Annotated in this window: 52 protein-coding genes and 5 pseudogenes; 29 read left to right on the top strand and 28 right to left on the bottom strand. The window is 69.9% G+C overall.

Annotated elements, in window-relative coordinates:
* Positions 1-84: 84 nt before the first annotated feature.
* Positions 85-756: a phosphate signaling complex protein PhoU gene (gene phoU / locus JHN63_RS22165; protein WP_200682855.1), complete on the top strand. Its 672-nt coding sequence runs from the start codon at positions 85-87 to the stop codon at positions 754-756.
* Between the two features lie 36 nt (positions 757-792).
* Here the strand turns inward: phoU and JHN63_RS22160 are convergent.
* Both JHN63_RS22160 and JHN63_RS54745 read right to left on the bottom strand, forming a co-directional pair.
* Positions 793-939: pseudogene (locus JHN63_RS22160) on the bottom strand (IS5/IS1182 family transposase); the annotation flags it as partial.
* Entirely contained in the window at positions 870-1,325 is a 456-nt protein-coding gene (locus JHN63_RS54745) for a transposase (protein WP_374222939.1), read from the bottom strand. The pseudogene JHN63_RS22160 and the gene JHN63_RS54745, both read right to left, overlap by 70 nt.
* 1,485 nt (positions 1,326-2,810) lie before the next feature.
* Here JHN63_RS54745 and JHN63_RS52880 point away from each other — a divergent pair.
* Complete coding sequence (locus JHN63_RS52880) at positions 2,811-2,969, top strand: hypothetical protein (protein ID WP_234477517.1); 159 nt, start codon at positions 2,811-2,813, stop codon at positions 2,967-2,969.
* Positions 2,970-3,229: 260 nt separating this feature from the next.
* The gene (locus tag JHN63_RS22145) at positions 3,230-3,919 is read left to right on the top strand and encodes a DUF4142 domain-containing protein (protein WP_200682874.1); all 690 of its coding nucleotides are present in this window, start codon (positions 3,230-3,232) and stop codon (positions 3,917-3,919) included.
* 184 nt (positions 3,920-4,103) lie between these two features.
* On the opposite strand, the gene JHN63_RS22140 is transcribed toward JHN63_RS22145, so the two are convergent.
* The 7 genes and pseudogenes from JHN63_RS22140 to JHN63_RS22110 all read right to left on the bottom strand — a co-directional run bounded on the left by JHN63_RS22140 (position 4,104) and on the right by JHN63_RS22110 (position 9,210).
* Positions 4,104-4,526, bottom strand: coding sequence for a hypothetical protein (locus JHN63_RS22140; RefSeq protein ID WP_200682853.1), 423 nt, complete (start codon positions 4,524-4,526; stop codon positions 4,104-4,106).
* Positions 4,527-4,547: 21 nt separating this feature from the next.
* A complete protein-coding gene (locus tag JHN63_RS22135; RefSeq protein WP_200682852.1) occupies positions 4,548-4,943 on the bottom strand; it encodes an Asp23/Gls24 family envelope stress response protein in 396 nt (131 codons plus the stop codon).
* On the bottom strand, positions 4,940-5,125 hold the full coding sequence (locus tag JHN63_RS22130; protein ID WP_200682876.1) for a hypothetical protein: 186 nt from the start codon (positions 5,123-5,125) through the stop codon (positions 4,940-4,942). Before JHN63_RS22130 ends, JHN63_RS22135 begins: the two co-directional genes overlap by 4 nt.
* 49 nt (positions 5,126-5,174) lie before the next feature.
* Positions 5,175-5,670: pseudogene (locus JHN63_RS22125) on the bottom strand (Asp23/Gls24 family envelope stress response protein).
* 344 nt (positions 5,671-6,014) lie between these two features.
* Entirely contained in the window at positions 6,015-7,952 is a 1,938-nt protein-coding gene (locus tag JHN63_RS22120; protein ID WP_200682851.1) for a PAS domain S-box protein, read from the bottom strand.
* A 335-nt stretch (positions 7,953-8,287) separates the two neighbouring features.
* Positions 8,288-8,674 (bottom strand): pyridoxamine 5'-phosphate oxidase family protein, encoded by a 387-nt coding sequence (locus tag JHN63_RS22115; protein WP_234477516.1) that lies wholly within the window; start codon positions 8,672-8,674, stop codon positions 8,288-8,290.
* Between the two features lie 32 nt (positions 8,675-8,706).
* Positions 8,707-9,210, bottom strand: coding sequence for a hypothetical protein (locus tag JHN63_RS22110; protein ID WP_200682849.1), 504 nt, complete (start codon positions 9,208-9,210; stop codon positions 8,707-8,709).
* 170 nt (positions 9,211-9,380) lie between these two features.
* Between JHN63_RS22110 and JHN63_RS22105 the strand changes: the two genes are divergently transcribed.
* Positions 9,381-9,680 (top strand): hypothetical protein, encoded by a 300-nt coding sequence (locus JHN63_RS22105; RefSeq protein ID WP_200682848.1) that lies wholly within the window; start codon positions 9,381-9,383, stop codon positions 9,678-9,680.
* Between the two features lie 121 nt (positions 9,681-9,801).
* Here the strand turns inward: JHN63_RS22105 and JHN63_RS22100 are convergent, their stop codons facing one another.
* The 7 genes and pseudogenes from JHN63_RS22100 to JHN63_RS22070 form a co-directional block, all read right to left on the bottom strand.
* The gene (locus tag JHN63_RS22100; protein ID WP_200682847.1) at positions 9,802-10,122 is read right to left on the bottom strand and encodes a ferredoxin; all 321 of its coding nucleotides are present in this window, start codon (positions 10,120-10,122) and stop codon (positions 9,802-9,804) included.
* Positions 10,119-11,441: an NADH-ubiquinone oxidoreductase-F iron-sulfur binding region domain-containing protein gene (locus JHN63_RS22095; RefSeq protein ID WP_200682846.1), complete on the bottom strand. Its 1,323-nt coding sequence runs from the start codon at positions 11,439-11,441 to the stop codon at positions 10,119-10,121. The genes JHN63_RS22100 and JHN63_RS22095 overlap by 4 nt, the downstream gene beginning before the upstream one ends.
* On the bottom strand, positions 11,438-12,229 hold the full coding sequence (locus JHN63_RS22090; RefSeq protein ID WP_200682845.1) for a ferric reductase-like transmembrane domain-containing protein: 792 nt from the start codon (positions 12,227-12,229) through the stop codon (positions 11,438-11,440). Before JHN63_RS22090 ends, JHN63_RS22095 begins: the two co-directional genes overlap by 4 nt.
* On the bottom strand, positions 12,226-13,404 hold the full coding sequence (locus tag JHN63_RS22085; protein WP_307781952.1) for an FAD:protein FMN transferase: 1,179 nt from the start codon (positions 13,402-13,404) through the stop codon (positions 12,226-12,228). Before JHN63_RS22085 ends, JHN63_RS22090 begins: the two co-directional genes overlap by 4 nt.
* Positions 13,401-13,700 (bottom strand): hypothetical protein, encoded by a 300-nt coding sequence (locus JHN63_RS22080; RefSeq protein ID WP_200682844.1) that lies wholly within the window; start codon positions 13,698-13,700, stop codon positions 13,401-13,403. Before JHN63_RS22080 ends, JHN63_RS22085 begins: the two co-directional genes overlap by 4 nt.
* 114 nt (positions 13,701-13,814) lie before the next feature.
* Positions 13,815-15,218 carry a HAMP domain-containing sensor histidine kinase gene (locus JHN63_RS22075; protein ID WP_200682843.1) on the bottom strand — a complete coding sequence of 468 codons (1,404 nt, stop codon included), beginning with the start codon at positions 15,216-15,218 and terminating at the stop codon, positions 13,815-13,817.
* Positions 15,215-15,902: pseudogene (locus JHN63_RS22070) on the bottom strand (response regulator transcription factor). The gene JHN63_RS22075 and the pseudogene JHN63_RS22070 overlap by 4 nt, the downstream one beginning before the upstream one ends.
* Before the next feature lie 177 nt (positions 15,903-16,079).
* Between JHN63_RS22070 and JHN63_RS22065 the strand changes: the two are divergent.
* Positions 16,080-18,407 (top strand): heavy metal translocating P-type ATPase, encoded by a 2,328-nt coding sequence (locus tag JHN63_RS22065; protein ID WP_234477521.1) that lies wholly within the window; start codon positions 16,080-16,082, stop codon positions 18,405-18,407.
* Positions 18,408-18,656: 249 nt separating this feature from the next.
* A complete protein-coding gene (locus tag JHN63_RS22060; RefSeq protein ID WP_307781951.1) occupies positions 18,657-19,016 on the top strand; it encodes a DUF2231 domain-containing protein in 360 nt (119 codons plus the stop codon).
* A 152-nt stretch (positions 19,017-19,168) separates the two neighbouring features.
* Here JHN63_RS22060 and JHN63_RS22055 read toward each other — a convergent pair whose 3' ends face one another.
* Positions 19,169-19,603, bottom strand: a complete 435-nt coding sequence (locus JHN63_RS22055) for a hypothetical protein (protein WP_234477515.1) — start codon at positions 19,601-19,603, stop codon at positions 19,169-19,171.
* A gap of 363 nt (positions 19,604-19,966) precedes the next feature.
* On the opposite strand from JHN63_RS22055, the gene JHN63_RS22050 reads away from it, so the two are divergent.
* The 8 genes from JHN63_RS22050 to JHN63_RS22015 all read left to right on the top strand — a co-directional run bounded on the left by JHN63_RS22050 (position 19,967) and on the right by JHN63_RS22015 (position 29,118).
* The gene (locus JHN63_RS22050; protein ID WP_200682841.1) at positions 19,967-21,694 is read left to right on the top strand and encodes a GAF domain-containing protein; all 1,728 of its coding nucleotides are present in this window, start codon (positions 19,967-19,969) and stop codon (positions 21,692-21,694) included.
* Between the two features lie 220 nt (positions 21,695-21,914).
* Positions 21,915-23,216, top strand: coding sequence for a GAF domain-containing protein (locus JHN63_RS22045; RefSeq protein ID WP_200682840.1), 1,302 nt, complete (start codon positions 21,915-21,917; stop codon positions 23,214-23,216).
* Between the two features lie 66 nt (positions 23,217-23,282).
* Positions 23,283-24,803: an aldehyde dehydrogenase family protein gene (locus tag JHN63_RS22040; RefSeq protein WP_200682839.1), complete on the top strand. Its 1,521-nt coding sequence runs from the start codon at positions 23,283-23,285 to the stop codon at positions 24,801-24,803.
* A 14-nt stretch (positions 24,804-24,817) separates the two neighbouring features.
* On the top strand, positions 24,818-25,186 hold the full coding sequence (locus JHN63_RS22035; RefSeq protein ID WP_200682838.1) for a DUF779 domain-containing protein: 369 nt from the start codon (positions 24,818-24,820) through the stop codon (positions 25,184-25,186).
* 10 nt (positions 25,187-25,196) lie between these two features.
* Positions 25,197-26,210 carry a zinc-dependent alcohol dehydrogenase gene (locus tag JHN63_RS22030; RefSeq protein ID WP_200682837.1) on the top strand — a complete coding sequence of 338 codons (1,014 nt, stop codon included), beginning with the start codon at positions 25,197-25,199 and terminating at the stop codon, positions 26,208-26,210.
* A 42-nt stretch (positions 26,211-26,252) separates the two neighbouring features.
* Complete coding sequence (locus tag JHN63_RS22025; RefSeq protein WP_200682836.1) at positions 26,253-27,386, top strand: NAD(P) transhydrogenase subunit alpha; 1,134 nt, start codon at positions 26,253-26,255, stop codon at positions 27,384-27,386.
* On the top strand, positions 27,383-27,697 hold the full coding sequence (locus JHN63_RS22020) for an NAD(P) transhydrogenase subunit alpha (RefSeq protein ID WP_200682835.1): 315 nt from the start codon (positions 27,383-27,385) through the stop codon (positions 27,695-27,697). Before JHN63_RS22025 ends, JHN63_RS22020 begins: the two co-directional genes overlap by 4 nt.
* 5 nt (positions 27,698-27,702) lie before the next feature.
* A complete protein-coding gene (locus JHN63_RS22015; RefSeq protein ID WP_200682834.1) occupies positions 27,703-29,118 on the top strand; it encodes an NAD(P)(+) transhydrogenase (Re/Si-specific) subunit beta in 1,416 nt (471 codons plus the stop codon).
* Between the two features lie 63 nt (positions 29,119-29,181).
* Here the strand turns inward: JHN63_RS22015 and JHN63_RS22010 are convergent, their stop codons facing one another.
* Both JHN63_RS22010 and JHN63_RS54740 read right to left on the bottom strand, forming a co-directional pair.
* On the bottom strand, positions 29,182-29,970 hold the full coding sequence (locus JHN63_RS22010; protein ID WP_374222938.1) for a universal stress protein: 789 nt from the start codon (positions 29,968-29,970) through the stop codon (positions 29,182-29,184).
* A 53-nt stretch (positions 29,971-30,023) separates the two neighbouring features.
* Positions 30,024-30,068 (bottom strand): annotated as a pseudogene (locus JHN63_RS54740) (hypothetical protein); the annotation flags it as partial.
* A 182-nt stretch (positions 30,069-30,250) separates the two neighbouring features.
* Between JHN63_RS54740 and JHN63_RS22005 the strand changes: the two are divergent.
* From JHN63_RS22005 to JHN63_RS21990, 4 genes are all read left to right on the top strand, one after another.
* Positions 30,251-30,922 carry a CBS domain-containing protein gene (locus tag JHN63_RS22005; RefSeq protein WP_200682872.1) on the top strand — a complete coding sequence of 224 codons (672 nt, stop codon included), beginning with the start codon at positions 30,251-30,253 and terminating at the stop codon, positions 30,920-30,922.
* A gap of 114 nt (positions 30,923-31,036) precedes the next feature.
* Complete coding sequence (locus JHN63_RS22000; RefSeq protein WP_200682833.1) at positions 31,037-31,459, top strand: Hsp20/alpha crystallin family protein; 423 nt, start codon at positions 31,037-31,039, stop codon at positions 31,457-31,459.
* Positions 31,460-31,558: 99 nt separating this feature from the next.
* Positions 31,559-33,001: an MBL fold metallo-hydrolase RNA specificity domain-containing protein gene (locus tag JHN63_RS21995; RefSeq protein WP_200682832.1), complete on the top strand. Its 1,443-nt coding sequence runs from the start codon at positions 31,559-31,561 to the stop codon at positions 32,999-33,001.
* 590 nt (positions 33,002-33,591) lie between these two features.
* Positions 33,592-35,877, top strand: a complete 2,286-nt coding sequence (locus JHN63_RS21990) for an NACHT domain-containing NTPase (protein WP_200682831.1) — start codon at positions 33,592-33,594, stop codon at positions 35,875-35,877.
* Between the two features lie 142 nt (positions 35,878-36,019).
* Here JHN63_RS21990 and JHN63_RS21985 read toward each other — a convergent pair.
* Positions 36,020-36,658, bottom strand: a pseudogene (locus tag JHN63_RS21985) (transposase family protein); the annotation flags it as partial.
* 357 nt (positions 36,659-37,015) lie between these two features.
* On the opposite strand from JHN63_RS21985, the gene JHN63_RS21980 reads away from it, so the two are divergent.
* Positions 37,016-39,712: a tetratricopeptide repeat protein gene (locus tag JHN63_RS21980; RefSeq protein WP_200682830.1), complete on the top strand. Its 2,697-nt coding sequence runs from the start codon at positions 37,016-37,018 to the stop codon at positions 39,710-39,712.
* 384 nt (positions 39,713-40,096) lie between these two features.
* On the opposite strand, the gene JHN63_RS21975 is transcribed toward JHN63_RS21980, so the two are convergent.
* Positions 40,097-40,609, bottom strand: coding sequence for a universal stress protein (locus JHN63_RS21975; RefSeq protein ID WP_200682829.1), 513 nt, complete (start codon positions 40,607-40,609; stop codon positions 40,097-40,099).
* Between the two features lie 132 nt (positions 40,610-40,741).
* A complete protein-coding gene (locus JHN63_RS21970; protein ID WP_200682828.1) occupies positions 40,742-41,395 on the bottom strand; it encodes a DUF4389 domain-containing protein in 654 nt (217 codons plus the stop codon).
* 367 nt (positions 41,396-41,762) lie between these two features.
* Here JHN63_RS21970 and JHN63_RS21965 point away from each other — a divergent pair, with 367 nt between their 5' ends.
* The gene (locus JHN63_RS21965) at positions 41,763-42,650 is read left to right on the top strand and encodes a universal stress protein (RefSeq protein WP_200682827.1); all 888 of its coding nucleotides are present in this window, start codon (positions 41,763-41,765) and stop codon (positions 42,648-42,650) included.
* Positions 42,651-42,747: 97 nt separating this feature from the next.
* On the opposite strand, the gene JHN63_RS21960 is transcribed toward JHN63_RS21965, so the two are convergent.
* On the bottom strand, positions 42,748-44,238 hold the full coding sequence (locus JHN63_RS21960; protein WP_234477514.1) for a pyridoxal-dependent decarboxylase: 1,491 nt from the start codon (positions 44,236-44,238) through the stop codon (positions 42,748-42,750).
* Positions 44,239-44,655: 417 nt separating this feature from the next.
* Here JHN63_RS21960 and JHN63_RS21955 point away from each other — a divergent pair, with 417 nt between their 5' ends.
* The 4 genes from JHN63_RS21955 to JHN63_RS21940 all read left to right on the top strand — a co-directional run bounded on the left by JHN63_RS21955 (position 44,656) and on the right by JHN63_RS21940 (position 47,731).
* Complete coding sequence (locus tag JHN63_RS21955; protein WP_200682825.1) at positions 44,656-45,555, top strand: universal stress protein; 900 nt, start codon at positions 44,656-44,658, stop codon at positions 45,553-45,555.
* A 16-nt stretch (positions 45,556-45,571) separates the two neighbouring features.
* Positions 45,572-45,841 (top strand): SHOCT domain-containing protein, encoded by a 270-nt coding sequence (locus JHN63_RS21950; protein WP_200682824.1) that lies wholly within the window; start codon positions 45,572-45,574, stop codon positions 45,839-45,841.
* A gap of 243 nt (positions 45,842-46,084) precedes the next feature.
* Positions 46,085-46,915 (top strand): universal stress protein, encoded by an 831-nt coding sequence (locus JHN63_RS21945; protein WP_200682823.1) that lies wholly within the window; start codon positions 46,085-46,087, stop codon positions 46,913-46,915.
* A gap of 288 nt (positions 46,916-47,203) precedes the next feature.
* Positions 47,204-47,731: a GNAT family N-acetyltransferase gene (locus JHN63_RS21940; RefSeq protein WP_374222937.1), complete on the top strand. Its 528-nt coding sequence runs from the start codon at positions 47,204-47,206 to the stop codon at positions 47,729-47,731.
* 65 nt (positions 47,732-47,796) lie between these two features.
* On the opposite strand, the gene JHN63_RS21935 is transcribed toward JHN63_RS21940, so the two are convergent.
* Together JHN63_RS21935 and JHN63_RS21930 are read right to left on the bottom strand one after the other, a co-directional pair.
* Positions 47,797-48,786 (bottom strand): nitroreductase family protein, encoded by a 990-nt coding sequence (locus tag JHN63_RS21935; RefSeq protein WP_200682821.1) that lies wholly within the window; start codon positions 48,784-48,786, stop codon positions 47,797-47,799.
* A gap of 134 nt (positions 48,787-48,920) precedes the next feature.
* Positions 48,921-49,610, bottom strand: a complete 690-nt coding sequence (locus JHN63_RS21930) for a response regulator transcription factor (RefSeq protein WP_200682820.1) — start codon at positions 49,608-49,610, stop codon at positions 48,921-48,923.
* Between the two features lie 225 nt (positions 49,611-49,835).
* Here JHN63_RS21930 and JHN63_RS21925 point away from each other — a divergent pair, with 225 nt between their 5' ends.
* Positions 49,836-50,414 (top strand): hypothetical protein, encoded by a 579-nt coding sequence (locus JHN63_RS21925; RefSeq protein WP_200682819.1) that lies wholly within the window; start codon positions 49,836-49,838, stop codon positions 50,412-50,414.
* A gap of 58 nt (positions 50,415-50,472) precedes the next feature.
* Here the strand turns inward: JHN63_RS21925 and JHN63_RS21920 are convergent, their stop codons facing one another.
* Positions 50,473-51,132: a CBS domain-containing protein gene (locus JHN63_RS21920; RefSeq protein ID WP_200682818.1), complete on the bottom strand. Its 660-nt coding sequence runs from the start codon at positions 51,130-51,132 to the stop codon at positions 50,473-50,475.
* 35 nt (positions 51,133-51,167) lie between these two features.
* Entirely contained in the window at positions 51,168-51,632 is a 465-nt protein-coding gene (locus JHN63_RS21915; protein ID WP_200682817.1) for a cyclic nucleotide-binding domain-containing protein, read from the bottom strand.
* 197 nt (positions 51,633-51,829) lie between these two features.
* Here JHN63_RS21915 and JHN63_RS21910 point away from each other — a divergent pair, with 197 nt between their 5' ends.
* Positions 51,830-52,030 (top strand): hypothetical protein, encoded by a 201-nt coding sequence (locus JHN63_RS21910; protein WP_200682816.1) that lies wholly within the window; start codon positions 51,830-51,832, stop codon positions 52,028-52,030.
* A gap of 123 nt (positions 52,031-52,153) precedes the next feature.
* On the top strand, positions 52,154-52,657 hold the full coding sequence (locus JHN63_RS21905; RefSeq protein ID WP_200682815.1) for a hypothetical protein: 504 nt from the start codon (positions 52,154-52,156) through the stop codon (positions 52,655-52,657).
* Positions 52,658-52,849: 192 nt separating this feature from the next.
* Here the strand turns inward: JHN63_RS21905 and JHN63_RS21900 are convergent, their stop codons facing one another.
* Complete coding sequence (locus JHN63_RS21900; protein ID WP_200682814.1) at positions 52,850-53,131, bottom strand: hypothetical protein; 282 nt, start codon at positions 53,129-53,131, stop codon at positions 52,850-52,852.
* 184 nt (positions 53,132-53,315) lie between these two features.
* Here JHN63_RS21900 and JHN63_RS21895 point away from each other — a divergent pair, with 184 nt between their 5' ends.
* Both JHN63_RS21895 and JHN63_RS21890 read left to right on the top strand, forming a co-directional pair.
* The gene (locus JHN63_RS21895) at positions 53,316-53,942 is read left to right on the top strand and encodes a DoxX family membrane protein (protein ID WP_200682813.1); all 627 of its coding nucleotides are present in this window, start codon (positions 53,316-53,318) and stop codon (positions 53,940-53,942) included.
* A gap of 149 nt (positions 53,943-54,091) precedes the next feature.
* Positions 54,092-54,997 carry a universal stress protein gene (locus tag JHN63_RS21890; RefSeq protein ID WP_200682812.1) on the top strand — a complete coding sequence of 302 codons (906 nt, stop codon included), beginning with the start codon at positions 54,092-54,094 and terminating at the stop codon, positions 54,995-54,997.
* Positions 54,998-55,039 lie beyond the last annotated feature (42 nt).

Here is a 55,039-nt window from a genome sequence, read left to right as displayed (position 1 = left end):
GCGGTGCGGACCGGTTTGTTCATGTGGGTGTGTCAGCCTGGCGGCAGCGTTGCGGGTAGAGGTGACGGCAGAAGGAGATCGGCGATGCGGGACGCGTACCACGAGGAACTGGACGCGATCAGTGACGGGCTGGTGTCGATGGCTGAGCTGGTGGGCTCGGCAGTCGGCCGGGCGACCGCGGCTCTGCTCGATGCGGATCTGAAGCTCGCGGAGAGCGTGATCGAGGCGGACGCGAAGGTCGACGACCTCCAGCGGGAGCTGGAGGAGCGGGCGATCTCCCTGCTGGCCCGTCAGCAGCCCGTCGCCACCGACCTGCGGGTCGTGGTGACCTCGCTGCGGATGAGCGCCGATCTGGAACGTTCGGGTGACCTCGCGCAGCACATCGCCAAGCTGACCCGGCTGCGTTTCCCGGACCATGCGGTGCCGCGTGACCTGCACCGTACGGTCCTGGAGATGGGGCAGCTCGCGCAGCGGCTGATGGCCCAGGCCGCGGAGGTCGTCATCACCAAGGATGTCGATGACGCCCTGAAGCTGGAGAGCGACGACGACCGCATGGACGAACTGCACCGCATGCTGTTCCAGCACCTACTGGACGAACGGTGGAAGCACGGTGTGGAGACCGCCGTCGACGTCACCTTGGTCGGCCGCTACTACGAACGCTTCGCCGACCACGCCGTCTCCATCGCCAGGCGGGTCGTCTACCTCGTCACCGGCGAATACGCCGACACCGCCGCCTCCTCGGAGACGCCCGTCTGAGAGGGCGTTTGATCTAGGCGGATTGCCCTTTCTGCCCTAGTAGGTTCCTCGCCAGGTTGGTGTGGCCTCGCCCGTTATGCGCTTGGTGAGGTTGTCGATCGAAGCGAGGTGGATCATGGCCTCGGAGCTGGCGGGAAGGGTCTCGTAATCGCGAGAAAGGCGCCGATGCAACATAAGCCAACCCGTTGGGTCTGCCGCGCGGCGAGGTGCCTGCCGTAGCAGGCCCTTTTCCGCATGGCCTCCCGAATCGGACATGACGGTTTCCTGGTCATCCGGAGAATGATGTGGTTGACCCGGCCTTCGACGGGGCCGGAGTTCCAGCATGTACCCAGGCCCTTGAGCACGGCATCCCGGTCCTTCTCCAGACCGGTGGCGAAGGCATGCAATCGGGGCGGGTCCTCGGTGCGGACGGCGATGATCCAGCCTTTGAGGTGCTGACCGGAGCGGGTTTGAAGGATCTCTGCGAAGCCGCGGACGTGCTCGTGGAGGGCCTTCAGCTCAGGGCAGTGGGCAGGCAGGGCGACGACCTGTTGGCGTTCTCCGTCGGTCAGCTGCTCGGGGTGCCGCATCATCCAGCCGGTGATCCGGCGGATTCCTGGTGGTGCGGATGCGTCGGCGGCGCCTCGGTCGAAGATAGTCGCTGATGATCTGATAGCTCCCGCGGTAGCCCAGGATCTGGCGCTCGGCAAGCAGCTGGATGGCGTTGGTGTGTCCTTCGGCCCAGCGTTTGTCCAGGTGGGACTTGTAGGGGTCGAGCTGGGTGGCCCGGGACTGGCGCCTTCCGGTCAGCAGCTGTTCGGGGACTGACGCACGGGCGTTCCGGGGGACGGTGTTACCACCCATGTGCAGTTCCCTGGCGATCTCCCTGATCCCGGGCCCCTGGGCCAGCAGGGCATGGATGGTCGCGTGCCGCTCTCGGATACGAGCTTCGATCGGCGACATCGTCTTCGTCGCATCCGCGTTGTCGTCATCGCTCGTAGGGTCATCTGAGCTGGTGAAAGCCGTGTTGAGGCACGTGCTGTGGAGTCTGACGGTGGCTTCGACGGCGGTGCCGAGGTTCTGGCAGAGGGTACTGGTGGGCCGTCGGCGAGGTGCCTGCTGGGCAGGTCCTTTTCCCACGACCCCCAGCCCAAACGACGCATACGACTTTCACCGCACGTCGCTTTCCGGTGACTACTCCGTGAGTGCTGCGACGGGCTTCTTGCCGTGGATGTCCGCATGACAACTTCCGCTTACCACAAGGGTCTTGCCTTGCGCGGGTGGACGTTCGGCAGCCGGGATGCGATTCCTGCGGTTCGGCTTGACCGGGGGCACTGCGACGGAAGCTGCCGGAGTCCGTGGACCCGTAGCGGTTGATCCAAATGGGCCGTTCGTCGGCGACCGAGGGCCGAACGGCCCTGTTTTTCTCCCCCGCGACGACGAGACCGTGGCGATGCACACCCTGGCCGTGTCGGCGCAGACCGGCGGGCATCGCGGAGGTAATGACCATGATTCATGGGCGCGCACGTGTCGTGGCTTTGGCGGCGCGGGCCGTGACGGGAGCCGAGACCCTGGGAATGGGTGGCGGGAACGGTAGCGCCGTCACGACGACCGCTCGTCCCCCGACCGTCACTGTCGGCCGCACTGCCATGGGCCGCAACGCCACTCCTGGCACCACGCCCGCCGCAGCAGGCCCGACCAGTGGGTGGGGATCTGATGTGTGGAGCGGAGCGTGGGGCTCCGCCATGATGGGCAACGGTCATATGGGCAACTGGTGGTTGGCTGGCAATGGCACCCGGGCGCAAACCCTTGACCAGGTCCGGAAGCAGACCACGGCGTTTCCCGACCGGCTCGCACTGCGGGCCGGGGAGGTCATGCAGTTCTCCCGGAACCTCCACGCCGTACTGCAGAGCGGCTGCGGCGCCGCGGTCAGCGAGATCCTGGTCCGCCCGACGGAACCGTGCAGATCGAGTACGGGCCGACGATGATGTGGAACACGGACTACAGCAGCAGCAGCAGCAGCCGGGTCCTGGGCCGGCAGGCAAAGAACATCGCCCTGACGTGGCTTCGCGCCCGTGATATCGAGCCGGCCCCAGGCGACCCGGAAGTCCTACCCCGGCACCTACACCCTGCGCACCGGCAAGATCACCGGCATGCTGTCGGTCAACGCCGCCACCAGCCAGGTCTGGAACCACACCTGGCACGGCACCTACTTCTCCACCAGCCGACGGTAGGCAGGACGCGACGAAGGCATGGCCCCTCACTGTGACTCGGGCACCACAGGCGAGCCGCCTTCCGAACTCAGGTCCCGGTCGATTCCGGGATGGCCGAGGCCAGTACGCGTGTGGTCGGGGTACCGAACGCCGATCTACCGAAGCCTTCGCGTGCCCACAAGGCTCCGCGAGATCCCACATCCATACCTCTGTACGTGCGGTTTCCGAACCGGACAGGAGACACAGTGCTTGTTTCACGGAAAGCGGCGGGAACTCTGGTCCTGGGTGGTGCACTTGCTGCCACGCTCGGGTCGTTTCTTTATCCCGCCATGATCGGCGTCCAGAAAGTCAGCAGCGCGCCCGAACGAGTCATCGCCACCCCGGAGACCGGGCCGCTGACGGAAGCCGACCGGGACTTCGTGGTCGAGGTGCGCGCTGCCGGGCTGTGGGAGTACCCCGTCGGTCAGACGGCCCTGCGGAAAGGTACGACGAAGGCGGTCAGGACCGCCGGGGAGCACATGGTCGACGGACATGCCTCACTGGACGCCGCGTGCCGCAACGTCGCCGGACAGCTGGACATCACACTGCCCAATCAGCCGTCGCCCCAACAGCAGGGCTTCGTGGCCACGTTGAACGCGGACAGCGGCAAACAGTTCGACACCGACATGGCCACCATCGTGCGCGCGGCGGACGGCCGGCTCCTCTCCACGATCGCCAGCGTCCGCACCACCACGAGGAACTCGCTGGTTCGTTCTCTCGCGGACCAGGCCAACGGCACTGTCCTGGACCACATCGCGGTCCTTGAGAAGACCGGAGTGGTCGACTTCGGCCAGGTCCTCGTCCAGGAGACCACCGCACCCACACTCCCGGCCCAGGACCTGACCCCGCCGCCCCCGATCGCCGGCCAGCCACAGGTCGTCCTCACCTCACCGGTGACCAGCACGCTCTCGCCGAGTCCCTCGGCGGGGTGACGAGCAGGCCGAACTTCCGGCGTCGGCGGGGCCGTTGTCGCCGACCTGAGCCCTTCGCGGCACGCTGCTGATCAGCGCCTCTCCCGGTGGCACCTCCACCACCGCACGCAATAGGCTGACCGCACACCGTCGTCCGTCCTGCCGTGTGGAGTTCGGCAGCCCGGCCTCGGAGGACTTCCACCGATCAGTGCCTCCCACCTGAAGTTCGTCCGCCTCCAGCGGTTTGCGACGCGGGGCATACGGCTTTGATCGCAATCCGCGGTGTGAAGGGTCCCGGGCGTGGAGGAAGGCTCAGGCATCCCACGGCGTCCCGTACGAGGGCTGCGACCGCGCGGCGGTCGACCGCCGCGCCCAACCGCGGGCCGCAGGCGATGGTGAGCAGCCCGCGGTGTCCAGGTGTCAGAGCCAGGACGATCAGCAGCAGGCCGAGTACGGCGACCGCGCCGGAGCCGCCGATGACAGCGGGCTCGCCGGGGGCGTGCTCCGCCGCCCAGTGGAGGGTCCCGGTGCGCCAGGCGGCGGCCGGTCGGTGCGCGGTGTGGACCATGACCATGTCGACGGTCAGCGCGCCGGCGGCCACGGTTGCCGCCAGCGTGAGCAGTGTCATCGGGAGCCGCCGTTGCGACCACTAACGCCAGGGTGTGCGGGTGCCGCTTGTCGCTGCCGTGGGTGTGTGGGCTGGCGTCTCCTTCTGTTCTGTGGCCGTGCTGTCGGCCGGCGGCGGGGTCAGGGCGGTGACTCCTACCCGCGGCCGGGTTACATCGAGGCCGGTCAACTGCCGGGTGCGGGAACCGACATGCTCCTGGAGCCGACGTACCGTCTCGGCGCGCGGGGCCGGATAGGGCAGGGCCACATCGACGGCCACGTCTGCCCCCAGCCCGCGCACGCCTGCGCTGCCTTTCGCGATGCCGCGCACGGCCGTGGCTCCTCGGTCGGCCAGCGCTTCGACGGCCGCCCGTTCGGCGATCTTGCGGACGGCCTTGTCCGAGACGGTTGTTGTGCCGCGCTGTGCTGCCGTGGTCATCGACGGCTCCGCTCATAGGCGTCCCGCAGGTCCTGCATCCGTCCGCCACCGTCGAACCAGTGGCCCACTGCCCACCCCAGCGACCCCAGGGCGGCCACGAGGAGGAATGCCCCGAAGCCCCCGAAGGATCCGGCGAAGGCCAACGCCATCCCGGCGGCCATCCCCACGACCGGTCTGCTCACCACGTGCACCTTTCTCTGCGGCTGTCGGGCCTGCTGCCAGTGGGAACGATCACTCCACTCGGGAGTCCGTGGTCGGGCTCTCGGCGTCGTCCTCGGGCAGGTGCACGTCGTTGACGGTGACGTTGACCTCCACCACCTCCAGGCCGGTGACGCGTTCCACGGCGGAGATGACGTTCTCCCGCACGTCACGCGCGACGTCCGTGATCGGGACGCCGTATTACACGATGAGGTCCAGGTCGACGGCCGTCTGACGCTCGCCGACCTCGACCTTCACACCGCGCCCGACGTTCGGTCGGCCGCCGGGTACCCGGTCACGGACGGCGCCGATGGTCCGCGACAGGCCGCCGCCCATGTCGTACACGCCCGGGATCTCCCGTGCCGCGATGCCCGCGACCTTCACCACGACGACATCGGCGATCGAGGTACGGCCGCGGTTCGCGGTCGGCTGGTCGGCCCCGGTGACACCGCCGGACACGTCCGTCGTGCTCTGTGCGGGTCTGCGGGGTGGACACGTTCTGGGAAGTCGGTGCGGTCTGCGTGGTCATGGCAGGTCCTATCTGCTTCGTTCAACCGTTGCTCTCGTACCGTCAGACCCGACCTGGCGACGTCTGTGACGCGGATTTCCGGAGAAGCTCAGCCCAGCCGCCCCCGCTCACGCCGGGTGCCACGGGCCAGCGCGCAACTGCCCCGTGGCGGTGTGCGCGTCTTCAGCGCCTGTGGCTGCCCGTCCTGATCGGAAACCCGTGCGGTGGTATCCCGTCAAGCGGGCGGGAACTGAGGCTCCTGCCGGGGCAACGGGCGGGTCTCGGCGATCGGCGCTCACTTCGCGGGATTCGGCGTGCGCGGTGCAGTTCCGTGGGAACAGGGTGAGATGCCTGGGCAGGAGTGGTTACTCCGGGGCGCCACTCGCGTCTGCCGACGTGCTCTCGCCTTGATGGTGAGGAGAGCCGGGCAGGGGGAGTGAGAACCACACGGTTTTGCCTTCTTCGGCGAGCAGGGTTCCCCAGGTGGAGGCGAGTTGGTCGAGCAGGGCCAGTCCGCGGCCCGACTCCTCGTCGGGGCCCGCGGTCCTGGCACGGGGCAGGACCGGGCTGCCGTCGCAGACTTCGATGTGGAGTTCGTCCCTGGTGCGTCGCAGGCGCAGCCGCAGGGGATCGCAGGCGTGGCGTACCGAGTTGGACAGCAGCTCGGAGGCCAGCAGGCAGGCGGTGTCGGTGAGGGGTTCGCAGTGCCAGTCCTGCAGGGTGCGGCGCAGGAACTGGCGTCCTTCCCGCACGCTGATGGGCTGTGCTGGAAGGAGCGCGGACACGGCGGTCACCGGGGCGGGCGGGATGCGGGCCAGGAGCAGGGTCACGTCGTCGCTGTAGTCCTGGGGGTCGGGCAGCAGGGCGGTGAGAACCGAGTCGGCGGCCCGCTCCAGGCAGATGGTGTCGGCGATGGCCTTTTCCAGGGCGATTGCGAGGGCGTCGATCTGCAGTTCGATGTCGCTGGTGGGGGTTTCCACCAGGCCGTCGGTGTAGAGGGCCAGCACCGAGGCCGGCGACACGGTGATTCGGGTCTCCTGGTGGGGCACGTCGCCGACGCCCAGCGGCACACTGACATCGACCGGGAGCCTGCGGACCTGGCCGGTGGGATCCACCACCAGCACCGGCAGATGACCGGCCGAGCACACCGTCAGGGCGCTCTCGTCGGGGTCCAGGACCAGGTAGCAGCAGGTGACGAGCTGGTCGGGCAGTTCGCTGACGACGGCGTCCAGGGCCCGCATCAGCTGCCAGGGCGGCATCCCGGTCTTGGCCAGGGCATGGGAGGCCGAGCGGAGTTGGCCCATGACGGCGGCGGCCTCCAGGCCGCGGCCCATGACGTCGCCGATCAGGACGCCCATGCGTCCGCCGCCGAGGGCGATCAGGTCGAACCAGTCCCCGCCCACGCCGGGTCCCTGGCCTGCGGGGAAGTAGCGGCTGGAGGTGTCCATGCCGGGCAGTGGGGCAGGCGAGCCCATCAGGCTGCGCTGCAGGGTCAGGGCGACATGGCGCTGCTGTTCGTAGAGTTCGGCGAGCTGGGCCTCTGCCTTCTTGCGTTCGGTGACATCGCGGATGGCGGCGGAGACCAGTGTGCCGTCCGGGGTCTCCAGCGGGCTGAGGCTGATCTCTACCGGGAACTCGACCCCGTCGCGGCGTAGTCCGTACAGTTCCAGTCCGGCGCCCATGGGTCGCACCCGCCGGTTGTCGACGTAGCCGTGGCGGTGGGCGGGGTGGTGATGGTGGAACCGCTGGGGGACCAGGATTTCCACCTGCTGTCCCAGGAGTTCTTCCCGCCGGTAGCCGAAGAGGGCTTCGGTCTGTGCGTTGACCAGCTGGATGGTGCCGGTGTCGTCCACGATGACGATGGCGTCCGGGGCGGCTTCCAGCAGGGCGCGGAAGCGTGCTTCGGCTGCCTTGCGTTCGCTGACGTCCCGCACGGCGGCGGAGATCAGCAGTCCGTCGGGTGTCTGCAGCGGGCTGAGGCTGATCTCGACCGGGAACTCGGCCCCGTCGCGGCGCAGCCCGTACAGGTCCAGGTTGGCGCCCATCGGACGGACCTGCTGGTTGGTGGAGTATCCCAGGCGGTGACCGGGGTGCTGGGCGCGGAAGCGTTCCGGGACCAGCATCTCGATGGGGCGGCCGAGCAGTTCGTTGCGGGAATGGCCGAACAGGGCTTCGGTCTGGGCATTGACCAGGCGGATGACGCCGGAGTCGTCCACGATCACCATCGCGTCGGGAGCCGCTTCCAGCAGAGCGCGGAACGGCTCTTCGGCCACCGGGATCATGTTGGGGCGTGTCTGGCCCATGCCTGATTCCATGGCATATCTCAGCATCAACCACACCGAGGGCGGGTGTCTTGCCGCGAAGTGTTCTTTCGTGACATTTCCTGGCCGGAACGGAGGCGCGGTTTCCGGGCGGGGAAGCGGCGAGCCGAGGAGGCTGTCGACGGTCGGCCGGACCGCCCTCGCACTCTGCCGCGCTCATTCCCTGCGCGTGCAGGTGAAGGCGCCTTAAGCCGGCCCGGTATTCAGTTGCGGCTGCGTCCACAACCGGAACCTCCGGTTACCGATGGTGGTGCGGACACCGGAGTCTGGTGCCGGTGGCCTCTGTGCCTTGGTGTCTCACCATGGCCGTCGTGTGGTCAGCGTTCGAGACGGAAGCCGGTCACGATCTCGGACGCGATGGAGATGAGGTGGTCCATTTCCTTGTCGATCCAGGGGGTGAGCAGTTTCTGATAGCGGGATATGTCGAGGGGCGCCGTGATGCGGCTGGCGCGTCCGGTCACCATGACGCTCCACCCGGTGTGGGCGAGGAGATCCAGGTCGTCGGCTTCGTACACGACTACCTCGGCGACGCTGGAGCTGCCGGTCAGGGCTGAGCCGGTGTGGGTGCGGATGATGATCGTGTCGCCGTCGACGAGGTGGTTGACCGGGCGGATCACAGGCAGTGCCCGGTGGGTGAACCCGACGCGGCCCAAGGGGATGCCTGCCAGCAGTGACAGGGACTCCTCCCGGCTTAGTTCGGTCATCCTTGCGGTGGATATCCCTGGAGGCCAGCTGGTCATGATGGCTCCCGGCAGGGCGCCGCCGGGTGACCTCGGGTGCCGGGCGGCGGGAGGACGTCCACGTCCAGGCCGTGGCTTCGGGCGAAGGCGACCAGGTGGGCGGTGGCATCCTGGCTGTTGGTGGGTGAGCCGTCCCAGACGGCCAGTACCCGGGTGCAGGTACCGAGCAGGTGTTCCTCCGCGCGTATGCAGGAGTCGCGGCGGGCGGGATCGTAGTCGAGCAGATGCACTTGCTCGGACAGCAGCAGCAGTTCGCCGGCCGCTATGCGGTCGGACTCGCGCAGTTGGGCGGGGACGCCGTTCTTCGAGGGCAGCACGGTCACAAGGCGCAGTCCTGCCCTGCGTGCCGCACGTCCGGCAGCCAGCGGCAGACCGTGCCCGGCGCGCACGAGTACGGCGCTGCCGGTCCGGGCGAATTCGGCCAGTGGGGAGACGAGGCGTTCCTCCAGGGCCGTGAGCACCGGTGCGGCGAGGCCGCCGGGCCCGACGACAGTGATCATCCGCGGCAGTCCTTCCTTCTCTTCCGTACGTCGGGGCAGGGCGTCGGCCGCTGCAGGGTGGCGCAGAAGTGATGTTGATCTCCTTCGCCCTCCCAGGATGGACTGCCGCCGCGGTGGTGCACAGGGCCGGTCGGCCCCGGGGATGGTCCGAACGGCCCGCCCCGGGCAACATGTCGATGAGGGACGGTGCCGCGCTGCTGGGCCGGCGGATCGCCTCGGAGTTGCTTGACCAGTACGTGGCGGGCCAACGCCTCGCGGAGATCCGGCTTCGGCCCGAGACCCTCGCGAACGTCCTCGGGTCCCACCGAGTGCTGCGGCTCGCGGTGCCCGTCCTGGGGTCGGGTCCGGTACAGCCGTTGACCACCGGATGGCCGCCCGCGCTGCGCGAGAGCTTGCGCACCGCGCACATCGCCCGGATCACCGAGGCCCCCACGACCTCTGCCGGGCCGCGCTGGAGGCACTGGACGTGAAGTCCTGGCCCGATCGTGCCGGGTGGTTCCGGACGCCGACTCGGTGTCCGGAATTGTCGGATCAGGGCAGGTACTGCTCCGTGCTCGGTCCATACCGTGGGGCCCGTGCCGCCTCGTCCGCTCACGCATCGCTCACGCACGGCGAGTCGTCGAGCAGCGGCTTCGTACGTCCGCGGGTGCCCGTGGTGCGGCTCAAGGGCCGATCGGGCGGAGGTGTGGGCACGCGGTTGAGGCGGAGGGCCATCACCGGGCAGGCGGCGACCGCGCGTCGGGCGTGGGGGAGCAGTTCGGGCGGGACCGTGGGGCTGTGGAGCACGGGGTAGCCCCATTCGTCCAGGCCGACCAGTTCGGGGAGTAGTTCGGCGCAGAGGCCGTGTCCGTCGCAGGCGGTGAAATCGAAGGCCAGCACGTGGGCCTGGGCTTCGGCTTGGGCGCGGGTCATCGCCATTCCTCCTCCTTGGGGGGCCGGGCTGCGGGCACGGGCAGGACGAGGGGGGCGTACGCGGCGCGGCACGGTCCTGTGTGTACGTGCCGGTGGACATCGTCGGCGAAGACCCGCAGCGCGGAGGCGGCCAGCCGTGCTCCGCCGTCGGGATGGCTGCACGCGCCGCGTCCCGGGAGCAGTCCGAGGCGGTGGTGGAGCCGTTCGATCCGCTGGGCGTCGGCGCCGCCCCGTGCGAGTGCGGCGAAGTCCTCGGCGACGGCCGGCAGCCCGAACCGGCACGGCCCGCACTGCCGGGCGCTCTGCGTGGCGAGGTACTCCAGCGCGGCTGCCGTCTCGGTGAGACCGCAGGTGCCTTCGGGCAGCGCCACCAGGACACCCGCACCCCGTTCGAGGGCCGTGGTGCTCAGCGGCACCGGCAGCCAGGTGCCGAAGAAGCCTCCCGCGAGCACGGCACCGAGCCGCCCCAGCGGGCCACCGGCCCGGTCCAGCGCAGTGGGTACCGGACTGCCCGCCGGGATCTCGTAGACCCCTGGCTGAACGACGGCGCCCGAGACCGTGACCAGCGTGGTGCCCGGTACCCGGGGACTGCCGCTCTCGCGGAACCAGGCGGAGCCGCAGCGGGCGATCAGCGCCAGGTGGGCCAGGGTCTCCACGTTGCCGATCAGGGTGGGTCGTTTGCCGACACCCTTCTCGAACGGGCGCGGTGGGGTGGCCAGGGGGCGGGCGTCCCCGCCGTTCAGCCAGCTCACCAGGGACGTCTCCTCACTGGAGACGAAGTGGTGGGGCAGCGTGTGGACCTTCACGGGTACCGGGTCGAGCCGGGCGTGCCGCCGCTCGGCGACCGCCGCGGTGAGCTGGTCGGCCTGCGTCGCCCGGGTACGGGGCACGCACAGGTGCACCACGTTCGCTCCGACCGCGACGGCGGCCAGTACCGCACCGTCCAGGACGAGGTGCGGGGCGAGGGAGAGCAGCACCTCGTCCTTGTGGCTGGCGGGCTCGCTCTCCATGCCGTTGGCGACGACCACGGCAGGGCCCCCCGCCCCGGCGACCGAGCGGAGTTTGCGGCCGGTGGGGAAACCCCCGCCGCCCCGGCCGGTGAGCCCGGCCTCCTCCACGGCGCGTACCAGCGGCATGGCCGCCCCGCGACTGCGAGCCGAGGACAGCGGGAGCGGGCCGTACCGGCCGAGGTGTTCCGTCAGGTCGGCGGTCCGGCCGGTGTCGTACCACCCATGGAGCAGGCGTTCGCCGTAGGGCCCGCAGGGGGCCGCCGCATGTTCTCCGGCGAGCACGGTCCCGGTCCTGGTGTCGGAGTTCATTCGGCGTCGTCTCCCTCGTGTTCGGCTTGCTGGTCGGACTGCTGCGGTGGGGTCGGCGACTGATGGGGAACCGCCGGGGCGGTGGACTGTGCCGGCGCCTGTGCCGTACCGCCGCCCGCGCGGTGCGCCCAGCCGGGCCGCAACGGGCCGGCGGCCAGGAACGAGACCAGCGCCACGGGCACCAGCACCAGGGCCGCCGTCGCCCACCGGCGGACCCGGAGCGCACGCGGTCCGGCCACCCGGAGCAGCCGCCACCACACGGAGGCCACGACGGTCAGTAGACAGCCCGCGTACAGCACCAGTTGCGGGCCCAGGCGGGTGTCCGTGCCGGTGCCGGCCGCGTGGAAGAGCGCCACCGGCCAGGACGCGTACGCCAGCCAGTGCACCGCCTTCCATCGGCGCAGTCCCAGGCGTCCGCGGACCGCGCTGGTGACCGCGACCGCCAGCAGGAGGTCCAGGGCGACCGCGCCCAGGCCCACCCACAGTGGACGGTAGGAGGCCATGAACGGCACGAAGGCCGTCGGCCAGGTGAGGTGGGCGTAGCTGTCGGCGATGGCGGTGACGATGTGCATCGCCAGGAAGGCCAGGGTGAGCAGTGACAGGTTGCGGTGCAGGGCGGACACCTCGAACCGGCCCAGGCGCACCGGCGCGTACCGTCCCGCCGTGGCGATGCCGAGCGCGACCGTCGCGGTCAGCAGGACCAGTGAGACGGTGCCGCCGGCCCGGGTGGCGTACCAGAGCGGGCTGGGGCCGGAGGTTCCCGCGGCGAGTAGGACGGCGCCGTTCATCGAGGGCCTCCCTCGGCGGGCCAGGCACCCAGGCGCAGCACGCTGCCGTCGACGCGGACCAACCGGGCCGGCAGGCCGGTGCCGCGCAGCCAGTCGGGGGCGCGTTCGCCGAGGACCAGGGCGGCGGTGGTCGCGGTGTTGGCGTCCACGCAGCTGCCCGCGGCGACGCTGACGGTGCGCCAGACGGGCGGCGGGACGTCGCCGGTGGCCGGGTCGACGATGTGGTGGAGCGTCCGGCCGCCGCGCCGCCAGGTCCGTACGGTCGTACCGGACGTGGCGAGGCCGCCGTCGCGGATCGAGACGACCGGGTGTCGGGGGGCGGCGTTCGAGGCCGCATGGTGGTCGGTGATCGTGGGCTGCGGGCCGGCGCGCAGGGCTGTGCGGCGATCGGCGGTCGCGGCTTGCGCACCGGCGTTCGGAGCTGTGGGGTCGTCCGTGATTCCGGCCTGCCCGCTGCCTTCCCGGGCCGCGTGGCCGTCTGCGATCCCGGCTCGCCAACCGCCCTCCGGGCCCGCATGGTTGTCGGCGATGGCGACGCGCCAGCCGCCGGCCGGCGGTTCGCCCGCCGCCGACAGGTCGCCGCCGAGGTTGACCAGGACTCCGCAGCCCACCGCCGCGGCGGCTCGGCGGGCCGCCCGGTCGGCGGCCAGGGCCTTGGCCGTGGCGCCGAGGTCGAGCGTCGTACCGGCGGGAAGGCGCAGCAACCGCATGGTTGGGTCCCAGCGGACGGACCGCCAGCCGGCGGCGGGCCGTGGCGCGGTCGCCGGCTCGGTGTTCTCGGGCCGCCGCGCGGCCACCTCGGCGAAGGTTCGGTCGTAGCCGAGCGCTACGACCGCCGGGCCCACCATGGGGTCGACGGCGCCGTCGGTGAGTTCGGCGGCGCGCAGGGCCACCTCGACGGCCTCGGCGAGCAGGGCGCTCACCGGTACGGGCCCGTTGCCCGCGGCGGTGTTGGCGCGGGACAGCTCGGAGTCGGGGCGGAACCGGCTGCACGCCGCGTCGATGGCGGCCAGCTCGGCGCGCAGGATCAGCAGCGCGTCGTCGGCGAGGGCCGGGTCCGCGGTGAGCAGCACGGCGGTGGTGCCCAGTGCGGAGAAGACCGCGGTGGCGGGCTCCGGGTACGCCGAGCGTGTGGCGGCTGTGCGGGCGGTCGCGGCCGGCAGTGCGGTGCTCACGACGCACCCGACTGGGTCTGCGGTGCCTGCGAGGTCGGCGCGGGCGCCTGCCCGGCGGGCTGGAGGCCACCGCCCGTGCCCGTACTGGTACCGCTGTTGTGCTGGGCGGATCCGGCCGGCAGGGCGATGCCGGGGAGCGCGTGCGCGTACCCGGCGCCCAGTACCGCGGTCCCCGCGACAGCCGCGACCGCCGCCCAGCGGGTCGTGGTGCCCACCCGTCGCAGACCTCGTTCGCGGCGCCGGACGGCATCGCGCACGGATCGGTCGGCGGCTGCGGGCTGCTCAGGAAGAGGCATGGATGAACTCCTCGTTAGGAGGCGGTTTGTCCCACCACCCAGGCTGCCCGGTGGGCCGTCGGAAACCGGTTCAGGAGTTCTTCAGAAGCGGTTAAGATCTCGCCCGAGCAGCGGTCAGGACCCCGCCCGCCGGCCGCGCGGGGGACCTTGGGAGGGCGGCGCGGGAAGTTCCAGTACGACGGTCAGTCCCCCGCCGGCCGTGTCCTGAAGCCTTACGGTGCCGCCGTTGGCGGTGACCAGCCGGTGCACGATGGCCAGCCCCAGGCCGCTGCCGGACGCCTCCGGGTTGCCGAACCGCCGGAAGGCCGCCTCGCGTGCCGCCGCGCTCATCCCGGGGCCGTCGTCCACCACCCGCAGCAGCACCCCGTCGCGCGTCGCCTTCCCCTCGACGCGTACGGCCGCACCCTCGCCCACCGCGTCCAGGGCGTTGGCGACCAAGTTGTCGATCACCTGCTCCAGATCCCCCGCACCCAGGTACGCCGTGAGCCCGGCGCCGCAGCGGCCGACGAGCGACACCCGACGCTCCCGTGCCACCGGCTCCCAGGCCGTGACCCGCTCGTCGACCACTTGGCCGACCCGGACCGGAACCGGCCTGGGCACCGCGGTCTCCGCGCGGGCCACCGCGAGCAGCCCGTCCACCAGCCGGGACAGCCGGGCGATCTCCTCCTGCGCACCGGCGAACTCCGCCGCCGTCGCCTCGTCCGCGCCCGCCGCCAGCAGGTCGAGCCGCAGCCGCAGCGCGGTCAACGGCGTCCGCAACTGGTGCGAGACATCGGCAACGACTGCCCGATGGCCGTGGATGAGGGCCTCCATCCGTGCCGCCATGGTGTTGAAGGTCGAGGCGAGCCTGCGCACCTCCTGCGGGCCGCGCCCGCCCGGCGCCCGTACGTCGAGTGCGCCTTCGCCCAGCCGCAGCGCGGCGGCGTCCACGGCCCGCAGCGGGCGCCCGACCCACCGGGCCAGCGCCACCGACAACAGCACGCCCGCCACCAGACCACCGGCGCCGATCAGCGCCAGCCGCCCCCACATCGCGCTGATCCGGTCGTTCGTGTCCTCTGCCGACCGGGACAGTACAGCCACCCCGACCGGACGCGTGGTGTCGCCGATCGGCACGGCGACGACCAGCCGGTCGTCCCGCTCACGGGTGGCCGTCTCCGGGTGGGCGAGCACCTGGTTCGCCAGGTCGCCCCAGCTGTCGGCGGCCTCGTCCTCCGTGTCGTCGTCGCCTGTCCGCCCGGGGCACTCGGTGGCCGCCACGACCTGTCCCGCCGCGTCGAAGACGGCGGCGCAGTCACCGGCCCGCCCGGCCTGTTGCAGGAGCTGTCGCATGGAGGCGGAGGAACGGTGGTCCGACAGGTGTTCTTCGGCCGCGGCGGCGATCGTCCGGTCCACCGCCTCGGTCGTGTCCCGGAAAGAGGTGCGCTCGCGCTGTGACAGGGACAGTCCCAGCGGCACCACGGCCAGGACCAGCAGCGTGACGATCAGCGCGATGAAGGCCAGTGCGATACGCCGGGTCATCGCGCACCGGCGTCCGGGTCCTGGCCGGGCTCGGGCGTGCCGAGGCGGAATCCCCGGCCGTACACGGTCTCCACCAGCCCGGGTACGCCGAGCTTGCGGCGCAGCGCCGCGATGTGCACGTCCAGCACCTTGGTGGGGCCGTACCAGTGCGCGTCCCAGGCGCGTTCCAGGACCTCCTGCCGGGTGACCACCCGCCCGGGGTCGGCGGCCAGGCACTCCAGGATGTCGAACTCCTTCGGTGTGAGGGCGACTTCGCGGCCGTCGACGGTCACTTTGCGGGTCCGCAGGTCCACGGCGAGGGGTCCGTGCTGCAGCAGTTCGGAGTCGGACGGCTGGACGCGGCGCAGCACGGCGCGGATCCCGCGCCAGCAGCTCCGCCAGGCCGAAGGGCTTGACCAGGTAGTCGTCGGCGCCCTCGTCGAGGGCCGCGACGCGGTCGGCCTCCTCCCCGCGCGCCGTGACCACGATGATCGCCGCGTGGGAACGGCTCCGCAGCCTGCGGCAGACCTCGACACCGTCCAGGTCCGGCAGCCCCAGGTCCAGCAGCACGACATCGGGTTCGGGGTTCGCGGCCAGCGCTTCCCGCCCGGTGCCGACGCTGCGCGCCCGGTACCCGGCCCGCTCCAGCCCCAGCACCAGGGAGGCAGCGATCCCCGGGTCGTCCTCGACCACCAGCACACGCACCCCGACATCCTACGATTGCACCGCCCCTGCCCGGATTGGCCGACCGGCCCGTCGTTGTGGACCGTTCGGCCCTGCCGTCCGTCGCCGGGTGCGCGGTTGCATGGAAACCCGGGGATGCCGCCGCGCCCGGTGGCGTGCATGCCCGGAGAAAGCCGGAGGGCCACTGCCGTGTCACAGCTGGGAGCCACCGGAGACGACGGGCGGGGGAGGCAGGCCCGGAGTGTCCGTGGACTGCTCGAACCGGCCCTGCTGGTCGTGACGGCGACCGCCCTTCTCAGCGGCGGAATCGCCTGGGCGGCCGGGAGCCGGAACGTCGCCGACGCCTGCTGGGCGGCGGGCACGGTGGTGGCCGCCGTTCCCGCCGTGGCCTGGGTCCTGGCCGCGGTACGGAAGGGACGGGCCGGCGTCGACCTGATCGCGGTGCTCGCCCTGGCCGGGACCCTCGCGGTGGGCGAGTACCTGGCGGGTGCCCTGATCGCGCTGATGCTGGCGACCGGCCGGGCGCTGGATGCCGCCGCCGAGCGCCGGGCCTCGCGCGACCTGCGGGCCCTGCTGGAGCACGCCCCCCGCTCGGCCCGCCGCCGGACCGGCCGGGAGGTGGCCGTGGTTCCGCTCGCGGACGTCGTCGTCGGCGACGTACTCGTGGTCGGCCCGGGAGACGTAGTCCCCGTCGACGGCAACATCCTGGACGGTACGGCGGAACTCGACGAGTCCGTGCTGACCGGCGAGTCCGCCCAGGTCGAGCGCGGCGCCGGCGAGGCCGTACGCAGCGGCGTCGTCAACGCGGGCGGCGTCTTCGAACTCCGGGCGACCGCCACCGCGCAGGACAGCACGTACGCGGAGATCGTACGGCTGGCTCAGCACGCGGTCGCGGAACGGGCACCCACCGTGCGGTTGGCGGAGCGTTACGCGGCCTGGTTCCTGCCGCTGTCGCTGGGGTTGGCCGGTGTCGCCTGGCTGCTGAGCGGGTCCGCTGTCCGCGCGGTCGCCGTCCTTGTCGTGGCGACGCCCTGCCCACTCCTGCTCGCCGCACCGGTCGCCATCGTCTCGGGACTGTCGCGTGCGGCCCGCCGCGGTGTCATCGTCCGGGACGGTGGAGCGCTGGAGCGCCTGGGGCGGGCCCGCACCTTGGTGATCGACAAGACCGGCACCCTGACGGTCGGCCGACCGCACGTCCTGGCGGTCGCCGCCGCCCCCGGCCGGTCGCCGTCCGAGGTGCTGCGGCTGACCGCCTCGCTCGACCAGGTCTCCGCGCATGTGCTGGCCGACGCGATCGTCCGCGAAGCACGGGCCCGGGGCCTCGCGCTGTCCATGCCCGTCGACGCCACCGAGGAACCAGGACGCGGCCCCTCGGGCACAGTGGACGGACTGCATCTCGGTGTCGGCAAGTCCGGTGTTCCGCATGCGGCCCTCCCCGACTGGGCCCATGCCGTGGACAACCGGGCCGTTCTCGACGGGGCCGCCATCGCCTGGCTCACCGTCGACGACGCGCCCGCCGGCGCCGTCCTGCTCCAGGACCCGCTGCGCCACGACGCCCCACGCACGGTCCGCCGGCTGCGGTCGGCGGGGCTGACCCGGCTGCTCATGCTCACCGGTGACCGCGCCGAACCCGCCCGCGAAGTGGGAGCCGTCCTGGGCCTCGACGACGTCCGGGCCGGTCAGCTCCCCGCCGACAAGGTCGCGGCAGTACAGGAGGAACGCGCGCGGGCCGTCACCGTCATGGTGGGCGACGGCGTCAACGACGCACCCGCCCTGGCCGCCGCCGACATCGGCGTGGCCATGGGCGCCCGCGGCTCCACCGCGACCTCCGAAGCCGCCGACATCATCCTCACGACCGACCGGGTCGACCGCCTCGCCGACGCCATGGAGATCGCCGTACGGGCCCGCCGGATCGCGGTCCAGAGCGCCGCGGGCGGAATGGCGATGTCACTGCTCGCCATGATCGCGGCCCTCCTCGGCTGGCTGCCGCCCGCCGTCGGCGCCCTTCTCCAGGAAGGCATCGACGTCGCCGTCATCCTCAACGCCCTGCGCGCACTGCTGCCGGCCCATGGCGCCCGGACCGCTCTCGAACCGGACGCCGAGGACCTCATCCACCGCTTCGCCGCCGAACACGACGACCTCCGGGACGCCCTGGACGCCATCCGCGAAGCCGCCGGCCTGCTCTCCGCGCAGGACGGTCCCCGGTCACTGGCCGCCGTGCGCCACGTCGACCAGCTGCTCACCACCCGGCTGCTCCCCCACGAATACGCGGAGGAACACCAGCTCTACCCGGCCCTGAACAGACAACTGGGGGGCCCGGAGACCACCGAAACCATGAGCCGGGCCCACACCGAGATCGCCCGCCTGTCCCGCCGCATCACCACCCACCTCCGCATGGCCGACGAGACGGGCGCGCTGAAGCCGGAACAGATCGACGACCTGCGAGCCTGCCTGTACGGGCTCCACTCCGTCCTCCGCCTGCACTTCAGTCAGGAGGAGGAGAGCTACTTCTCACTCGCTCCCTGAGCCGGCTCACCCGGCACCCATGTGGTCAATGAGCCTGACGGGACTCAGAGGCAACTGAGAGTTCCCTGTGAAAAATTGAGCCGCGGTACCCCCAACACCCCCTGGAGAAAGCCCACATGAGTCTCACTGTCGTCAATGGACTGCCCGCACATGTCCTGTTCGTGCACTTCGTCATCGTGCTTGTACCCTTGAGCGCCCTGGCACTCGTGGTGTGTGCGGCTTGGCCTGCTGCTGCCGATCCTCGCGCTCGTGACGTTGGCCAGTGTTCCGGTGGCCACCCATGCGGGGGAGTGGCTGGAACAGCATGTCGGCAGCGACCCGTTGGTGCGCAAGCACGCCGAACTCGGCGACGGTCTGCTCCCGTGGGCTCTGGGCCTCTTCGTGATCTCGATCATCGTCTGGTGGACGGCCCGCCGCTCATCACCCGACAAGGAGGGCGTGCCGAGTGCTTCATGGTCGCCCTCGGTACTGGTTCGGGGCGTGGTCGTGACCCTTTCCCTCGCTGTCGCGGTCGGCGCCGTGGTGGACGTCTACCGGATCGGCGACTCGGGCGCCAAGGCCGCCTGGAAAGACAACTACTCCAAGACGGCCACACAGAACGGCGGCTGACAGGACGGGGCCGACGGTGCGCCCCGAATCCTCCGGACCTGCAGTGGTGCTGCTGTCGAGGTGAACTCGGGCGGGATCCGGTCCGGCACGGCCTTGCCCGCCGCGCGCCTGTCAGTCGGGCGACGGCGTGCTCGTCGACAAAGAGGCGTTCCCTAGCGGTGGTTGGGGGTTCGCCCGGATGCCGACGGCGGCGGCCGATCTTCGGCAGTGCGGGCAGGGCGAGGAAGCCCTCGGCGCGGGCGGCGGCGAACACGATGCGGGGCGCCGGAGGCCACGCCTGATGCCAGGATCAGCTCCAGGACGGAACCGGCGTAGAGCAGCGGGACCAGAACCGGGGTCCACGCCGGTAGCCGCCGCCACGGCAGAAGGAAGGCTCCGGCACACACGAGCAGGAGCGCGATGCTCGACCAGTACTCCGGCCAGGACTGCACGTCACCGTCCGGTACCAGGACACTGACCGTGGCCATCACGGCGACCAGCCCGAACGGCACGGCCCTCGACACCAGGCCGGGCTGCTGGAACTGCCAACCGACGGTGTCGCCGTCGGTATCGGTCAGGGCTCGCCAGGGATCGGTCTGAGAATCCACAGCACACTCCCCGGGGAGCTGCAACACTCGAAGGCCGTGCCGTCAGGCACGTGCGACCGTGCGCATCGTATCGACGTAGACCTACGACCTATAGAGAGCAGTCGACCTCGAAACCGCTGCGCTTCGACTTGGGTCATGAACCAACACGCCGGGCCACTGACCAGTGCGGATACATGGGTCAGGACGGTTGCGGCCAGGCACTTCGCCCCAGAGTCGGCTCCGTTGATAGAAGGCTGGTCAAAATTGCCGACCAGGGCACCACAGGGGCTTGATCCCATGTCCTGACCGGCCTCCGACCGATACCGTGGCACAAGACCAGATAGGTCGACCTGCGGTGTGGTTAGGCGATCTGGAGGATCACCGGTGGCGAGCGTTGAGGAGTCCCGGGAAGCCCGTATACGGCTGCCGCAGTTGAAGCTGGACGAGCTGCTGGAGGAGCTCCAGGCGCGGTTGGACGCGGCACGGGGTACTCGCGACCGGGTGCACAGTCTGCTGGAGGCGGTGCTCTCCGTCGGTAGGGAGCTGGAGCTGGAGCAGGCCCTGCACAGCATCGTCGAGGCCGCCGCGGTGCTGGTCGACGCCGAGTACGCGGCGCTCGGCGTGATCACCCCGGACGGAAAGGCACTGTCGGCCTTCCACACGGTCGGCGTCTCCGAGGAGCAGATCGCCCGCATCGGCCCGTACCCGGAGGGCCACGGCATCCTCGGCGAGCTGATCCGGCATCCCGAACCCCTGCGTCTCGTGAAGATCTCCGAGCACCCGGCCTCGTACGGCTTCCCGCCCAACCACCCGCCGATGAACACCTTTCTTGGCGTACCGATCCGGGTGCGCGACCAGGTCTTCGGCAACCTCTATCTGACCGAGAAGCGAGCCGGAGCGCAGTTCGACGACGAGGACGAGTCCGTCCTGTCCACTCTGGCGGTGGCGGCCGGTGTCGCGATCGACAACGCCCGTCTGTACGAGGAGTCCCGGCTGCGGGAACGCTGGCTGCGGGCGAACGCGGAGATCACCCACACCCTGATGTCCGGCGACGCCCACACCAAGGTTCTCGCCCTGATCGCCGAGCGGGCCGGTGAGATCACCGGCTCCGCGCTCGCGGCGGTCGCCTTGCCGATGGAGGACACCGAGACGCTCGCCGTGGAGATCGCCGTTGGTATGGACGCCGAGGCGCACCAGGGGCTGATCTTGCCCATGGACCGCAGCCTGATGGGGTTGGCCTTCTCCGGTGCCGCTCCCGTCACCAGCGCGGACGCGAGTCACGACGGTCGTATCTCCTTGGAACCAAGGCGCTTCGAGGGGCTTGGCCCTGCGGTGGCCGTGCCCATCGGTGCCGGCGAGGCCGGTGTGCGCGGCGTGGTCCTGCTGGCGCGAGAAGCCGGGCGGCAGCCCTTCTCGGAGACAGAGACCGAGACCCTGCAGGCCTTCGCCGCGCAGGCGGCCGTAGCGATGGAGCTGGCCGAACGTCGCCGGGACGCCGAGAAGGTCGCGGTGCTCCAGGACCGCGACCGTATCGCCCGTGACCTGCACGACCTCGCCATCCAAAGGTTGTTCGCCACCGGTATGACCCTCCAGAGCGCGGGCCGCTTCATCGACCACACCGGGGCCGCCGAGCGCGTGGCGCGGGCAGTCGACGACCTCGACGAGACCATCAAGATCATCAGGTCGACGATCTTCGGCCTGCGGGCCCGTGACGGCGGTGCCGGGACGGGCCTCCGAGCCCGTGTCGTCCGCGCGGTCGGCGAAGCCGCCCCTGTGCTCGGCTTCGCCCCCAGCGTGCGCATGGAGGGTCTCGTCGACACCGACGTGCCGCGGGAAATCGCCGACCATGTGATCGCCGTGCTGACCGAGGCGCTGACCAACATCGCCCGACACGCGCAGGCCGGCCGTGCCGACGTCGCGCTGGAGACCGACGGCCGTGAGGTGCGTCTGACCGTGACCGACAACGGCGTGGGCATTCCGGCCGACGGCCGCCGCAGCGGGCTGCGCAATATCCGGGAGCGAGCTGAGAACCTCGGCGGAGACCTGGAGCTGAGCCGTCCGGAGGGCGGCGGCAGCACGCTGGTGTGGCGGGTTCCGGTGGCGGAGCAGTAGGGGAGTCTCCCACCGCGCCGAACCGTACGCCAACGAGCCGTGCGGTCCGTCGACCACGGCCGGGTGGCCCATGGCTCCGCCGTGCTCCCGGTCTCCGGCCACAACCTCCTGCCGGGACCCGAGAGACCCTGTCACCAGGGCCGTTCGGCCTCTGCAGTTCGTCCCGTCGTACGGCTGAGGTGGATGTGACGGACCCGGCGAACGGCACCTGGGATGTGCGATGGACGCTTCCACCACCTCGGCGACAGCTCTGCGCGCGGCACACGAACGGTTCGTGACGGCGCCCGGAGCGGTGTCGCACGTACGTGACCTGGTCGCCGCGTCGTGGCGGCGCTGCGAGAGGTACGGCGTCCGTCCCGACGGCAGCCGGTTGCCGCTCCTGCACACGGCATCCGGGGAACTGGCCGCATACCGGCGCACCCATCCGCTGGCCACGGCTCTTCCCCTGTTCCGGGAGCTGCTGGGGGCCGGTGCCGCCGACGACGGGCACATCTTCGCCGTCGCCGATGCCGACGGCACCCTGCTCTGGGTCGAGGGTGACCTCGCGACCATGGAGCGGGGTGAGCGGATGCACTTCGCAGAGGGCGCCGACTGGTCCGAGAAGCGGGCCGGGACCAACGCCCCTGGCACCGCACTGGAGTTGGGCCACCCCGTCCAGATCGTGACCGGCGAGCACTACAGCTCCGCCGTGCACGCCTGGTCGTGCGCCGCCGCCCCGATCCGCGATCCCGCCACCGGACGCGTCCTCGGGGTGGTCGACCTCTCCGGCGGCGCCACCATCGCCACACCTCCGGCCCTGGCCGCCGTACGAGGAGCGGCCCTCGCCGCAGAGGCACATCTCGCCCGGACGTTGACCACACCGGTGAGGATGCCGGACCCGGTCGGATACGACGACGTACGGCTGAAGGTTCTCGGCCGGGACTGCGCCCTACTGGAATCCGGTGGACGATTCCTGCGGCTGAGCCCGCGCCACAGCGAGATCGCGCTGGCGCTCGCCCTGGCCGGTCAAGGAGTGACGGGCGACCGGCTCGCCGTTGAACTGTCGGACCGGGAGGTTCCGCCCTCGACGCTGCGGGCCGAGATGACCCGGCTGCGTGCCGTCCTCGGCCCCACCCTGCTCGGCTCGCGGCCGTACGCGCTGCTGCGCCCGGTGCGGACCGACCTCGGCGAGATCTCCGACCTCCTCGCCGAAGGGCGGGTGGCGCAGGCCCTCGCCCGCTACCCCGGGCCGTTGCTGCCGCGCTCCGACGCGCCGGTCGTGGTGGAGCAACGGCGTTGTCTGGAGCAGCAGTTGCGTGGTGCCGTGCTCGGCAGCGGCGATTCCGAATTGTTGCGTCGCTGGATCGCCGCGGACTGGGGTGCCGACGACATCCCCGCATGGTCCGCCCTCGCTCACGTCCTGCCGTGCGGATCGCCGCAGCGCGCAGCCGCGGCGGCCCGCGCCCACGCGCTGGACGCCGAGAGCGCCGTCCCGCCGCAGGTCGTACGGCATGCAGCGGTGTTGCAGCGTTCGCGTTCCTAGCGTGTTGAGCATCACCACGAACGTCGTGATGAGAAACCCGAGGGAACCCGAGGAAAGGGGACGGTCATGAAGTACCAGCCTCCGGGCAGGCCGGGCAGCCCCGTGGACGTCGCGCCCCGCTACGAGAACTTCATCGGCGGCAAGTGGCAGGCACCCACCACCGGCCAGTACTCGCCCGACCTGTGTCCCGCCACCGCCGAGCCGATCTGCGAGGTCCCGAAGTCCGGGCCCGAGGACATCGAACTCGCCCTGGACGCCGCGCACTCCGCACAGCCCAAGTGGGGTGAGGCGTCCGCCACTCAGCGCGCCGCCGCCCTCAACGCGGTCGCCGACGCGATCGACGCCCATCGCGAGGAACTGGCGATCGCCGAGAGCTGGGAGAACGGCAAGCCGGTCCGCGAGACCCTCGCGGCCGACATCCCCCTCGCGGCCGACCACTTCCGCTACTTCGCGGCCGCGATCCGTGCCGAGGAGAGCTCGATCACCGAGATCGACAAGGACACGGTGGCCTACCACTTCCACGAGCCGCTGGGAGTGGTCGGCCAGATCATCCCGTTCAACTTCCCGCTGCTGATGGCCGCGTGGAAGCTGGCCCCGGCGCTCGCCGCCGGCAACGCCACGGTGATCAAGCCCGCCTCCCCGACCCCGTGGTCCATCCTCAAGCTGATGGAGGTCGTCGGCGACCACCTGCCGCCCGGTGTCCTCAACGTCGTCAACGGCCCCGGCGCGGAGATCGGCAAGGCGCTGGCCACCAACAAGCGCATCGCCAAGGTCGCCTTCACCGGCGAGACCACCACCGGCCGCCTGATCATGCAGTACGCGGCCCAGAACATCATCCCGGTCACGCTGGAGCTGGGCGGCAAGTCGCCGAACATCTTCTTCAACGACGTGGCCGTGAAGGACGACGACTTCCTCAACAAGGCCGTCGAGGGACTCGTCCTGTACGCGTTCAACAAGGGCGAGGTCTGCACCTGCCCCTCGCGCGCCCTCATCCAGGAGGACATCTACGAGGAGTTTATGGGCCGCTGCATCGAGCGCATCCGCGCCATCAAGCAGGGCGACCCGCTCGACACCGCGACCATGATCGGCCCTCAGGTCTCCAGGCAGCAGGTCGAGAAGATCGCGTCGTACGTCGAGATCGGTCTGAAGGAGGGCGCGGAACTGCTCGTCGGCGGCCACCGGCCCACCATGGAAGGGGAGTTCGCGAACGGCTACTTCTACGAGCCGACCGTCCTCAAGGGCCACAACAGGATGCGCGTCTTCCAGGAGGAGATCTTCGGACCCGTCCTCGCCGTCACCACCTTCAAGGACGAGGCCGAGGCCCTGGAGATCGCCAACGACACGCTCTACGGCCTCGGGGCCGGCGTGTGGAGCCGCGACACCGCGCTCACCTACAGGATGGGCCGCGCCATCAAGGCCGGCCGGGTCTGGACGAACTGCTACCACCAGTACCCCGCGGGTGCCGCGTTCGGTGGCTACAAGGTCTCCGGCATCGGCCGCGAGAACCACAAGATGATGCTCGACCACTACAGCCAGACCAAGAACCTCCTGGTCAGCTACAGCGACAAGCCCCTCGGCCTGTTCTAGAGGAGCGCAGCGACATGCCCGGAACAGTCGAGTACGGCACCGTCGGGCGCGTCACCGCAACGCGTGCGGCGCGCAAGGCCATCGCGGCCCTGCGCGCCGCCCACGGCCGGCCCGTGATGTTCGTCCAGTCGGGCGGCTGCTGCGACGGCAGCGACCCGATGTGCTTCCCGGGCGGCGAATTCGCCCTGGGTGACGGCGACATGCTCGTCGGCGTGGTGGAGGGCTGCACCTTCCACGTGAACGCCGACCAGTACGAGGCGCACGGCCGCCCCTTCTACGTCCTGGACGTGGAACCGGGCACACCGGGCGGCTTCTCCCTCGCAGCCGGAGAAGGGCTGCATTTCGTGACCCGGGTCAAGGCGGCCCGGTGCACGACGACTTGAGGAGCAGATCATGAAGGCAGCAGTCGTCACCGACTTCGGTAAGCCACTGGAGATCCAGGACCTTCCCGTCCCCGAGCCCGGCCCCGGCCAGGTGCTCGTGAAGATGGAGGCCTCCGGCCTCTGCCACACCGACATCCACGCGGCCCACGGCGACTGGCCGGTCAAGCCGCGGCCACCCTTCATCCCCGGCCACGAAGGCGTCGGCCCCGTACAGGCCGTCGGCGCGGGCGTGTCCCACGACCTGATCGGCAAGCGGGTCGCGATCCCGTGGCTCGGCTCGTCCTGCGGCACCTGCCGCTACTGCGTCTCCGGCTGGGAGACCCTCTGCGAGAGCCAGGTCAACTCCGGCTATTCCGTGGACGGTTGCTACGCCGAATACGCCGTCGCCGACGCGGGCGCGATCGTCCGGGTCCCCGACGGAGTGTCGTCCTTCGACGCGGCACCGCTGACCTGCGCGGGCGTCACCACGTACAAGGCGATCAAGGTCGCCCGGGTGACCCCGGCCGAGCGGGTCGCCGTCTTCGGCATCGGCGGCCTCGGCCACCTGGCGCTCCAGTACGCGCGCCTCGTCGGCGGGTTCGTCACCGCCGTCGACCTCGAACCCGACAAGCTCGGCCTCGCCCACCAGCTCGGCGCCGACCTGACCGTCAACGCCCGCACGCATGACCCGGTCGAGGAGATCAAGAAGGCCGGTGGCGCCGACGTGGCCGTCGTGCTGGCCGCCGCGCCCCAGGCGTTCGAGCAGGCGTACCGGTCGCTCAACCGCGGCGGACGCCTCGTCATGGTCGCCCTGCCCGCCGACGACGCCGCGATCAACGTGCCGATCTTCGAGACCGTGCTCGGCGGGATCTCCGTCATCGGCTCCATCGTCGGCACCCGTCAGGACCTGTCCGAGGTGTTCGCGCTGCACGCGGCCGGCCGCACCAAGGTCATCGCCGAACCGCGGCGTCTGGACGAGGTCAACGACTCCTTCGACGAGGTCCTCGGCGGACGGGCCGAAGCACGGCTCGTCTTCGAGTTCTGAGCGGGTCCGGCGACCCCGGGCCACAGAGAGAGGCAGCAGATCATGGGAACCGTCACCGTAGGAGCCGTACGGGAGAGGGCCCCCGGTGAACGCCGGGTCGCGCTCGTCCCCGAGGCCGTAACCCTCCTGCGCCGGGCCGGAATCGACGTCCTCGTCGAGGCCGGTGCCGGGTCCGGCGCCTGGTTCGCCGACGCCGAGTACACCGAGGCCGGCGCGACCGTCGTATCCGTGGAGGAGTTGTACGCACGCGCGGACGCCGTGCTGTGCGTCGGACCGCCGGACCCGGAGAGCGCCGAGGCGCTGCGCACCGGGCAGACCCTGATCGGCCTGCTCGAACCGCTGCGCCATCCCGCCCTCGTCGACGAACTGACCGCGCGCGGGGTCCGCACGGTCAGCCTCGACCTGCTGCCCCGCACCCTCAGCCGCGCCCAGTCCATGGACGCGCTGACCTCGCAGGCCAACGTCGCCGGCTACAAGGCGGCGGTCCTCGCCGCCGACTCGTACGACCGGTTCTTCCCGATGCTGACCACCGCGGCGGGCACCATGCGCCCGGCGCAGGTCCTCGTCCTCGGCGCCGGAGTGGCCGGGCTGCAGGCGATCGCCACCGCCCGCCGCCTGGGCGCCGTCGTCTCGGCGTACGACGTACGCCCCGCGTCCCGAGGGGAGGTGGAGTCGCTCGGCGCCCGGTTCCTCGACATCCAGACCGTCCAGGCACCAGAACCGGGCGCCGAACAGACCGGCTACGCAGGGGAGTTGACCGAAGAAGAACAGCAGGCTCAGCGAGCCGCGCTGGACGAGCACATCGCCCGCTCCGACATCGTCATCACCACCGCCCAAGTGCCCGGCCGCAAACCGCCGTTGCTCGTGACCGCCGAGGTCGTAGGGCGGATGAAGCCCGGCTCGATCGTCGTCGACCTGGCGGCGAGCGAGTTCGGCGGCAACGTCGAGGGCACCGAGGCCGACAAGACCACCGTCCTGGACAACGGCGTCACCCTGATCGGCGCCGGCCGGCTGCCGTCCGCCATGGCGACCGCCGCGTCCACCGCCTACGCCCGCAACCTCGTCGCCGTGCTGCGTCATCTGGCGCCCGACGGCGAACTCGTCCTCGACCCGACCGACGAGATCACGGCCGCCCTGACCGGTGGAGCGTCCCAGACAGGAGGTGCATCCTCATGAACAACCTCGACCTCCTCACCGCGATCACCGTTTTCGTGCTGAGCGTCCTGGTCGGCATCGAGGTCATCAGCAAGGTCCCGGCTACCCTGCACACCCCGCTCATGTCCGGCTCGAACTCCGTGCACGGCATCGTCGTGATCGGCGCGATGCTCATCGCCGCCGGGTCGCACACCTGGCTCGGCTACGTCCTCGCCTTCGTGGCCATGGTGTTCGGCGCGATGAACGTGGTCGGCGGATACGTCGTCACCGACCGGATGCTGGAGATGTTCAAGGCCCGGCCCACCGCCGGCACCCGGGACAAGGAGGTGTGACCGCCATGGACACCGTCTCCAACGCCGTCCACTACGTCTTCCTGATCGCCGCCGCCTGCTTCGTGCTCGGCCTGCACCTGATGAACCACCCGCGCACGGCCCGCCGCGGCAACACGCTCTCCGCCGGGGCGATGGCCGTCGCGATCGGCGCCACGGTGTGGCTCGTCGTGCACGAGAACCGGATCACCGGCACCGGCTGGCTCGTCCTCGTCAGCGGTGGCCTCGTCGGCGCCGCACTCGGCCTGTGGGCCGCGCGCGAGGTCAAGATGACCGCGATGCCCCAACTGGTCAGCATCTTCAACGCTGTTGGCGGTGGTGCTGCTGCCCTCATCGCGGTCAACGACCTCCTCCAGGCCGACCGTCCGGCCGCGCTGGGCGCCCGCGTCTCGCTCCCGGGCGCCCTGAGCATCGTCATCGGCGCGGTCACCTTCTCCGGCTCGCTCGTCGCGGCGGGCAAGCTGCAGGGCCTCGTGTCCGGCTCGCCGGTGGTGTTCCCGGGGGCACGCCTGCTCAACGTGCTGCTGCCGGCGTCCTTCGCCGTCGGCACGGTCTGGCTGGTGCTGGCCCCGGACTCCGCAACAGCCCTGTACGGACTGGTCGTTGTCGCCCTTCTCTTCGGCGTGACCATGGTCCTGCCGATCGGTGGCGCCGACATGCCGGTGGTCATCGCCCTGCTGAACGCCTTCACGGGCTCGGCGGTCGCGATGGCCGGTTTCGTCCTCGACGAGACAGCCCTCATCATCGCGGGCATGCTCGTCAGCTCCTCGGGCGGCATCCTCACCAAACTGATGGCCGACGCCATGAACCGCTCCATCATGAACATCGTGATCGGCGGCTTCGGCACCGGCGACAGCCCCCCGGCGCCGACCGGATCCGGTGCTCCGGCCCAGGTACGCGCGCTCTCCGTCGACGACGTGGCGATCCAGCTCGCCTACGCGAGCAAGGTCGTCTTCGTCCCCGGGTACGGCCTCGCCGCAGCCCAGGCGCAGCACGAACTCGGCGACCTGGCCAAGCTGTTGACCGAGCACGGCGTCGATGTCAGCTACGCCGTCCACCCGGTGGCCGGCCGGATGCCGGGACACATGAACGTGCTCCTGGCCGAGGCCAACGTGCCGTACACACAGCTCAAGGAGATGGACGAGGTCAACCCCGAATTCCCGCAGGCGGACGTGGCGTTGGTGATCGGCGCCAACGACGTCACCAACCCGATCGCCCGCCGCCCCGGCAACGCGATCTCCGGTATGCCGATCCTCGACGTCGACAAGGCGAAGAGCGTTGTCGTCATCAAGCGCTCGATGGGCCACGGCTACGCGGGCGTCGACAACGAGCTGTACACCGACCCGAAGACCGGCATGTTCTTCACCGACGCGAAGAAGGGACTGACCGAACTCAAGGCGGCCGTCGGCGAGTTCGTCAGTTGAGCGGCAGAGATGAGTGAGGCCCACGCGGCCGGCGTGTGGGCCTCACTCATGTGTGGTGGTGCTTCACTCGTGCGGGACGATCGCGACCGGGCAGCGGACGTGGTGCATCACCGCGTGGTCGACCTGTCCGGTGTGCGCGCCGATCCTGGCCGGGCGGTTGCGGCGGCCGACGACCAGCAGGCCGGCGTCCGCGGTCGCGCTCTTGATCAGGTGCGCCGCATGGTCGTTCGCCACGAGTTCGTGGACCTCCACCGTCGGATACTTCTCGCGCCACGGCCCGAGGACCCTGGCCAGCTCCCGCTCGGCGTCGTCTTGCGCGCTCGTGTTCTTCGCGCCGGGCCCGGGCGAGATCGACTGCTGCCACGCGAGCACCACACGCAGCGGTGCGGACCGCAGGGCAGCGCTCTCGAAGGCGAACGCGAGCACGTCCTCGCACGGACGCGCCGTGTCGACACCCACCACGACTTCGCGGTACGGCGCACGGGCCGACGGCTTGCCGTCGGAGGCGGGGGTCTCGTCGGCCCGGACCAGCACGACCGGCCGCGTCACGTGAGCCACGGTGGCCAGCGCCACGGAACCGGCCAGGAACCCGCCGAATCCGCTGAACGCGCGGCTGCCCAGCACCAGCAACTCGGACTCCGCGCAGGCCGCCACAAGCGTGTCGGCCGGGGGCCGGGCGATCTGCTCGGCACTCAGATAGACCTGCGGATAACGCTCGTTGATCTGGTCCATGGCTTCGCGGAGAATCCGCCGCGTCCAGTACCGGGGCGCTTCCAACTCGGGCAGCGTCGACGGTTCGGGCGACGCTCCCTGCCACGCGTGCACCATGCGCAGCGGCGCACCGCGGCGCACCGCGGCGCACCGCGGCGCAGCGCCTCCCGCGCCGCCCAGTCGGCGGCGGCGAGGCTCTCGCGTGAACCGTCCAGTCCTACGACAACGGGACGCAGCACGGTCAACACCTCCCTGGATCGGTGGCCGCGGGCCGGTCCGCGGACCTCGTACTACCAGCGTCTCCGCGACGGCACCGTCGTAGGAGAGCCCATTGGGGTCCAGGTGGGGACCACTCGGCTCATGCGTCCTGTGCTGCCGTCGCCGAGGCTGGAGGTGTTCCGTGAGACCACCGGAGGACACCATGCATGGCATCCCGCACATCGTCTGCGACGTCATGACCCGCACCGTCGTTGCCCTCGGCCGCGATGCCGGGTTCAAAGAGATCGTCAAGACCATGCAGGAGTGGAAGGTCAGCGCCCTTCCCGTCCTGGACGACGAAGAACGCGTGATCGGAGTGGTCTCCGAGGCCGATCTGCTGCCCAAGGAGGCGTTCCACGACGGCGACCCGGACCGGTACTCCGAACTGCGCCGTCTGTCCGACCTGACGAAGGCCGGAGCCGTCACCGCGGCCGAGCTGATGACCGCACCGGCCCTCACCGTCCACGCCGACGCCACCCTCGCGCGGGCCGCGCGCACCATGGCTCAGACGCGGACCAAACGGCTCCCCGTGGTCGACGACCAGGGCCGGCTGAAGGGCATCGTCAGCCGCTCCGACCTGCTGAAGGTGTTTCTCCGGAGCGACGAGGACATCGCGGACGAGATCCGCCACGAGGTCGTCGCCCGCCTGTTCCCGGACTCGGTCGAACCGATCCGTGTGGAGGTGCGCGATGGTGTCGCGACCCTCGAAGGCCGCGTCCCCGACACCACCTTCGTGCCCGTCATCACGCGCCTGGTGCGGGCGGTGGAGGGAGTGGTGGACGTGGACTGCGTGCTCGTGGGGCCGCCGCGCCGTGCGGACCTCGAACCGCTCTGACCCCCGAAGTGATCGGCTGCCAGGGCCGACCGGGTCGAGCACGGGCCCGGTCGGCCCACGCGTGCGCCGCCCGAGCGCGGGACGCTGGAAGTGGCCAAGAAGAGGAGGGAGAACATGAACGGCATGATCGAGCGGCTGCCTGGCTGGCCGACGCTCCCCGACCTGTTCGGCTGGGTCGAGACCGGATTCCCGGGCGCGCACACGGTCCCAGGACTGCACACCATCCGGATCGAGGAGCACCTGACCGACGGGGCGTACGTGCTGCGGGCCGAGCTTCCCGGCATCGACCCCGCGAAGGACGTCGAGATCACGGTGACGGAAGGCGTTCTGACCCTGCGGTCCGAGCGCAGTGAGGAGACCACGCAGAAGCACCACACGGAGTTCCGCTACGGGAGCTTCGCCCGCTCCGTCCGGCTGCCCGCCGGCGCAAAGGGCGACGAGGCCACCGCCGCGTACAAGGACGGTGTCCTGACGATCACGGTCCCGGTGCCCGAGACGAAGACAGGCACCCGGACCATCCCGGTGCAGCACGGCTGAGCGCGCGCACGCGCCGTGCCGCATCACGTGGGCGCGGCCGGGACAGGGCCATCGGCCGCGCCCACGATCGAACCCCGCTCCTTCGACGAGGAGGCCGTCATGACCGTCAAAGAAGCACCACTGCAGGCACGCCCGGCCGAAGCACACACCAGACCCGCACTGCTCACCTTTCTGGGCGGCGTCGGAACGGTCACCGGCAGCAAGTTCCTCGTCGAGAGCGACCACGCGCGCGTGCTCGTCGACTGCGGCCTCTTCCAGGGCCTCGCCGATCTGCGCCGGATGAACTGGCGGCGGCTGTCCTGCGACGCCGGCGACATCGAGGCGGTCGTCGTCACCCACGCCCACCTCGACCACTGCGGATACCTGCCCAGACTGGTCCGCCACGGCTTCCACGGCCGCGTCGTGACGACCGAATACAGCGCCCGCCTCATCGAGATCGTGCTCCGGGACAGCGCCAAGCTCCAGATGGAAGCCGCCCAGCACGCCAACGACCACGGCTGGTCCGAACACCGGCCCGCACAGCCGCTCTACGACGACTCGGACGTCGACCGCACCCTCAAGCTCATCGACCCGGTACCGACCGGCGAGACCACCGAACTCGCCCCGCACACCCGCCTCACGCTGCACCCGGCCGGCCACATCCTCGGCTCGGCCTGGGCGCTGCTCACCCTGGAGGACGGACACACCCTCGCGGTCAGCGGTGACCTCGGGCGCCCTGGGCATCCCCTGCTACGGCCCCCGGAGCCGTTCTCCGGGGCGGACGTCCTGCTGATGGAGTCGACGTACGGGAATCGCCGCCACGAGGAGGACTCCGGGCGGGCCCACTTCGCCGACGTCCTGACCCGCACCCTGAGGAGGGGCGGCACGGTCGTCATCCCCGCGTTCGCCCTCGACCGCACCGAGGTCCTCCTGCACGAACTCGCCGAACTCCGCCGCCGGGGTGTGCTGCCCGCCGCCGTACCGGTGTACGTCGACAGCCCTATGGCGCTCGCCGCGCTGGACGTCTACCGGGACGCCGTCCTCGCCAAAGCCGCCGAACTGCGGCCCGAGGTCACGGCCGTAGGCACGGACGCGCTGAGCCCCGAGCCGTTCCTCGCGGCACGGACCGTCCAGGAGTCCATCGAGATCGGCCGTACCACCGGACCCGCCGTCATCGTCTCGGCGTCCGGCATGGCCACCGGCGGTCGCGTCCTGCACCACCTGGAACGCCTGCTGCCCGACCCGCGCAACACCGTCATGGTGGTGGGCTTCGCGGCGCAGGGCACCCGGGCACGCGACCTCGTCGACGGAGCCAAGGCGCTCAAGATGTTCGGCGAATACGTCCCGGTGCGCGCACAGGTTGCGGATGTACCGCACTTCTCGGCCCACGCGGACGCGGCTCAGATCCTCGACTGGCTGCAGGGCGCCGAGTCGGCCCCGCACACCACCTATCTGGTGCACGGCGAACCCGAGGCGGCCGAGGCGTTGCGGGACCGCATCGACCGGGCGCTGGGCTGGACGGCCGTGGTGCCGCGGTCGGGGGAGCGGGTCCTCGTGCGGTGACGGCTCAGTGAGCGTTTCAGTGGCCACTCTGAAACTGCTCACTGACCGACACCGCCGGCACCCTCCGAGACGAGGTCAGCCCCAAGACCGCCGCCGCGTTGCGGGCGGCAATGGCCCGACTCTCCGAAGGACGTTCTCAGCGCACGGACGGCCGCCTCACGAAGGAGAACTCCTACGAAGAAGCCCAGATCAGCCGCGCGACGATGAACCGCTATCGCTGCCCTACACCACGACAACGAAGCACACCGGCAGCAGCTCAAACGGGACGTCTCAGCCTCCGTCACGTCCATCCGCTCCCGCGGCCCCCGGCAGGGCCGCTGAATCCATCGCTTGTGTCCCCAAACTGCATCCAGCATTTACACTCCGGTCCCGGCGTCCGCTCACTCGGAACGTCGAGGACCGGGGGAAGCCGAGCAACTGATCAAGTCGAACCCGCCGTCCCCTGTCTGCAGATTCCGGCGTCGCTATCCACCCGGGCGTGATCGGCGCACGTGACGGGCGCTCGCTGCATGTGTGCACGTCGATAGGTGATGCCCCAATATTTCGAACAGAGCATCTTGCGAGTCGCATGAGCGGCATGATGATGGGCTATGGCAGACCAACGAAGCATTCATCGACGGGTCCCTGTTGGAGTCCAGTATCTCCTGTGGTCGGCACTCGGAGCCTTCGGAGCATTAATTTTGGCCTGGTACTACGAACTGGATACTGCCAGCACAGCGGCTGCATTTTCTCCCAGTCTCGGCGCATCCTATCTGGCGTGGAAATCCTTCGAACAGGACCGTCCCTCGGCTAAGACGGCCAGCGAAGTCGTAGACGATCTTGCGAAGGTGATGGAGAAACAAGCAGATACCGAAATGCAAATCCGAAGAGTCTATGACCAGCGCCCGTTGTGCATTACCTGGCGAGCGGTCCGCGATGGCCTGGTCGAACGCTGGTCAAGCATTGTATATCTGGCTTGCTCCCGACCAGGTTTTACCGAGGATGATGCGCGCGATTGGCCGATGGATGCTGCAGGATTAGAGGATGCAGACGGTCAGATCGGCGAGGTATTCATTCGAAAATTGCCTACTCAGCGCCTGGTGGTACTAGGGGGAGCCGGTGCGGGAAAAACAGTACTTTTGATCCGGCTCTTACAGCATCTGATCAAAAAGCGGTCTACTGGTGGGCCGGTGCCGATATTGTTTACCCTCGCTACTTGGGTGCCGAAGGGTGATCAGCTGACACTGGAATCCTGGCTCGTCGATCAGCTTCGATTTTCCTATCCGGCCCTGCGAACTGCAGCATCAAGGAATGCGACTCTCGGGATTGATGTAGCTCCCGTAGGGCGAGGTGACCTAGCCCAAGCCCTCTGGAATGAAGGGTACATTATCCCGATCTTCGACGGCTTCGACGAGATGCCTCCCAGATTGCACAGACTGGCTCTCGCCGAGATCAATCGCACCCTGCCATCGACGCGTGCTTTGGTCTTGGCTAGCCGTACTGATGCTTACCGCGATGCTGTGGTCGGAAATGGTGATACGCCTCGTGGTAATCCACTCAGGGGAGCAGCCGGAATCGAGCTTCTTCCAGTCCCTTCCTCTGAAGCACTCGAATATCTCGATCCCGATTGGGAGAATTCGGTTACACCCGGATATGGGTCCTGGGACTCGGTGATTGCGACCGCGGGCACCGGAACGCCGGTCGGTCAAGCCCTTAGTACGCCGTTAGGGCTGTTTCTGGCCCGTACTGTGTATAATTTCAGCCCTTCCGGCAGGTCAAATGGAGTGTCAATTCTGCGTGAATTATTGGACTTGCAATCTACCTCTCGCGGTGCCGTTAACATGTACCTCCTCCAAGGGTTCCTTCCTGCCGCCTATTCCCGTCTCCAACCCAACCCGCCGCAGTGGTCCCTAGCTCAAGCGCAACGTACTCTGATTGTTCTCGCAAAATACTTGAAAACCTGCGAATCTGGGCGGCCTGATCTGATGTGGTGGCGCCTCCGTGGAGTACTACCTGATCGCAGTAGCAGCCCTATTTGGAGACTTCTCTTCGCGGCGATTTTTGGAGTCTCTAACGGGATTGCACTTACTGTAACATTAGCGGCATCTCTGAGCCTTCAGCTAATTTCAATTATTGGGGTGGATGAGGGGTTGGAGAATGGGGCTAGTCTTGCACTCAAGGTGGGAGTCCTATTCGGATTTCTGGCGGGTTTCACAACTGGAGTCCTGGGAATGGTCTCGGCCATGCTAATGGGTAGAGGCATTCCTGGATCCGATGCTCCAAGCGTCCCCGGTGTGCGGATGCGATGGTCACCTCACTGGATGATGAAATACTTCACCGTCGCCTGGCTCGCTATTGTTATCGTGCTCTACTTTACCCTTAGGGTAGCCCTGCCGCCCTTTTTTATGCTGTTGCTTATGTTCACTCTTGTGCTTGGGCGAACCATCGAGGTGCCCGACTTGATTGCTATTGGGCCAAACCAGCTGTACAAAATGAATCGCCGATTGTCGCTTAGGGTTGGTCTTCAGGTGGGCTTCACGTACGGGGGGATCTCTGGGGCCGCAGCTGGGATCTTATACGGGCACCTGCTTGGTCTGCAATATGGAATTGTTGCGGGATTGACATTCGGCATGGGTACCGTGATCGTGGTTTCTTTTCTTGCGGTACAGGTGGCTGGATACGCGCCGACGGGTACTCGGCGGGGTAGCAGGCCAGCATGGATCGATTTCTTTCTCACGAGGGCCTATCTTGCAATTCGCTGGAAGGTGCCATGGAACATGATGCGGTTCCTAGAAGATGCTCACAAAAATCGCGGCGTTCTGAGGCAGGTTGGGGCTTCATATCAGTTCCGCCATGTCGACCTGCAGCACTACCTTGCCGACCTGTCTCTAGATTAGACGGCTCAAATACTTTGTTCCGCACTCGCCTTGCCCAAAGGAGGGTTGGGGATCTGATTCCGATACATTCGCATTCAGTCGCCTTGCTCAGGTTGACTCGTCTGGTCGATGGTTTCCGGAGTGCCGAAACAGTAAGCCTCTTTCATCCTGAATAGTCGCAGGTCATGAGTGTGCGGATGGCTTGGACGGTGCGGCTGATACGGTGGGTGAAGCAGCGTGCTCTGTGAGTGGTGCGCCAGGACTGGAGTCGGACAAAGGCGCGTTCGCTGGGGCTCGGAGCCGGGCGTGGTCGCGGTTGAACTGCTGGTAGTGCTCGGGCTGTTCGCTGTGGTGGCAGTACGGGTTGCGGAATGTGGCGCCGGCGCCCTGGTAGGCGCGATCCGCCAGCACGAGGATCTGCCGGGTCAGACAGGCCTGGACGATGCCGTGGGCGCGGGCTGAGGTCGTCACGTCGTACGTGCGGGTGTCGCGTGGGAGAACCACAGCGGTGTGCCGTCAGGGCGGGCGATGACCTGCACGTTCATGCCGTGCTTCGTGTGTTTCTGCGAGTAGCGCGGCTGATTGGCGCGGACGCGGTCGATCAGCGTGCCGTCAACGATGACGTGGTCGCCCGCACAAGGCCGGTGAGGGCTTCATGGAGACATGAGGCCCAGGAAGCCAGCACCTCCAGGGGTTCGTACACGTAGCGCCAGGCGGTGGCCTGCAATATCGCGAACCTGGCGCCGGGCTGAGTGAACGCCTCGTTCTTGCGCAGGTGGACCAGCATGAGCAGTGCCTGGCGGGGCTGCTCCAGGGTGAGGGCGTCTGCAGGAGTTGACGACACTCGATTCGTGCTGCACAGGCTCTCGGACGATGCGCCAGGACCTCGGACGGGCCTCGCCTGCCCCGCTTTACCGGAGCTCGCGGTGAGGAGTGCTCGCGGTTGACCATGCGCCCGGCCGGTGATCTTGACAGTGTCTCAGTTGGCGACCGCTGTGCCGCGAACTTCCGTCAGGGAGCCGCGAGGAGCGTCATTGATGGCCATTGGAAGAGCGGCCAGGTGCCGCTTGGCGGCGTTCTGGGCATGACTGACCTCGGGGCGGCGGTAGCGCGTTTGGGGACAGCGCGGCTGCTACGGCGGAGGACCCGGGGGCGGTCGATGACGGTCGAGGAGCTCGTGGCGGCAGTGGTCGCTTTGGCGATCGTCTCTGCGAAGAGGCTGGGTGCCGGTCTGGCGAATCGTGCGATTGAGGGTGTGGAGCAGTCGGTAGCCGACCGGCTGGGGCGGCTGTACCGGTGGGTCGCCGGACGGCTGCCCGGTGAGGAGGGAGCGGCTCTGATCGATGAGGCGGGTCGTTCTCCGGCTGCACAGGCTCTGTTGCGACGGCGGCTGGTACTGGCTCTGGGTGAGGATTCCGCAGGCGTTGAAGAGCTGAGGGTGCTGCTGTCGCAGCACGCGCCGGTCTGCGCTCATGGCGATTTCGTCCTTCCGGAATCGTCCGGCATCCCGCGTGAGCTGCCGCTGGCGGTAGCGGATTTCACCGGTCGCGACCAGGAGCTGGCGCGGTTGGTGGAGGCTGCTGAGCGTGCGGGCGGGGGCAGGGTGTGCCTGGTGCACGGTCCGGGCGGGATCGGCAAGACGGCTGTCGTGGTGCAGGTCGCTCATCGACTGCTGCCGTCTTTCCCCGACGGCCAGCTCTTCGTCGACCTAAACGGGGTAGAGGAACGTCCTGCTGCTGTGGGCGAGGTCCTGGCTGACTTCCTGGTGGCTCTGGGAGTACCACGCGGACGAATCCCTGATGACGAGGCCGGACGGACACGGCAGTTCCGTACGGAGTCGGCCGACCGGCGTGTCCTGATCGTCCTGGACAACGCGGCCAGTGAACAGCAGGTGAGTGCGCTGATGCCGGGTGGGTCTTCGTGCGCTGTCCTGATCACCAGCCGCCAGAGCCTTGCCACGCTGGCCGTGGACGAGCGCGTCGCACTGCCGGGGCTCGACGAGGGCACCGCCTGGGACCTGTTGAGACGGATCGGCGGCGGAGACCGAGTGGACGAGGACCCCGAAGCAGGTCGTGACGTAGTCCGTCTGTGCGGCGGGCTGCCGCTGGCCCTGCGCATCGCGGGAGCGCGGCTGGCCACGTTTCCCGCCCGGACTGTGGGCTCCTTCGCCCGCGATCTCGCTGACGACTACCGGCGGCTGGATGTGCTGAGCCTGGGTGAGCGCAGCGTGCGCGCGGTCTTCCGCGCCGGTTATCAGGCGCTCCCGTCGTTGCAGCAGCGTGCGTTCAGGCTTGTCTCGGCCCTGGACACTCCCGACCTGCCGGCCTGGGCGCTGTCGCCTTTGCTGGAGGTGGACGCAGATGCGGCCGACGCGTGCCTGGAGGGACTGCTGCTGGCACATCTCGTGCAGGCCCGCCGTGGCGCGGCCGACAGCCAGCGCATCGTGCTGCACGATCTCGCGCGCGGGTTCTCCAAGGAGCGAGCGGCCGAGCAGCTGACGGACGAGACCGACAGCGCCGTGCGGCGTCTGTTGGGTGCCCTCCTCAGCGCGGCCGACGCAGCCGACGCGCAGTTACGGCCGGCCGGTGCCCGACACAGCGGCCGTGGCGGAGCGGTCCGTCGTCCGCCGGCGGACGACGCTGTGGCGGGTGATGTGTGGGAGGCCGTCGAGTGGTTCGAAGCCGAGCGTGTGGTGCTGGTGGCAGCGGTCGCCCATGCTCATGCTCGCGGTTGGTGGGAGCTGTGCTGGGAGATCACCGATGCGATGAGTATCGCTCTTGAGCATCAGTGGCGCTGGGACATCAGCAGCCAGGTCCATGAGCTTGCTCTGGACGCGGCCGACCGTCTGGGCGATGGCGGGGCCCGTGCCGCGCTGCTGCGCAACCTCGGCGAAGCCTTGCGCGACGGCGGCAGTGACGTGGGCAGAGCCGCAGAGTGCTTCAGCGAATCGATCGCACTCTTCCACAGCTCGGGCGACGCACACGGCGAAAGCGACGCCCTGGGCAACCTGGGAATCCTGCAACGCCAGCAGGGCGAGCTGCGGGAAGCGGCGCGAACGCTCACCGCGGCCGAAAGTCTCTTCAGGGCCCTGCCCCTTGACCGCGGACTGGCCTGGACCCTGCGGGAAAGGGCAGTGATCAGCCGACACCACGCTCACTACACCGAAGCCCTCGCCCAACTCGACGAAGCGCAGGCCCTGTTCACCGCCAACGAGGAAACCCGCGGTGTCGGCTGGATCCTGCGCACCCGCGCCGACACCGAGAAGGAGAGCACGGTGGGCGGCTGCCCGCTCCCTCGCCGCTGGTACACGGGTCCCTGGCCCGGGTGCTACGTCACAAGCCGTCCCGCACAGGATCCGCGGTGGGCCGCGGCCCGCACCCACTACGAGCATGCCGCCCAGACCCTGCAAGCCGTCCGTGACCACCGCGGGCACACCTGGGCCACCCTGGGGCTGGCCGACATGGCGCTCTACGAGGGCGACCCGACCGCCACCGAACTAATCAGCCGCGTGCTTCAGGAGACCGACGCCTGCGGCGACCATCGAGGCCACAGCAGAGCACTGAGTGTGCAGGCCCTGCTGCACGCCGAGGCAAACTGCCTCAGCGACGCCATCACACTGGCAGAACAAGCCCTCTCCGGCCCCCGCGACCACGTCGGTGCCGCGCAGGCCAGCTTCCGCCTTGCCCGTCTCTACGGCGCTGCCGGTCGGCATCACGACGTCCTCCACACCCTCCAGCAGTCCCGAACCCACTACCACGCCGCCGGCATGCCCTTCCCTGATCTTGCCGACACCGAGCTCTGCAGGACACTCAACCGTCCTGTGCCCCGCGCCAGTCATTTCCGCCGCTATCAGTGATTCCTGCGGCATGACAGATCGCATTCGGAATCAGTGCCCTATCAACAAGGGAGGCGGCGTCCAGACGGGGTCCGCAGTTCGAGCGGCGCCGGCCGGCGCGGGATCGAGAGGCGCTTGGTCTCCTGTATGCGCTTCATGACCGCCGCCTCCTGGATTTCCATGGGCCGGGTGTCTCTCACCCGGCCACCGCGTATCCCTGAGCCTCGTCCGCTGTCGCTCGTACGACGATGGGGCCTCCGACCCCCTTGCGTGGGCCACAGCGACCACGCGCCAGAGCCAACCGGCCCCACCCCGTCTTGCCCGTACGGCATACCCCGCACCGCTCCGGCGCGAGAACCGGCTCGGACCCCAGGTGTCCGAGCCGGTCGGTTGTTCCCGATGGCGCTACGACGCGCCACTCCTGGCCAGCGAAGGCGAATCGACGGCTTCCTGCGGTTCCCGGGACGGTTCCGCGACGGGCACGGTCACCACCGGAACCGTCGAGTGTCGTAGGCATTCACGGCCCACCGGGCCGACCGAGGGCAGTCCGAAGTTCCCGTGCGCCTTGCGACCCAGGGCCAACAGCAGGGCGCCGCGCGCCTGTTGGAGCAGCACGCGGGAGGGTGGCCCCTCCACCACGACGCGCCGCACGGCACCGCTGGTCCGGGGATCGAGGGCCTCGCGCACGGTGGCCGCGAGAACTTGAGCGGCTTGTTCGCGCTCCTGGGCGATCGTCGGCCCGTCGGGCACCGGAGCGTAGGGTGCGTGTCCGCTCGCGGCCGGTTCCCAGGCGTGCACGGCCACGAGGCAGGTGTGCAGGACCGTTGCCTGTTCGGCCGCCCAACGCAGAGCTGCCATGGACGCTTCGGATCCGTTGACGCCCACCACGATCCCGTTGCCGTAGGTGTGTTCGGTCATGGCAGCCTCCTCGGTCGGCCTCTTGTCACCACAGTGGCCCGGACACGGCGGCCGTGGCGTGGGCCGACGGGGGCCGTGTCCGGGCCCAACGGGCCCTTGCCGTCGGCCCGGAAAGACCGGCGGCTGCCGTTGTCAGGGCGCGGTTCCCGGTTCGTCGCCACCCTGGTCGAGCCGGAACGGCGGATACACGTCCGTGAGGAGCGCCGTGTACGCGACCACACGCAGCACCCACCGGTTGAGCCCGATCACCAGGTCGAACAGCCCGCGCGGATACCGCCCGGTGGCGGCCAGCGAGACCCCGGCGAACACGACGAGCAGCGCGATGAGCCCGCCCGAGGCCCAGGGCACCTTCAGCCCGCCGAGCAGGAACGCCAGGATCAGATAGTGCGGGACGGCCAGGAGCCACCACTTCACCAGGACGAGACCACGGGACAACTGCTCCGGATACGCCACGTCCCAGTGCGTGGGGTAGTCCGGCACGTCGGCGAGGGTGAAGGGCGGGTAGCGGTCGGTGCCCAGAGCGCCGTACGCATAGTACGCCACACGCCAACTCCACCGCAGCACACCGGTGTTGAAGTCGAACAGCGGGCGCGGGTAGCGACCGGTGAACAGGACAGCGAAGAAGGCCACCGCGCTCGTCCCCACGAACGCCACCCACAGGAAGAACAGCACGACGTAGTGGGGGACGGCGAGCAGCCACTTCACCAGCCACAGCCAGCGGGACAGGGACGGATCGAGATCTGCGGTCAACCGCGCGGGGTAGACCGCGGGCATCGCTTCATCCATGGCGAACGATCCTTTCGGGGACAACTGCGTTCAGCTCCGGTGGTCGGCGCGCTTGCCGGGAGTGCCGCTCCTCGATGACGGCCTCACACTCGCCCCGCCGCAGCACGGCGCCCCGGATGCTCAAGAACGCGATGGGTCCGACGACTCCCGCTACCGGGAAGCAGCCGACGACGAACGAGCTGTAAACGGCACCTGGCAGCCACCCGGCGTTGCGGTCAGCGTCTCGCTGTGATGCCCACCGGCCCAGGGGCTGAGCGGGCAGACGACCGGGCCGAGTGGCCCTCGTCCCGCCAGGCCGTGCGTGCGACGGTGACGGTGGAGCCCTGTCCTGGAGGACGCCGCAGATCGGTGAAAGGCGGTGGGCGCGATGGAGCGACCCCTGATCGTGGGTGTCGACGGATCGGCACCGAGTCTGCTCGCGATCGACTGGGCAGTCGACGAGGCCGCCAGGCTGGGCCTGCCGCTACGGCTGGTGCACGCCTTTATCCCGGAGGAGCTCGATCAAGGCGCTCCCACCCGTACCGCCGATTCCGAACCCCTGTCGGAGCGGCGCTCGCCGGAGGACGTGGTCGCCTCGGCAGCAGCCCGGGCCCGCCGACGCGGCCCGGATGTGAAGGTCGACAGTGAGGCCGTTCCCGGGGACGTGCTGTCCGTGCTTCTGGCGGAGGACCGCCACGCCTCCGCCCTGGTGACGGGATCGCGTGGTCTCGGTGAGCTGATGGGACTGCTCCTCGGCTCGGTCGGCCCGGCGCTGGCGGTCCGGGCCCATTGCCCGGTGATCGTGGTCCGCGGTGACAAGGCCGGCCTGGCCGGCTGTCACGAACGCATCCTGCTCGGCGCGGGGGATCCCGGCACCAGCGGGGAGGCGGTCCGGTTCGCCTTCCGCGAGGCCGAGGCACGTGGCTGTGTCCTCGACATCGTGCGCGCCTGGCGACGCCCGGCGCGCGAGACCGTGGACCATTCCTGTCCGGCGGCGGAAGCTGTCCGCCGTCACGAGGCGCGGGCCTCCGCTCTGCTGGACACGTTGCTGCGCGACGTCGTACTGGACCATCCGCGGGTCAGGGTTCGCAGTACGACGGTCGAGGGATCGGCCCGCACTCAGTTGGTGAAACGGTCGGCTGCCGCCGACCTCGTGATCATCGGGGCCAGACGCGGGCGGAGTCCCCTCGGCGTCCGCACGGCCCGGATCGCGCACGCGCTGCTGCACCACGCGCAGTGCCCGGTCGTGGTCGTACCGCTGTTCGGCCGATCCTGACGGCTTCGGACGGCCGACGTCGTACGACCACTGCCCGTAGCGCACCAGGGACGGTTCCCGCCGCAGCGCCGAGCGGTCGAGGTCCTGGTGGCCGGGGTCACTTGTGCTGCGATGGCGCATCGGTCTCTGGGGCGGACTGCTCGGCGTCGGTGGCGTGGAGGACTTCGCGGATGAGCAGGTCGAGGTCGTCCGTGGTGGTGCGGTAGTTGCACAGGGCGGCGCGCAGAACGGTACGGCCGTGGACGGCGACGGTGGCGAGGTAGGCGCGTCCGTTGTCCTGGACGTGGCGGGCGACGCGGGTGTGGAGGGCGTCCGGGTCGGCGCCGTCGGGGTCGGTGATCCGGAAGCAGGCGACCGGCCACGGGCCCCCGGCCAGCAGGTGCAGCCGGGGTTCGGCGATGATCCGCTTGCGCAGCTCGTCGGAGAGGGCCAGGTAGTGCTCGATCAGACGGGTGACGCCGTCCCGGCCCAGGTGGTGCAGGGTGGCCCACAGGCCGAGGGCCCGGGTGCCAGGGCGGGTCAGCTCGATCGTCGCGTGGGACAGCCAGGGCAGGGCGTCCGGTTCACCTGCGGTGAGGTAGGAGGCCTGGTGGGCGAAGGCCGTGTGCAGGTGCTCGGGGTCGGGGACGAGCAGCGCTCCGCAGCCCACCGGCACGCTGAGGGTCTTGTGCGGGTCCACGGTCAGCGAGTCGACGCCGCCGATGCCCGCGTATTGGGGTGCCAGGGCCGGCACACCTGCGCCGAGTCCGCCCCAGGCCCCGTCCGCGTGATGCCACATCCCCATGCTCCGGCACAGGCCGGTGACCGGTTCGAGGGGATCCACGGCGCCGGTGGCGGTGGTGCCCAGCGTGGTGACCGTGCAGAAGGGCAGCAGGCCTGCGGCCAGGTCGGCGGCAACCGCAGCGCGCAGCACGGCCGGGTCCAGGCGGTCGTGCGGGCCGGTGGCGATGGGGCGCAGTCGATGATCGGGCAGGCCTACACAGGCGGCTGCCTTGGCGACGGACATGTGTGCCTGGGCGCTGTAGTAGAGGGTGAGGCGGGCGTGGTCGCGGTCGTAGGCGGGGCCGTCGGCGGAGCCCCGCCGGGTGAGGAACCAGGTGCGGGCGGTGGCCAGGGCGAGCAGGTTGGCCATGGAGCCGCCGCTGGTCAGGACTCCGCCCGTGCCGTCGGGCAGGCCCGCCAGATCGGCGAGCATGCGCACGGTGCCGCGTTCCAGGTCCATCAGGGCGTTCTCGCCCATCCCACAGGTCGCGTTGACGGCACAGGCAAGCAGGTCGGCGACGATCCCGGCGGGTGCGGGCGGCGAGTTGACCCAGGCGAAGAACGCGGGGTGTCCGTTCCCGGTCGGGTACGGTGCGATCTCCTCGCGCACGAAGTCCAGCACCGCACCCAACTCCCCGCCCCGTTGCGACAGTTGCCCCGCACGCAGCCGGGACCGCGCCTGCGGAGGCAGCGGACGGCTCACCGGGCCCTGCGGCAGCTCGCTCAGGTACCGGGCGGCCCACTCGGCCGCCGTCACGAGTTCGTCGCGAAGCACCTTCGCGTGGACCGCGGGCGGCTCCGGGGACAGACCGGATTCGACGAACAATGACGGAGCAGGGTCATTCAAACGGTGAGCCATGGTGGCGCGTGGGGCCTTTCGTCGTCACGAGACCCCCTGGTCGGCGGAGCGAGGGCCATGATCGTAACGAGCCATGCGTATCGGCCGACACGTGTGCCGGCACGACTCGACGCGGCCTGTGCATCCATGGTCGTGAATCCGGCCACAAGCTCGGCTTCGCAGGTCTTGAGACAGTGGCGACACCCCCTGGCGCGTGCGGTTGCCCACGGACGGTTCGCTTCCAACTGGGTGAGTCCCGTCGGCACAAGCTCCCCAACTGACCGTCGGCAATGGGGAGATGGGGCCGATTGGTCCCGTGCAGGGCCCCGGAGGCCCCTCCCGCCCCGGCGGTCGGGGAACGAGGCTGGCATCGAGGAACACACCGAATGTGGGGAGGTGCGGATCATGCCTGCGTCCGTCATGACCGGAGTGGACGGATCTGCGGAGAGCCTGGCCGCCGCTGAATGGGCGGCTCGGGAAGCACTGCGTCGCGGCCTGCCGCTGCGGCTCGTGCACGCCTGGGACTGGCATCCGCGTCGTGGAGAGGGAGAGTCCGACAGCGCGGCCCAGCGGTATCTGGCGCGGCGCGCACTGCGGCAGGCCGAGGACCGGGTCCGGGCCGCGTGCCCGGACGTGCGCCTCTACGACGATCAGGTGGAAGGGGCCGCGATCCCGGCCCTGTTGAAGCTGGCCGAAGGTGCCGAGCTGGTGGTGCTGGGTTCGCGCGGCCTGAGCGGTGTCGCCGGGTTCCTGGTGGGCTCGGTCGCGCAGGGTGTGGCGGCTCGCTCCACCGGCCCCGTGGTCCTGGTCCGGGCGGGCGAGGAAGCGGCGGACGAGCAACTGCCGACCGCAGGCGACAGCGCCGGGACACGCACCGGATACCGGGACGTGGTGCTGGCCCTCGACCTCGACGCACCTTGCGACGCGGTCATCGAGTTCGCCTTCGAGGCGGCCCGGTTGCACGGGGCGCGGCTCCGGGTCGTCCACGCCTGGCAGACGCCCACGCTGGGGCTCGGCCCCGGTGAGATCGACCTGCTCAACGACCCGCACCGGGCCGAGGAGTGGCAGGTCGTCCTGGCCGGCGCGCTGCGGCTGTGGCGCGACAAGTACCCCGGCGTCGAGGTCGTCGAGACGGTTACCAAGGACCGGCCCCAGACCGCGCTGATACGGGCCGCTTCCGGCGCGAGTCTGCTGGTCGTCGGCCGTCGGATCGCGGAACGGCCGGTCGGCCGCCGGATCGGTCCCGTCACCCACGCCGTCATCCACCACGTCGACTGCCCCGTCGCCGTGGTCCCGCACGACTGAGGAGGCGACCACCGTGATGACGTACTGGAACCAACACGGCATGAGCGGATGGGACTGGTTCGCGATGTCGATCGGCTCGGTCCTGCTCTGGGCCCTGCTCGTGACCATCGCCGTCCTGCTTATCCGCAACCTGAGCCGTACCCCTCAGCGTCCGCACCAGGTCGGATCGCCGCCGCCCGAGCAGGTGCTGGCCGACCGGTTCGCCCGTGGGGAGATCGATGAGGAGGAGTACCGCAACCGCCTGGCCGTCCTGCGTACGGACGGCTCCAGGCTCACCGAACACTGAGGTCGAGGGCGGGACGACGATCGACGGTACAGGCCGTCCGTCGCCCCGCCCTCGACGTTGCGGAACTGGTCCCCGCGCCGTCCGGAGAACCTGTCGGGTCCGATGAGCACGGGCACGGGGGCCGGTCGGTGGGTCGACGGGGACCGTCCGGCCCCTGTGGGCGTGGCGGGGGACCGCACGAATCTGGAGTCCGGTGAATCGCCCCTTCCGCCAGGGAGGGCGCCTGGAGAGGGGTGGACTGTGATGAGTGGCCCGGTGGTCGTGGGAGTGGACGGTTCGCGGTCGAATCTGGCAGTGGTGGAAGTCGCCGCGCAGGCGGCCGAGCGGCTCGGGGTCGGCCTGGAGCTGACGCAGGTGGTCGGCTGGCCAGCCGCGGCAGGCCGGTTCGGCATTCCCTCGTGGGAGACGAACGGGGCCGGCGGGCACGCGTCGAAGCAGGGTGCGCTGGCCGAGGCCGAGCGGCACGCCCACAGTGCCGCGCCGCGCGTGCGGATCTCGCGAGAGGTCCTCGTCGGCGAGCCCGAGAACGTGCTGGAGTGCGTGTCGCGCTCCGCATCGCTGACTGTTGTCGGAGCCGATGGCGCACAGGCGTACGGCACCTTGCGCAACGGATCGCTTGCCCGGCGCCTGTCCGCGCGGGTGTCCGGTCCGCTGCTGGTGGTGCGCGGCAGGCCGAACCCGGTCGGTCCGGTGCTGCTCGCGGTCCATGGCACGTCGACGCTGCGGGGAGCCGCGGAGTTCGCCTTCGCCGAGGCCTCGGCACGCGGCGCGGACCTCGTGGCCGTGCACGCACGTCCCTATGGCGGGTCCGCCCAAGCAGTGACCGAGGACGAGGAGGATGTCGCGCTCGCCGGCGCCCTGGCCGGGCTGCGCGAGCGGTACCCGGACGTCACCCTGCGCTGCCGTCGACCGCATGGCCGGTCCCGCCGAGCTCTCGTCGAGGCCAGCGCCGACAGCCAGCTCCTCGTGGTCGGGGCGCGCGGCCGGTTCGGGTTCGTGGGCCTTCCCCTGGACCCGGTCTGCCAGACGGCGCTGAACGAGGCGGACTGCCCCGTCGCCCTCGTCCACTGCTAGTCCTTCCGGACGAGCACAGGAACCAGTGGCCGGTGGACGCCACATGGCGTGCCACCGGTCACTCTCGGTTTTGGAAGTCACCAACAATCTCTCCCAGGCCGCCCTCACGCTTGGTGTAATAGATGAAGTCCTCATTCATCGCTTACGCCAGGAGGGGCTTTGTCTTTCAGGAACACGGCCGAAGCTGTAGGAGCTTGGGTTGAAGGCTGGGCCCTTTCACGTGGCGCGGCCGAACCGGCGCCCTGTCCCTGGGGGTTCACCATCGATGTCGGCCTGTCCAAGCAGGTCATGCGCCACGTCCTGACCACCGCCGATGAGCCGACTGTCCGCAAGATCACCGAGAGCGCCACAGCTCCGGGCGCCTGGCTGAAGGCGTTCGTATCACCGGAGACGCTCGCTCCCTGGCTGGCCCCCGGCTGGTCCGTGTCAGGTGGTCCCAGCTTCCTGATGACCGCCCCGCTGCGGGCCTCCCGCGCCGAGGTCCCCGACGGCTACCGGCTGCGCACCTGGAACCGCGCCGGCGTGACCCGCGCCCTGGTGCGTACCCCGGACGGCGCCTTCGCCGCACGTGGTCGGATCGCCGTGACAGGCTCCACCGCCGTCGTCGACCAGGTGGAGACCGATCCCGCCCACCAGCGCCGCGGCCTTGGGCGCCTGCTGATGGCTACGCTCGCCAGTGCCGCGGCCGAACAGGGGCCCGCAGTGGGCGTGTTGGGCGCGACGCTGGAAGGCCGGGCCCTGTACGAGACAGTGGGATGGCGCGTTCTGGCTCCCCTGACCAGCGCTGTACGAGGCCCGGGCTTGGTTGAGTCGTGAGTAGAAGTAAGAACAAGCCGTAGAGACGGCCACGCCCGACTTCCGGCCAGGACATGGCCGTGCCGTCAGGCGTGCCGGGTGAGCCGTATGTCTTCCCTCAGCACCTGACGCGCCGTGCGACGCGGTGAGGCGGGCCCCTGCGGGCCGTAGCCCAGCCGGAGCACCATCTGGACGTGCGCCCGCTGGCTGTCCCCGAGTTGCTCGCGCAGGTCGGGCCACTCCAACGCCTGGTGGAGCAGGGAGGCCCGTACGCGGTGTGCGGTGGCTACCAGCAGGACGCGTTCGAGTGCCTCGCCGGCGCGCAGCCAGTCCGTCCGGCGGTCGTGGAGGGTGGACAGGACGGCGATGGAAGGCCGCTTCTCGAAGGGTCGGGCGACGAGTGTCATGGGGTGCCGGTTGGAGCTGAAGTCCCGCATCGGGATCCGTTCCCGGAAGTCCTGTGGGCCGACCGCTTCCGGGGGCATGCCGAGCGAGTCGCCGTTGGGCGGGTGGACCCAGCGGCGGCTCTCCGCGGCCCGGTCCGAATCCGTGGTGTTGCGCTGCTCCGCCTCGCGGGTCAGCCGCAGCAGCCGGTCGGTCTCCGTGGCTCCGGGAAGGTCCAGCGTTGCGCCCTCCGCATGGGCTGCCTCGGCCAGTTCGGCCAGCACGGAGGTTGGCACCTGGCGGTCGGAGAACGGGAAGCGGCTGCTGTGCCTGCGCCACACCGCGTCGTACAACCGCGGTGTGGCCGAGAACCGTGCGGTTCCGGCGAGCCGTACGGTGGCCAGCAGGTCGGTCTCATGGGGCCGGGGGAGCAGCCGGGTCACAGGCTCCCAGCCGTGGTGGGCGACCGCCACCCGCAGGTTGAACAGCGCACAGCCGACCGAGACGTGTAGAGCACGCCCCGATGGGTCGGTGTGCCGCAGGCCGCGTTCCGCGACCGCCCGGATCTCCAGCGTGACGGTGTCCGGGTCGAGCCGGAACCGCCAGGGCTGGGTGTTGTGGATCGAGGGTGCGGCGACGGACGCCGCGATCAGCGTCTCCAGGGTCGGGACGTCGAGAACCGTGCTGGACATGGGGTCTCCTCCCCGCCCCGCGCCCGAACGGCGGCCGGGCTGTTCGCTGTTGCTGCCCAGCGTGGTCCTGCCAGGAGGGCCAGGAGGAGGGGCCGTACGGCCCTGGGGGCGCGCCGGACGGCCCGGCGCGCGGCTCAGCTGCCGGACTCGGGCTGCTCCAGGTGCGAGGCGAGTACGGCGGCCTGCACCCGGCGCTGGACCCCCAGCTTGGCCAGCAGTCGGGAGATGTGGTTCTTGACGGTCTTCTCCGATAGATACAGCTTCTTGCCGATCTCGCGATTGGTGAGACCGTCCCCGATCAGTGCGAGGATCTCCCGTTCACGCGGCGACAGACTCGCCAACTCCGGTGCGATCTCCGGAGCTTGGGCGGGTTCGGCACGCAGCGAGCGCATCAGGCGGGCCGTCGTCGCGGGGTCGAGCATTGACTGTCCGGAGGCGACCGTCCGTACTGCCGAGATCAGGTCGGAGCCCTTGATCTGCTTGAGCACATAGCCTGAGGCCCCGGCCATGATGGCGTCGAGCAGGGCGTCCTCGTCGTCGAACGAGGTCAGCATCAGGACGGCCAACTCCGGCATCTGGTCGCGCAGTTCGCGGCAGACTGTGATGCCGTTGCCGTCGGGGAGGCGTACGTCGAGGACGGCGACGTGTGGGCGCACCGCGGGGGCCCGCACCAGTGCGTGCGCGACGTTCTCGGCGTCGCCGACCACCGTGATGTCCTCCTCTGCGTCCAGCAGGTCGGCCAGGCCACGTCGTACGACCTCGTGGTCGTCCAGCAGGAACACACGGATCGGATCCTGTGCGGTGAAGGTACGTGCCTCGGTCATCTCGACCCCTTGTTCCCCGGAGTATGAACGGACTGCGGGCCGTCCGTGAACACGATCATCACGCGCCCGGCCCGGAAGTACTAGGGCCGACCGGCCCAACCGGCTCTTCCGGCGTGTCCTTACCGGCCCCCACGCGACGGTCGGGCGGCCCCTCCCGGCGGAGATCACCCGGTGGGACCGTCCTTTCGTTCTCGTCTTCTTGATGCCCGTGAGGGGGTGTGACCGATGCGGAAGATCAAGCGCGTCAAGGTCCTGGGGTGGCGCTGGCGGCGCAACGAACTGCGTCGGCACAGAGACACGGTGGAAGCGTGGATCGTCCTGAGCGCCTGGACGTTCGCGATGGCCGCCGGGACTGTCGCCGGTGTGGCCGGTGCCCAGAGCGTGGCGGAGGCCCAGGCACGGAACGCGGCGGAACGACGGCCGACGACCGCCGTGCTCCTCACCACGCTGCCGCGCGGCGCGGCCATCGGTGTCGACTACAAGCACGTGAAGGCGAAGGTGCGCTGGACCGATGCACAGGGCACCGTCCGCACCACCACGGCGGAAGTGAAGGCCGGAACGGACGTCGGCGGCACGGTGCCGGTCTGGACGGACGGGCACGGCCACCTGATGAGTGAGCCCCTGAGCTCCTCCGTGGCGACGGCGCGTGTGGTGGCCGCCGGTACGGGAGCCGGACTGGCCGGCGGACTGTTCGTGCTCGCGGGCGGACGCCTGATCCGGCTGAGGGTGGAACGGCGGGCCACCGACCAGTGGGCCGAGGACTGGGAGCAGACCGCGGCCCGGTGGGGACGCAGGACCGGCTGAGACACCGTGGCCCCGCCGGTAACCGGCGGGGCCACGGCTTACGGGCTCGCTGTACTTCTCACTCCGCGGAGCGGTCGGGCTCGTCGAGTCCGAACTCCACGTCCACGACCCCCTCGACGGCTCGGGCGAGCCGCGCGGCCACGGGAACCAGGGACGTGTCCCGTACCCGGCCGCCCAGCCGTACGACCCCGTCCCGCACCTCGACCCGGACCGTCGACGCGGGACCGGGGAACAGGTACGCCACCACCTCGCGGCGCACCTCCTCCGCGATCTCCTCGTCGTCCCGGAGGAACACCTTCAGCAGGTCGGCCCGGCTGACGACACCCTCCAGCCGGTCCGCGTGATCGACGACGGGCAGCCGCTTGACCTTGGCCCGGGCCATGGTCCGCGCGGCCTGCGCGAGGGTCGCGTCCGCGCTCACGGTCAGGGCGGGCGAGGTCATCAGCTCGCCCGCGGTCACCGAACCGGCCTTCGCGAGGTCCGACAGCCGGCGCAACTGCGTGTACCGGTCGGGGTCGCTGTCCCGGAACTCCTCCTTGGGCAGCAGATCGGCCTCCGAGACGATCCCGATCACGCGGTCCGCCGCGTCGAGCACGGGCAGGGCGCTGACCTTCCGCTCCTGCATCGTGCGGACGATGTCCTTGAAGACGGCTCCACGGACGACGGTGGCGACGGTACGGGTCATCACGTCGCCCACGATGTGCGGTGTTCCATGCATGGTCACTCCTTCCTCGTGACGGTCGATCGGTGCGGTCACCGCATGCCGCCGCTGCCGTACGGGGCGTACAGGTCCAGCAGCCGGGTACGGGCCGAGCGGAGCCGGTGGGCCACGATGTCGCCCACCCACTGGGAGACGGTCATGCCGAACGCGGGATTGTCCTTGCACAGCGTGCGTACGGCCGTGGCGTCGAACTCCCAGGCGCGCACCGGTGTCGTCGCCTGGGCGCCCAGGTGCCAGGTGTGCGGGCCGAACAGCCAGGACCAGCCGACGAGTTCGTTGTGTCCCAGCGATTCGATGACGGCGGCCCGGCGGCCGGGCACGTGCATGTCGAGGGCGATCGTGCCGGTGCGAATGATCCAGAACCGGTCGGCGCGGGCGCCCTCCTCGAAGAGCCGGGTGCCCTGGGGGATCGACACCTCCCGTGCGAGCTCCATCAGCCGTTCGCGGTGCTCCGCGGACAGGGCCCGCGGCATGCTCGTGGCGGGGGAAGCGTTCATGGCGTGCCTCCAGAGAGTCTTAAGGACCTACCACCTCCAGCGTGTGCCGGTGGGTCCCGCCCTGCCATGGGCCACTTGGCCTGCGGAACGGGCCGACCGGCGCCCTGAAGGAGCCCTGCGGCACCCTGTGCCACCGTGCCTCCCGCAGTTCTATGAAAGCGAGAGAACTACTCGGCCGAGATGAGGGGGTGGACACCGTGGGTACGACCTTGACACCGGAGTTCTGGAGGCAGTTCGCCGTTCTGCTGGTGATCGCGACCGTGATCACCGTCGTGGTCAGCGCCGCACTCGACGCGCTGGTGCTGCGGATGCGCGCCCGCCGGACCTCGCAGCGGCCCCCGGCCTCGACCGTGGTTCGCACGCACCGGTCGGTCGGGCGGACGCCCGTTCACCACTGACGCCCCGTTCGCGAAGGATGAGACCCGCAGTCGCCGATGCAATTCGGCGAACTGCGGGTTCGTCATTTCTCGGAACGTAGGGGTGCTGTCGGCGGCCCAGCGGTGGGTTCGTACGATCGGGCAGTGATCAAGCGGACTACGGTGCACATGGGGCGGAAACAGGTCCTCGGGGCTGTCGTCTGCGGTGTGATCGCACTTTCCCTCGTCGGCGTCGCCGTCTACATGGCCGTATCGGCCGTCGGGCGCCTCGGGCTGATCGGGCAGCAGCTGACCATGCGGGTCACGTACTGCGACGCGACCGCGCCGGCCACGACATCCCGGGGTGGCGGTCATCCCGACCTCGTCTGCCGGGGGTTCGTGGATCCGTCACAGGCCTCCGAGGACGGGAAGCAGCGGATCACGGCGACCGGCTTCTCCTCCCAGCCCCGCTTCGGTGCGCCCGTGGAGGTGTCCAAGGAACCGTGGGGGTCCTGGGTGCCGGTGGACCAGGGGGACTGGAACCGGTTGGGCCGTGCTCTCTCCCCGCTGATCCCGCTCGCCGTTGCCGGCTTTTTCGCCAAGGTGCCCGTGGCTGTCTGGCGCGGCCGGAGAAACTCCGGGCAGTTGGTCGCGGGGGCCTCGGCGTAGGAGGGGCTGGGCTCCTGAAGCCGGCGCCGAGTTCGTCGGGCCGGGCGGAACACATCGCTGGATTTGGGGCGCCCGTCATCCGTGCCCTGGTCGGCGGCTCGCCGAAGTCGCCGTGTGCCGAAGCGAGTTCGATGCCGCAGAGTGTGCGGAGCCAGCTTTCGAACAGCCGAAGGTCGATGCCGCACCGGCACATCAACCCCAGCCCCTCCACAGGGGAGCGGTGAGGTCACGGAGCAGTATGCGAGGCGCCGCCCGGAGAAAGCCGAGGGCGTAACACATCCTGCGGCGCGGTGAGAAGTCGATGCCGTTCCCCGGAAGCGAAGTCCAGAACCCGAAGACCTGCCCGGCCGTAAGCATGGGTTTCTGCGAACGCCCTTGCTGGGCAGGCGACTTCAGGACGTAGCCGACGAGCAGATAGACCGCTGTCATCGAGCCGGACAGCATCGACGCCGGCACGGCGACAACAGCCACCATCCCAGCGCCTGAGACCTCGGCACGCTCCTCATCCGTGCACACAGAGTGCCGAGGCCCAAGAGGCCCTGCGGAAGGGGCCGTTCAGCCCGCCACCGACGGACCAACGGCATCAGGTGACGGACGCCCGGCCGCACCAGAGTGAGTGGTGCAACGAACGACCCGACAGCTCGAAAGGACCACGATCATGGCTGTTCATGAGCACCCGCACCGCACCTCCGGCTTCCACCTGCCGACGTTCCGCAGGAACGGGTCGGCGTCCGAGGGCGACGTGACGGCAGCCGACACGGCGACCACCACGGTGCGTGCGTACGCGTTCGCGTCTCTGCGTCTGCTCACCGGCTTCGTCTTCCTGTGGGCGTTCTTGGACAAGACGTTCGGGTTCGGTTACGCGACCCCGTCCGGGAAGGGCTGGATCGACGGCGGTTCCCCGACCAAGGGTTTCCTGAGCAGTGTGGCGGCGGGTCCGATGGAGTCGACGTTCCATGACTGGGCGGGTGCGGGCTGGGCGAACTGGCTGTTCATGCTCGGTCTGCTGGGCATCGGTGTCGCGCTCGTCTCCGGTGTGGCGCTGCGCCTGGCCGCGGTGGCGGGCACGGCGATGATGGCGCTGATGTGGATCGCGGAGTGGCCGCCGGCCAGGCACCTCTCCGACGGAACGCTGAGCATGTCGACCAACCCGTTCGCCGACTACCACCTGATCTACGCCGTCGTGATCATCGCCCTCGCGGCGGCCGGCGCCGGAGCGACCTGGGGCCTCGGCAAGGTCTGGGCCAAGCTCCCCATCGTCCGCGACCACACCTGGCTGCGCTGACCACGCCAGATACGGCGGGCTCTCGTGAGAGGGCCCGCCGTGCGGCTGCCCATTGGGCCGAACGGCCCCTGCCGGGGACCTGCGGCCCCTGCCGCGGGAACCCCTACGCCACGAGTCTGGAATCAGACATCCGTTCAGGAGGAAAAATCATGGTCCGCACTGTTGTCGCAGGTCTCGACGGTTCCCCCGAGAGCCGCGCCGCCGCCGAATGGGCGGCCCGCGAGGCCGAACTGCGGAGCCTGCCGCTGAAGGTCGTCCACGTCTGGGAGCCCGCCCCGGACCCGCTGGCCCAGGCCCCGCTGCTGGGCGCCGAGACGCAACAGCACTGGAGCCAGCGCATTCCGCGCGAGGCGGGCGAGGGCCTGCGCCTGCGCCACCCCGGTCTCGACGTGACCGAGGACCAGGTGACCGGCACGCCCGCGGACGCGCTGCTCGCCGCGGCCAAGGACGCCGAACTGCTGGTCCTCGGCTCGCGCGGACTGAGCGGCGTGGGCGGATTCCTCGTCGGCTCCGTCGGCCTCTCCGTCGTCGCTCGCGCCGACTTGCCCGTGGTCCTGGTCCGGGCCGGCGAACAGTCCGCAGACGAACACGCGAAGGGTCCGGCGGGCAGCCCGTCGACCGAGACCCCGTACCGGCCGGTGGTCCTCGGCCTCGACGCCGACACCCCTGCCGACGCGGTGATCGAGTTCGCGTTCGCCGAGGCCGCCCGGCGCGGCACCGGCCTGCGCGTCGTCTACGGCTGGAATCTCCCGCCGTACTACGCCTACGGCTTCGCTCTGGACTCGGGTCTGAACGACGAGCTCTTCCGCGAGGAGACCGCGGCCCTCCGGGAGGCCTTGGGCCCCTGGCAGCAGAAGCACCCCGCGATCGAGGTGGCCCTGGAGCCGCGCATCGGCAGTGCCGCCGACCACCTGGTGGACGCCTCCCGCGAGGCCTCCCTGGTCGTCATCGGCCGCCGTATCCGCCGCGGCGCGCTCGGCGCCCACATCGGCCCGGTCGCACACGGCGTCCTGCACCACGCCGTCGCCCCCGTCGCCGTCGTCGCACACGACTGACCCCACGCCCTACCCCGCCCCCGTCCCTCCCTCTCCCTGAGG

Origin of the sequence: Streptomyces sp. MBT65 (genome assembly GCF_016612545.1) — a bacterium.
Lineage (GTDB): Bacteria > Actinomycetota > Actinomycetes > Streptomycetales > Streptomycetaceae > Streptomyces.
The sequence above is the reverse complement of the archived record's forward strand: the minus strand, read 5'-3'. Positions and strand labels throughout refer to the sequence as shown.

Bases quoted from the DNA above. Each gene is read 5' to 3' on its own strand.
- phoU (WP_200682855.1), top strand. From the start codon at position 85: ATGCGGGACGCGTACCACGAGGAACTGGACGCGATCAGTGACGGGCTG.
- JHN63_RS54745 (WP_374222939.1), bottom strand. From the start codon at position 1,325: ATGCGGCACCCCGAGCAGCTGACCGACGGAGAACGCCAACAGGTCGTC.
- JHN63_RS22140 (WP_200682853.1), bottom strand. From the start codon at position 4,526: ATGACACTGCTCACGCTGGCGGCAACCGTGGCCGCCGGCGCGCTGACC.
- JHN63_RS22135 (WP_200682852.1), bottom strand. From the start codon at position 4,943: ATGACCACGGCAGCACAGCGCGGCACAACAACCGTCTCGGACAAGGCC.
- JHN63_RS22120 (WP_200682851.1), bottom strand. From the start codon at position 7,952: ATGGGCCAGACACGCCCCAACATGATCCCGGTGGCCGAAGAGCCGTTC.
- JHN63_RS22115 (WP_234477516.1), bottom strand. From the start codon at position 8,674: ATGACCGAACTAAGCCGGGAGGAGTCCCTGTCACTGCTGGCAGGCATC.
- JHN63_RS22110 (WP_200682849.1), bottom strand. From the start codon at position 9,210: ATGATCACTGTCGTCGGGCCCGGCGGCCTCGCCGCACCGGTGCTCACG.
- JHN63_RS22105 (WP_200682848.1), top strand. From the start codon at position 9,381: ATGTCGATGAGGGACGGTGCCGCGCTGCTGGGCCGGCGGATCGCCTCG.
- JHN63_RS22100 (WP_200682847.1), bottom strand. From the start codon at position 10,122: ATGACCCGCGCCCAAGCCGAAGCCCAGGCCCACGTGCTGGCCTTCGAT.
- JHN63_RS22095 (WP_200682846.1), bottom strand. From the start codon at position 11,441: ATGAACTCCGACACCAGGACCGGGACCGTGCTCGCCGGAGAACATGCG.
- JHN63_RS22090 (WP_200682845.1), bottom strand. From the start codon at position 12,229: ATGAACGGCGCCGTCCTACTCGCCGCGGGAACCTCCGGCCCCAGCCCG.
- JHN63_RS22080 (WP_200682844.1), bottom strand. From the start codon at position 13,700: ATGCCTCTTCCTGAGCAGCCCGCAGCCGCCGACCGATCCGTGCGCGAT.
- JHN63_RS22075 (WP_200682843.1), bottom strand. From the start codon at position 15,218: ATGACCCGGCGTATCGCACTGGCCTTCATCGCGCTGATCGTCACGCTG.
- JHN63_RS22045 (WP_200682840.1), top strand. From the start codon at position 21,915: ATGGACGCTTCCACCACCTCGGCGACAGCTCTGCGCGCGGCACACGAA.
- JHN63_RS22040 (WP_200682839.1), top strand. From the start codon at position 23,283: ATGAAGTACCAGCCTCCGGGCAGGCCGGGCAGCCCCGTGGACGTCGCG.
- JHN63_RS22035 (WP_200682838.1), top strand. From the start codon at position 24,818: ATGCCCGGAACAGTCGAGTACGGCACCGTCGGGCGCGTCACCGCAACG.
- JHN63_RS22030 (WP_200682837.1), top strand. From the start codon at position 25,197: ATGAAGGCAGCAGTCGTCACCGACTTCGGTAAGCCACTGGAGATCCAG.
- JHN63_RS22025 (WP_200682836.1), top strand. From the start codon at position 26,253: ATGGGAACCGTCACCGTAGGAGCCGTACGGGAGAGGGCCCCCGGTGAA.
- JHN63_RS22020 (WP_200682835.1), top strand. From the start codon at position 27,383: ATGAACAACCTCGACCTCCTCACCGCGATCACCGTTTTCGTGCTGAGC.
- JHN63_RS22015 (WP_200682834.1), top strand. From the start codon at position 27,703: ATGGACACCGTCTCCAACGCCGTCCACTACGTCTTCCTGATCGCCGCC.
- JHN63_RS22005 (WP_200682872.1), top strand. From the start codon at position 30,251: ATGCATGGCATCCCGCACATCGTCTGCGACGTCATGACCCGCACCGTC.
- JHN63_RS22000 (WP_200682833.1), top strand. From the start codon at position 31,037: ATGAACGGCATGATCGAGCGGCTGCCTGGCTGGCCGACGCTCCCCGAC.
- JHN63_RS21995 (WP_200682832.1), top strand. From the start codon at position 31,559: ATGACCGTCAAAGAAGCACCACTGCAGGCACGCCCGGCCGAAGCACAC.
- JHN63_RS21990 (WP_200682831.1), top strand. From the start codon at position 33,592: ATGGCAGACCAACGAAGCATTCATCGACGGGTCCCTGTTGGAGTCCAG.
- JHN63_RS21980 (WP_200682830.1), top strand. From the start codon at position 37,016: ATGACGGTCGAGGAGCTCGTGGCGGCAGTGGTCGCTTTGGCGATCGTC.
- JHN63_RS21975 (WP_200682829.1), bottom strand. From the start codon at position 40,609: ATGACCGAACACACCTACGGCAACGGGATCGTGGTGGGCGTCAACGGA.
- JHN63_RS21970 (WP_200682828.1), bottom strand. From the start codon at position 41,395: ATGGATGAAGCGATGCCCGCGGTCTACCCCGCGCGGTTGACCGCAGAT.
- JHN63_RS21965 (WP_200682827.1), top strand. From the start codon at position 41,763: ATGGAGCGACCCCTGATCGTGGGTGTCGACGGATCGGCACCGAGTCTG.
- JHN63_RS21955 (WP_200682825.1), top strand. From the start codon at position 44,656: ATGCCTGCGTCCGTCATGACCGGAGTGGACGGATCTGCGGAGAGCCTG.
- JHN63_RS21950 (WP_200682824.1), top strand. From the start codon at position 45,572: ATGACGTACTGGAACCAACACGGCATGAGCGGATGGGACTGGTTCGCG.
- JHN63_RS21945 (WP_200682823.1), top strand. From the start codon at position 46,085: ATGAGTGGCCCGGTGGTCGTGGGAGTGGACGGTTCGCGGTCGAATCTG.
- JHN63_RS21940 (WP_374222937.1), top strand. From the start codon at position 47,204: ATGCGCCACGTCCTGACCACCGCCGATGAGCCGACTGTCCGCAAGATC.
- JHN63_RS21935 (WP_200682821.1), bottom strand. From the start codon at position 48,786: ATGTCCAGCACGGTTCTCGACGTCCCGACCCTGGAGACGCTGATCGCG.
- JHN63_RS21930 (WP_200682820.1), bottom strand. From the start codon at position 49,610: ATGACCGAGGCACGTACCTTCACCGCACAGGATCCGATCCGTGTGTTC.
- JHN63_RS21925 (WP_200682819.1), top strand. From the start codon at position 49,836: ATGCGGAAGATCAAGCGCGTCAAGGTCCTGGGGTGGCGCTGGCGGCGC.
- JHN63_RS21920 (WP_200682818.1), bottom strand. From the start codon at position 51,132: ATGCATGGAACACCGCACATCGTGGGCGACGTGATGACCCGTACCGTC.
- JHN63_RS21915 (WP_200682817.1), bottom strand. From the start codon at position 51,632: ATGAACGCTTCCCCCGCCACGAGCATGCCGCGGGCCCTGTCCGCGGAG.
- JHN63_RS21900 (WP_200682814.1), bottom strand. From the start codon at position 53,131: ATGGTGGCTGTTGTCGCCGTGCCGGCGTCGATGCTGTCCGGCTCGATG.
- JHN63_RS21895 (WP_200682813.1), top strand. From the start codon at position 53,316: ATGGCTGTTCATGAGCACCCGCACCGCACCTCCGGCTTCCACCTGCCG.
- JHN63_RS21890 (WP_200682812.1), top strand. From the start codon at position 54,092: ATGGTCCGCACTGTTGTCGCAGGTCTCGACGGTTCCCCCGAGAGCCGC.